Below are 57,671 nucleotides of genomic sequence, written 5' to 3' on the forward strand. Positions count from 1 at the left end.
ACAGGCTTTCAGAAACCGGGATATTTCACGACGCTGATTTTGGTGCTGATTATTCTGGGCTTTGTGTTAAAAAATGTTTTTCTGTATTTTCAGAATGTGGTGCAGCTGCGCTTTGTATACACGAACCAGTTTGAAACCTCTCAGCGCATGATGATCAATTTCATGAAGCGCCCCTATGAATATTATCTGAATGCGGATACCTCTGTCATCCAGCGTATGATCACGTCTGATGTCAATAACATGTACGGTCTGATCCTCGCGCTGCTGCAGCTGATGAGTGAAGTGATTATTTTCGTCCTGCTGGCGGTTACGCTGACCGCGATGGCTCCGCAGATGATCCTGACGGTAGCGGCACTTCTGATCGTGACGCTGCTTGTGATCAAGCAGTTTTTAAAGCCGATCATGCGTCAGGCGGGCATCGAGAACCAGGATTATTACAGCGGTCTGTACAAATGGATTGAAGAATCCGTTATGGGCATCAAGGAAATCAAAATTGCCAATAAAGAAAATTATTTCATCCGGGAATACGGTAAATGCGGTCACGGCTATGTGAGTGCAGTGCAGAAGTACAATATTTTTAACGCGACGCCTCGTCTGCTGATCGAGACGGTCTGCATGGCGGGACTGATCCTGTACCTGATTTTCATGATCCTGTCCGGCGAGGATGTCACCAGCATGGTGAGCCAGCTGGGTGCATTCGGCGTGGCTGCCATGCGGCTTCTGCCTTCTGCAAACCGGATCAACAACTATCTGACACAGATTTCCTATTTCGAGCCCTTTTTTATGGGCGTGTCCGACAATCTGCAGGAGGAAATCCACGACAAAAACGTGGTTTACGACGAAGCTGCCTATCGGAGAAGCAAGCTGGTGGATAAGCTGCCCCTACAGGATAAAATTGTACTGGATGATATTGTATACAAATATCCGAATTCCGATGTGCTGATCTTCGACCATGCGCATATGGAGATCCCTGCCGGAAAATCTGTCGGCATTGTGGGAACCTCCGGTGCGGGCAAGACAACGATTGTGGATATTATGCTGGGGCTGCTGTCGATTCAGGAGGGACATATCCTCGCAGACGGCGTGGAGGTTCGGGATCATTACGAATCCTGGCTGAAAAATATCGGCTACATTCCCCAGACGATTTTCATGATTGATTCCACCATCCGCAAAAATGTGGCATTCGGTTACGCGGATGAAGACATCGACGATGCAAAGGTCTGGGAGGCACTCAAAAAAGCCCGTCTGGATGAGTTTGTCCGCAGTCTTCCCGAAGGGCTGGATACCGGCATTGGCGAGCGCGGCATCCGGATTTCCGGCGGTCAGCGTCAGAGAATCGGAATTGCGAGAGCGCTGTTTGAAGATCCGGAGGTTCTCGTTTTGGATGAAGCGACCAGCGCACTGGATAACGATACAGAGGCTGCGATCATGGAATCCATCAACAGCCTGCATGGTCATAAGACATTGATTATTATTGCACATCGTTTGCAGACGATCGAAAAATGCGATATTGTTTACCGTGTAGAGCACGGGGAGATCGAACGGGAACGCTGATGCGCGACGAACAGGTCGATGCGGAAGCAAAACGTAGTCCCGGAGAGACGATTTACGCGGCGGGAGTACAGTGCTGCGCACTTTTGGAACACACCGCGCGCCCGGAAAGGAGGAGACATGGGAAAGCCCGGACGTCAGGCAAATTTTGAGCTGCTTCGGATCATCGCCATGTTCATGGTTGTGATCCTGCACTGGAACACGAACAGCGGATTGCTTTTGGATGTCGGAAGCCCTGTGACGGGCGCCGGGGTCTGGTCCCTTGTGACAGAATCAGTCTGCATTGTCGCAGTCAACGTTTATGTGCTGATCAGCGGATATTTTCTTTCCTCCTGTACCTTTTCCTTCCGGCGTGTGGCGCAGGTGCTGGTTCAGACGTTGTTTTATACGGTGCTGATTCCTCCGGTTCTGGCACTTGTCGGTGTCCTTTCGTGTTCGGAGGTTCTCAATCCCTACCACATCTGGAACAGTATTTTTCCGGTGCAGTCCGGACATTACTGGTTCGTGAGCGCTTATGTGGTGCTGTGCCTGTTGTCCCCATTTTTCAACGCAGGGCTGGAAACCCTTTCCCAAAAACGGATACAGCAGCTGCTGGCGGCGCTTTTGTTCTTTTTCTGCATCGGAAAATCCTTCAGTCCGCTGCAGTTTGCGTTGGATCGTTTCGGATATGACTTCGGATGGTTTGCAGTGCTGTACCTGACCGGCGGCTATTTGAAAAAATACGGGATGCCGCGTTTGAACAGCTTCCCCAAAAATATTGCGCTGTATGCAGGCTGCACGCTGGGGACATTTTTGCTGGAGCTTTTGCTGCTTCCTTTGGCAGGACGACTGGCGGGACTGACCTATTATGCGTCCGTTCCATTTCACTATAATGCACTGTTTGCCTATCTTGCGGCGGTGGGGCTGTTTGGCGCGTTTGCTGTCCTGAAGGTAAAAGAAGGGCGTTTTGCAGATATGGTGCGGTTCTGGAGCCCTGCGGTATTCGGGGTTTATCTGATTCATCAACAGACGGATATTGCACCGCGCTGGTTTGCGTGGGTCAACGCCCTGACCGGACGACTTGGGGATTTCTGGAACATCGTTCCGGGTGAGACGGGCGTAACTGCAGGACGGATGCTTCTTGTGCTTTGGATGCAGTCCGTCATCGTTTTTGTGGTCTGTATCGGAATCGAGCGGCTGCGGCTGTGTGTGTTCGATAGAATTGGAAAAAGCTGCGGCAGGTCTGCTGCAAAGTAGGGAAAGGTTTTTTTGGAGGAAAAAAGAGAACGTGAAAGAAAAAGCAAAACGATTGGGAACAATTTTGTTTCCGGTGATACTGTTTTTGTATCCGCTGTTAAAAATTACACAGGGAATCGAATTGACGGACACCTGTTATGGTCTGGTAAATTACCGCTTTTTCCCGCATGCGGGGCAGGAGTGGACGGTTGCGACCTATCTTGCAAATGTGCTCGGGGCGCTTTTGATGCGCCTGCCCTTTGGGGACAGCCTGGTGGGAATGCGTTTTTATACGGGACTTTTCGTCAGTGCCATGGCGCTTTTGGCGTATTTTTTCCTGAAAGGCAAAATGCCGTCCTGGATCGTGTTTCTGGGCGAATTCGCGGCAATCAGCCTGTGCTGGATTCCGACGACGAGCCTGTATAATTACCTGACGTTTTTCCTGTTTTTGTGCGGAACGGTGCTTTTATACCGCGGACTGATCTGGCAGAACCGCAAATGGATGGCGTTTGCTGGCGTGTGTCTGGGCGCTTCTGTGCTGACGCGCCTGCCTAACATCGTAGAATGTGCGCTGATTATCGCGGTATTTTATTATGGCATTTTGAAAAAGAAAAAAGTGGCGGAGATCTGGAAAGATGTCGCTGCCTGTGTGATCGGCTTTGTGGCGGCATTTCTTGTCGGTTTTCTTGCGATCAGCCTGCAGTTTAGGTTTGATGCATATCCGAAGATGCTTGTCGGGCTTGCCGGATATTCCGGAACGGATGAGACGTATTCATCCCTTTCTATGATTACTTCTGTTGTATCTGCTTATGTAGAAGCGTTTAAATGGGTGCTGATTTTGGGGATCGCAGCGCTTTTAGGTACGGTTTTATTTTTCCTTCTCCCCGGAAAATTCGAAAAAGGCAAGATGGTGCTGTATCTATGCATGCTTCCGGTGCTGCTGCGGTTTTTATGGGGACGCGGCATGTTCAACCTGCAGTACGCCTTTTACTGGAGCGTATTTGAGTGGTGTATGGTGCTTTTATATGTGGCAATCGGGCTGTGTATCTGGACCCTTGCCGATCCGCTGGTATTTCGAAGGGATAAGCTGTTGTCGTTGATGGTGCTTTTGGTCATTTTGATCACGCCGATCGGAAGCAACAATGAAACATATCCGAATATGAATAACCTGTTTTTGGTTGCTCCGGTGACCTTCTGGATGGGCTACCGGCTTTTGTTAAAGCTGCGCCGCCTGCCGTATAGCTTTGCGTGCCGGGCGATGCTGGTGTGCGTGGCGGTTGTTTTTCTGATACAGAGCACGGGCTTTGGCGTGCGTGCGGTTTTTCGGGACAGCATCGAGGGACAAAAGCGGGATACCCGGGTTGTAAACTGCAAAAAGCTTTCCGGTGCAAAAACGAATCGGGCAAATGCAGAGCAGCTGCAGGATGTTGTGGATTATTACGCAGAGCATGCGGATGAATTGGAGGAAAACAGCAGGCTTTTGACCTTTGGCGATGTGCCGGGCTTTTGCTGGCTGTTCGATCTGCCCTCGGCGCTGTCCCACGACTGGCCGGATATGAATACTTACCCGGCAGAGACGATGCGGACAGATTTGGAAGCGCTGTCCCAGGCGGGAGAAAAGCCGCTGGTGATCCTCTGTCCCGGAAAGGTGGACACAGAGGATGCACAGGAAGCGCAGAAATGGGAGCTGCTGCAGGAGTTCCTGGCGCAGAATGCCTATGAAATGAAGCTGGATAACGGAACCTATCAGATTTATGAATAAAAATGAAAGCAGCGCAGTGCGGTCGAGAAAACGGACTGCAAAACCGCTTTTGGGAAAGAAGGAATCAACCATGGAAGAAAAGAAGCTTCCCTTTACCGGACGGGAAAAAATCCGGTTCAATGTACCTCCGTTTACGGGACGGGAATACGAATATGTGCGCCAGGCAGTGGAAAATCAGAAGATCTGCGGAGACGGGGAATTTACCAAAAAGGCGAGTCACTGGTTTGAAGAAAAAACCGGAACGGCGAAGTGCCTGATGACGACTTCCTGTACCCATGCGACGGAGCTTGCCGCGATTCTGGCGGATATCAAACCGGGGGATGAAATTATTATGCCGTCTTACACATTTGTTTCCACGGCAAATGCGTTTGTGCTGCGGGGCGGCGTGCCTGTTTTTGTGGATATTCGTCCGGATACCATGAATATTGACGAAAAACAGATCGAAGCAGCGATCACCGAAAAGACGAAGGCCATCGTGCCGGTGCACTACGCCGGAGTAGCCTGCGAAATGGATACGATCATGGATATCGCAAAGCGTCACAACCTTCTTGTGATTGAGGATGCGGCGCAGGGCGTGATGGCTTCTTATAAAGGGAAAGCCCTCGGGAGCATCGGTGATTATGGCTGCTACAGCTTCCATGAAACAAAAAATTACAGCATGGGAGAGGGCGGCGCATTGCTGATCCGCGATCGGGAGCATGTGGAGCGTGCAGAGATCATCCGGGAAAAAGGTACTGACCGAAGCAAATATTTTCGCGGTCAGGTGGATAAATATCGCTGGCAGGAGTTTGGCTCCAGCTATTTACCGAGTGAGTTAAATGTGGCGTATCTGTATGCACAGCTGGAAATGGCAGATCAGATCAATGAGGCACGGTTGGCGCGCTGGAATGAGTACTATAAGCTGCTGACGCCACTTTCGCAGGCAGGCAAGATTGAGCTGCCGGTGGTTCCGGAGGGCTGCGTCCATAATGCCCACATGTTCTATATCAAGACGGCGGACGAACACGAACGCCAGGAGCTGATCAATTATTTGAAGGAACGGGATATTCTGGCGGTTTATCATTATGTGCCGCTGCATTCCGCGCCTGCAGGAATTAAATATGGACGCTTCAACGGAGAGGATGTCTACACGACAAAGGAAAGTGAGCGCCTGCTGCGCCTGCCGATGTACTATGGTCTGACGGCGGAAGAGACAGCATTTGTGGCGGATCAGGTGAAGGAGTTTTATGGCAGGTAAGCAGTTTTTGAAAAAACACGAAAATTGCATACTGTCGCTTGCGATGGCTCTGATCCTGGCGGGGATTTTAGCGGCGCGCTTTGACTTTTATTATGATTTGAATGACGATGTGCTGATAAAAGATATTTTGTCCGGCGTATATTCCGGTACGCCGGACGGACATACCATGCAGCTGTTGTATCCACTGGGAGCATTGCTTGCGCTGTTGTACCGGGGGCTTTCGATCCCGGTATTCGGCGCGTTTTTGCTTTTCTGCCAGTTTGGAAGTATCTGGGCGGTCGGATACAGGAGCACCGTGCTGGTGGACGAGGAGCGGGCAGCACGTGATGGCGCGCCTTTTGCACCAGGGATGTGCAGTGCAGCGTCTGCCACGCGTCTGGCAGAGCCTGCGGTATGCAGCGCATGGAATACTACTGCCAAGCGGCTGGGCGTAAAAGGGGTGCTTCTTCTTGCGGAAGCTCTGTTCTGGTTTGCAGCGATGGGCAGTCACCTTGTGTATCTGCAGTACACGGTCACGGCAGGGATGCTGGCGGGCGCGGCGATTTTTTGGGTTGTTACGGCGAAGGGCAAAGAACGCTTTTGGGCGCTTTTGCTTTATTGGCTTTCTTTCTGCCTGCGTCCGGAGATGGCGCTTTTGTGCCTGCCGCTTGCCGGAGCTGGCGGTCTTTGCATCTGGGGCAGGGAAAAACAGATTTTTTCCAAAGAAAGCCTGCGGCATTATCTTGGACTGTTTGCAGCGCTGGTAATTGGGATGGGTGTTTTTTACGGGCTTGACGTGCTTGCCTATTCCGATCCGAACTGGAAAGACTTCCGACAGTTTTTCGATGAGCGCACGATATTATATGATTACCATCTGGATTTCATTGAGCAATACGATGAAAACCGGGAAGCCTATGAAGAGACGGGTGTTTCCAGGACGCTGCAGGAGATGCTCAAAAACTATAACTTTGGGGCGGCGGATGAGATCGATACGCAGATGCTTTCTTCCCTGGCGGTGCAGGCGAAGAAAACAGACGCAAAAGAATCAGTGCTATCGCAGGTAAAAAAAGCAATTTGGCGGCTGGTACATGAAAACTGGTTGTCGAAAAGCGACCTGCCCTGGAACTTTGTCTGGCTGGCAGTTGTTTTTGCATGGTGTTCCTGCTGTTTACAGAAAGAAAAACGAAGATATTTCTGGCAGCCGGTTTTTGTGGTTTGTGTCGGCGGAATGCTGTGGAGCTATCTGCTGATGCAGGGACGGATGGTGGATCGCGTGACCCATCCGCTGTATCTGGCACAGATTTTGCTGGCGGCTGGGCTGTGGGGGACGGCAACGAGCACAGCCGCGCCCGGCATCAACACACGCAGCGCCGGACGTATTCACACTGTCATGACCGCTGCAGTCTGCGGTGTTATCCTGTTGCTTTGTATTCTCCGGGTTCCGGGCATGTGGCAGGGTGTGGCGCGGGAGCAGACACGCAGGGAAACGGTAAACCAGACAAGCGAGGACGTGTTTGCGTATTGCGAAAAACATGCTTCGACGCTGTTTTTAGAGGATGTGTATTCGACGGTGGCGTATTCGGAGAAGATTATGCTGGACCGCGATAAACCGTTCAATTATGATCTGTTGGGCGGCTGGCTGGTAAAAAGCCCACTGACGAAGCAGAAGCTGTCAGCGTTTGGATATGCTTCCATGGGAGAAGCGGCCAGAAGCAGTGAGAAGGTCTGTCTGCTGGCGGACGAGGGCACGGATATGTCCTGGCTGACAGAATATCTGGAGGAACGGGGAGAACCCGGAATGCTGCTGCGGATCGACTCTGCTGGAGAAGGGGTTGAGGTTTATCAGTTCCTTTCAGAAGAGCGCATAAACGAAATGTTTCGGGGAGAAGAGATTGATGCAGAAGATTGAGGGAAAGCAGATTTATCTGCGGCCGATCACGATGGAGGATACGGACCGGATTGTTTCGTGGCGGAATCAGGATCGCGTCCGGCATAATTTTATCTATCAGAAGCTTTTTACAAAAGAAAGCCATGAAAATTGGATGCACACCCAGGTGGAAACCGGCCATGTCGTACAGTTTATTATCTGTGAAAAAAATAACGATCGACCGGTAGGCAGCGTATATTTCCGGGACATCGACCACGACAATAAAAAAGCGGAATATGGAATTTTTATCGGAGAAGCGGACGCTGCGGGCAGAGGAATCGGATCGGAAACAGCCCGCCTTGCAGCAGATTACGCGCGGGATGTGCTAAAGCTCCACAAGCTGATGCTGCGCGTGTTCGCGGATAATGTCGGGGCAGTCAAAAGCTACCAAAATGCCGGATTTGTGCAGGAGGCATGCCTGAAGGATGAATTTTTGCAGAACGGCGTTTATCGGGATATGCTGCTGATGGCGATTTTGTTTGAGGAGAACAGATAAACAGCCGCATCTGCGGCAATACAGGAGGAAGATTGAAAAATAAAATTTTTCAATTACGAGATTTGTGTCTGCGTGTGCTTGACACAAACTCGGCATGCGCAAAAAGCGTGCGCAGGAATGAGAGGAAAGTATGAAGAAACAGTTAGTCAGCTTTGTAATCCCGTGCTACCGGTCAGCGGAAACGATCGGCAGTGTGGTGGACGAAATCGAAGCAGCGATGGGGGAGCTGGAGCGGTATGAGTATGAGATCATTCTGGTCAACGATTGCTCGCCGGACGATACCTTTGGAAAAATCCGCGAGCTGTGCGGCAAGGATAAACGGATCAAGGGGATAAATCTGGCGCGAAATTTTGGACAGCATGCGGCACTGATGGCGGGATTTCATCAGGTAAAGGGCGACATCCTGGTTTGTCTGGATGATGACGGTCAGACGCCTGCAAACGAAGTCGGCAAGCTTCTGGCTGCGCTGGAAAACGGCGCAGACGTTGCATATGCAAAATATGAGCACAAGCATCACAGCGCATTTCGGAATTTCGGAAGCAGGGTCAACGACTGGATGCTCTGCTTTATGCTGAATAAGCCAAAGGATCTGTTTATTTCCAGCTATTTTGCCGCAAGACGCTTTGTACTGGAAGAGATGCTGAAATATGAAAATGCGTTCCCTTATGTCATTGGACTGGTGCTTCGTGCAACCAGAAATATTGTCAACGTGACGGTAGAACATCGGGATCGAAGGGTCGGCGAATCCGGCTACACCTTTGGAAAGCTGTTGGCGCTGTGGTTTAACGGATTTACAGCGTTTTCAGAAAAGCCCCTCCGGATCGCAACGATGGCGGGTGTGGGCTGTGCCGGACTGGGATTTTTGTACGGAATTTATACGATTATTAAAAAACTGGTGCTTCCGGGTGTTCCGATTGGATTTTCAGCGCTGATGGCGTCGATCATGTTTATCGGCGGAATGCTGATGCTGATGCTGGGGCTGATCGGGGAATATGTCGGAAGAATGTACATCTGTCTCAATCATGCACCGCAGTTTGTGGTAAGGGAGATCGTTGGTGGAGAAGAAGAGGAAGCGGGAAATTAAATATCGCACGCTTATTTGCAGCGCAGCAGGGGCTTTTTTTTGCGGATTCAGTGCAAACTGGGGCAGTCAGCTGGATCGAAACGGAAACGTAGCAGTAACGGATTTGTACAGCTGGCTGATCCCATTTCTGACGGCCTGTGTGCTGACACCGGTGTTTTATCTGGTGGTAGAAAAGCTGACCGGCATAGAGGCGTCAGGCGATAGGTTGGTATCGCACAGCAACAAAAAAGCGCCGGATGCCGGGCAGCAACTGCAGCGGGGCTGGAAGAAGCTGTTCCAAAGTCCGATCCTCCGCTATGCCATCATCCTGTTCCTGTGCTGGCTGCCGGTATTCCTTGCGGTCTATCCAGGCTTTTTTGCCTATGATGCGACGGACGAGCTGCAGGAGGTGCTGACCGGACAGTATGTGACAAGACATCCCCTTTTACATGTACTGATGCTTGGAAAAACGGTAAGCGGCATTCAGAAGCTGACTGGCAGCTATAATAGCGGGATCGGCGTTTATGTGCTTGCACAAATGGCGATAATGGCGATGCTGCTTGGCTGGACCATACAGCAGCTTCGAACCAGGGCAGGACGAGTCTGCGGGCTGTTGTTCTACGGACTGTTCCCGGTTGTCCCGATGTATGTGCTGTGCACGAGCAAGGACACACCGTATACGGCAGGAATGCTGGCAGTGCTGGTACTGCTGTGCAGGATGCAGCGTGGCGGATGCAGCAGGAGGGGAGAAGCTGAAGTTGCTGCTGCGTACGCGGATGTGGTATCATCGACAGCCAGCGCCGCTCGGTCAAAAGCTGTAGCAGACGCCGAAATGCCCAAAGCCGGTCATTTTCCCTTAAACACCGCATCCCTTCCGGCACTCGCATTCGCCCTGCTGGTCATGGCAGTTTTCCGCAGCAATGGAGTGATCGTCCTTGTATTGTTTCTACCGATCCTGTTTTTTCTGGTACAGAAAAGCAGCCGGAAAAAGGCAGTGCTTTTGGCAGGCGTTGTTTTGGGGGCGTATGTTCTTTTACAGAGTGGCTTAAACATTGTCCTGAAGCCGGAGAGCACGAATGCGATGGAAAGCCTGACCGTGCCGATTCAGCAGCTTGCGCGGACGTGGAACTATAGCCCGGAGCTGTTTTTGGAGGAAGATCAGGAAACGCTGTTTGAAATTTTACCGGAGGAATCCCTGCAGCTGTATCAGCCGAAGCTTTCCGATCTGGTAAAGGCGGGATTTGTGACAGAAAGCTTTCAGAACGATCCGGGCAAATATTTAAAGCTTTGGCTGAAAATCGGGATAAAAGCACCGGCAACGTACTTAAACGCCTGGCTTTTGACCTCCTATGGCTTCTGGTATCCGGACGCGGATATTGATGTATACAATGGCACAAGATGCTACGAAAGCAGCTCTTATTTTTCCTGTGAAACGGAGGAACCCGGACGGCGGGATTCCAAACTGCCGTGGCTGGAGCATTGGTATGAAATCCTTTCCTGGACGGACACGGTGCACAAAATACCGGTCGTTTCCCTTCCCTTTTCACCGGGAGCGCTGTGCTGGTGCTATGTGCTCGGCGCCCTGTTTTTGATCGCGTCCGGAAACTGGAGGAAGGCGGCGGTATTTTCGCCGGTCTTCCTGAATCTGCTGACGGTGTTGTTAGGACCGACCTATCTGGTACGTTACGTCCTGATTTTCTGGTTCGCCCTGCCCCTTTACTTGTCAATCTGTGTCGGAGTGTGTTATACTTCTAAAGATAATGGAAAAAGTGGGAAATTCTGCGTAAAAGCAGAAAAACAGGCTGCCGGAAATCTGCCGGATGGTTCCCTTTTCGGAAAGGCTTTTCATGAATCGAAAGATTAAAGCATATCAGGCAATTATTTATATCGTTCTGTTTTATCTGGCGGCGGTTCTTTTTTTGCTGGGACCGGGAAAACTGTTGGAAAAAGACAGGCTTCTGGCGGGAGCAGAAAATCCGGTCGGAACTGTGGAAGTGCGGGAGGATCAGCAGGTTCAGCAGGTGCTGATTGCAGAAGGCGATTATCTGCGTTATCTGGAGCTGTATGTGACGTCTCCGGAATCTGCCGGGGAGTATTATCATCTGCTCCTTTACGATGAAAATAACGAAAGGCTGATCAACCGGGATTTTGAACTCAAAGCGGACGAAGTGCCCGGTTTTGTGCGGATTCCTCTGGGAATCGATACGACGAGGGGGACGGCTTATGTCTGGCAGCTGCAGGGTAAGTCGGAGCCGCTCGAGCTTTCTTATGAAAATACAGGGGAAACGGGCCTGACCTGTTTTGGCAGCTATTATGTCCTCGCAGACAGCACTTCGACCCAGATGGACACACAGAATATTGTCATGCGTCTGGTCTACACCGACAAGCCGTCCGCGGCAGTGATGACGATTTTAAAGACAATACTGTGCGTTGCAGCGGCAGCTTTTATCCTTGCTGCGGTATATCTGAGTCCGAAACAGCCAAAACTCAACAATAAAGTCACATGGCGCTTTGTCCACTGGGTGACAGCCGGACCTTTGATTACTGTGGGCACGGCGGTTTTGCTCTGGGAGGTCTATGGGCGCAGGGCATTTGGAGGCAAACCGGACGACCTGATCGTGTACGGACTTGGAATCGGTCTGTTTTTTGCATTTTCTGCCTGGGTGCTTTTTTCGCGGCGTGGCAGCAAATACCATCCACCGTTTGAAGAAATGCTGACAGAGCAGGGGATGGACTGGCTGCAGGCGGCGGCGTTTGCCGGTGTTTTGCTGGGCGGCATTCATTATATGAACGCGCTGTACCAAAATCAACAGAACCTCGCGTATCGGGAAGTGCTTTCGTGGGCGGCGTTTCTGATTCTGACGATGGTATCTCCTGCAGTTCTGTTTTCTAAAAAGGGCGGACGGCGGGCACTGATCGGCCTGATCGCCGGTGGAATCTGGTATGTAGTGCAGTCGCTGACGCAGAAGGAAGCCATGCAGACCAACGAGCTGCTTGGCAAACAGATTTTTCTGGAAGCGCTGATCGTCTTTTTCTTCGTTCTGATTCTGGCAGAGCTGGCAGCACGAATCCGCGCCAAAAAGCTGGTCGAGGGCAGTGTCAACCGCATTTATACGGCAGTGCTGTTTGGATTTATGGCGCTTTTGGTGATTTTCAGAAATACGCGCCTCTGGCCGATTTATCTGGCGGTCGTATTTGCACTTTACTATGTTTTTTATCTGGGCTGGAACAAAAAGAAACACCTGTTGAATAACTTCTGCAATGGCGTGATGTTAAACTTTGCACTGGCAGTCGTGTTCGCATTTGCGAGAAGACCGTTCCGTGCGTGGGTGTATTCGAGATATAATTTTGTTTTTCACACTGTAACGATTACAGCAACTTATCTGACGTTGGTGCTCTGCGTGCTGACGGTGCGGCTGTTCGTCAAACTGTCGGAGGGCATGCCCCAAAACAGCACGAAAAATGCCAAAGGGATGAAGCATAAGCCGCTCCGCAAAAAGGATGCGAAAAACAGCTGCCCCGCGGATTTGTGGGGAACGTTTTTGCTGTACGGAATCGCAGTTTCGCTGCTGTTTTTAACGCTGTCGAGAACCGGCTATCTGGCGGTGCTGGTAATGACCGCAGTGCTGCTGATTTTTGTGCCGGTGTTTGTATACAGACAGAAAATCCGGGAAATTTTCCGGGCGCTTGTCTATATGATTGTAGCGTTTGTGATCTGTCTGCCGATGACCTATTCCGGCATCCGGCTGCTTCCGGCACTCTATAACGATCCGTATCTGTATGAGATTGAGGATTCCGCATCCGCGATTCACAAGGACGATCCGAAGGATTCTGACGCCTATATGTCGGTTTCCTATTTCAAATATGTCATAGAAAATAAGCTCCTTTCGGATGCTTCCGAGCTGACGGAACAGACAGAACTTTTCTGCAATGCAGTGACCGGTAAGCCTTCTGTAAAAAATGACGTGCTGGTAGCGTCTGCGCAGGATGAGGCAGGCATGTCGGACGCAGAGGATTTTTCCAACGGACGTCTGGAAATTTTCCGGTCGTATATGGACAACTGGAATGCGACGGGACATACGGAAATGGGCGTTTTGCTGCCGGACGGCTCCATTAGCGTCCATGCCCATAACACCTATCTGCAGGTCATCCATGATCACGGACTGATCGTCGGCATTTACTTCCTGTGCTTCGGAGCCGGAAGCATCTGCCTGATGTTTGCATATGCGATTAAAAAGATTCGGGAGGACGCATATGCTGTACTGCCGCTGGCTGTCATGCTCGGCTTTTGCGTCGCGGGGCTGGTGGAATGGCTGTTCCATCCCTGCAATCCGCTCGGATTTTCCGCGATGGCGCTGCTTGCACCCCTGATGAGCTTTTCCCCCCGCAGACATGCCGCCTGACGGGATATCACGATAAATGAGGAAGAAAGAAATGCAAGGCAAAAAGAAAAAACCCTTTAATTATCAGCTGTTTTATCGCAGGACAGCGTTAATTGTATACGATATTATCAGTGTAATCGCCGCCAGCTATCTGGCGATCCTGATCCGGTATGATTTTGACGTGAGTACAGTACCGGCAGCGTTTTTGCTGCCGATCCGCCACTTTTTGCCCATTGGGATTGTTATCGCACTGTTCGTATTTTATCTGTTCCGTCTCTATCACAGCCTGTGGGCATTTGCAGGCGAGACAGAGCTTCAAAACCTTGTGATGGCATGTCTTGTGACGAGTGCGGTCAACGGCGCAGGGATCAACCTGTTCCGAATGGAGGGAAAAGCAGTTCCGGACAGCTATTATTTTCTGTATTTCTTCTTCCTGCTGACCTTTTTGTTTGCCAGCCGTTTTTCCTACCGTTTTTTCCGCAGCCGCAAGCACAAGCTGCAGAACCGCAAAAACAGCATTTCTGTCATGATCATCGGTGCCGGCGAGGCGGGCAATACGATCATCAAAGAAATCGTTTCCAGCAACTTCTCTACAATGGTGATCCGTTGTATTATCGATGACGATAAAAATAAATGGGGACGCTTCATTCAGGGCATCAAGGTGGTCGGAGGCCGCGACAAGATCATAGAGTCCGCAGATTTATACGATATTGATGAAATTTTCCTGGCGATCCCCTCTGCGTCTCCGGCACAGATTAAGGATATCCTGGAAATCTGTAAAGAGACAAACTGCAAGCTGCGCAGCCTTCCCGGACTGTATCAGCTTGTAAACGGCGAAGTCAACGTCAGCAAGCTGCGGGACGTCGAGGTCGAAGACCTGCTGGGCAGGGAACCGATCCGCGTGGATATCGATTCCATTCTGGGATATGTGCAGAATAAGGTTGTGCTCGTTACAGGCGGCGGCGGTTCCATCGGAAGCGAGCTGTGCCGTCAGATTGCCGGTCACAAGCCTGCGCAGCTGATCGTGTTTGATATTTATGAAAACAATGCCTACGACCTGCAGCAGGAATTGAAGGAAAAGTATCCGGAGCTGAATCTGGTGGTTCTGATCGGCAGCGTGCGCAACACGAGCCGGATCAACTATGTGTTTGAAACGTATCATCCCGATATTGTGTACCATGCAGCAGCGCATAAGCATGTGCCGCTGATGGAGGACAGCCCCAACGAGGCGGTCAAAAACAATGTATTCGGCACCTGGAAAACCGCTATGGCGGCGGCACAGAACCACACGAAAAAATTCGTCATGATTTCGACAGACAAGGCGGTGAACCCGACGAATATCATGGGTGCGAGCAAGCGAATCTGTGAGATGATCGTGCAGACGTTCAACCGCCATTATGAGACGGAGTTTGTAGCAGTTCGTTTCGGCAATGTGCTCGGCTCCAACGGAAGTGTTATTCCGCTGTTTAAAAAACAGATTGCGGCAGGAGGTCCGGTAACAGTTACGCATCCCGACATCATCCGGTATTTCATGACCATTCCGGAGGCAGTGTCTCTGGTGCTGCAGGCGGGCGCCTATGCAAAGGGCGGAGAAATTTTCGTTCTGGATATGGGCGAGCCGGTCAAAATCCTGGATCTTGCAAAGAACCTGATCCGTCTGTCCGGTTATCGTGTCGGTGAAGATATCAAAATCGTCTTTACCGGTCTGCGCCCGGGAGAGAAGCTTTATGAAGAGCTTCTGATGAAGGAAGAAGGACTGCAGGATACGGACAATAAGCTGATTCATATCGGCAGACCGATCGAGCTGGACGAGCGGCTGTTCTTTCAGCAGTTAAAGCAGCTGGAAGAGGCATCTAAAGAAGAAAATAAAGATATCCGGCCGCTGATTCATGAGGTTGTGCCGACGTATCATTATCAGGAGAAGCGATGAACATACATCATATTGGGTATCTGGTCAAAAAAGGTCCGAAAGCACAGGCGGCATTTGAAGCGCTTGGATATATTGCAGAGGGCGAATGGACGCATGACGAAATCCGCAAGGTGGACATCCTGTTTTTGCAAAAGGACGGCTACCGGATCGAACTGGTGAGTCCGTATGCGCCGGATTCCGTGGTTTCCGGGCTGATCAGGACCTACAAAAATGCCCCCTATCATCTTTGCTACGAAGCAGAGAATTTTGAAAAAGAGCTGGCAGAGCTGGAAGGAAACGGCTACATCCGAATCGACGAGCCGACGCCTGCTCCGGCCATCGGCGGACGCAGAGTAGTATTTCTCATGCACTCGGCGGCAGGTATGCTGGAGCTTTTGGAAGAAAAGTAAGCTTGAAATAAGAAAGAGGTAACGAGATGGAAAGAAAACGGATTTATCTGTCCTCCCCCACAATGCACGGAGAAGAGCAGGCCTTTGTACAGAGTGCATTTGATACGAACTGGGTAGCGCCCCTTGGTCCCAACGTGGATGCCTTTGAAAAGGAGATGGCAGACTATATTGGCGGCGGTTATGCGGCGGCTCTGTCTGCAGGAACCGCAGCGATCCATCTGGCAGTGATCCTGGCGGGCGTAAAAGAAGGGGATGTTGTGTTTGCACAGTCCCTGACGTTTGCTGCAAGCGTAAATCCTGCCTGCTATGAAAAGGCAAAGCCTGTCTTTATCGATTCAGAACCCGACACCTGGAATATGGATCCTGTCGCTTTGGAAAAAGCCTTTGAAAAATATCCGCATCCGGCAGCTGTCATCGCTGTGCATCTGTACGGAACACCTTTCAAAATCGACCGCATCCGCGACATCTGCAAAAAGCATCAGGTTCCGCTGATCGAGGATGCTGCGGAAGCGCTGGGGAGCTCCTTCCAGGGTCAGAAGCTTGGTACCTTTGGGGATTATGGCATTCTTTCTTTTAACGGCAACAAAATCATCACCTCCTCCGGCGGCGGTATGCTGCTGTGCAGCGATGAAGCAAAGATTAAGCGCGCCCGTTTTCTGGCAACCCAGGCAAGGGATCCCGCCCGCTATTATCAGCATTCCACCATCGGCTATAACTACCGGATGTCTAACGTGGTAGCCGGAATCGGAAGAGGACAGCTGTTACACCTGGAAGAGCATAAAGCAAGGAAAAATGAGATTTACAGACAGTATAAAGAGGCATTTGCGGATATCGAAGCGATCACGATGAATCCGATGAATCCAGACGGAGACGCAAACAACTGGTTGTCCTGCATGACGATCGCACCGGACTGCAGCGTGACGCCCGATCAGGTGATGGATGTCCTGGCAGAGTACAATATCGAGACGCGCCCCATCTGGAAGCCAATGCATTTACAGCCTGTTTTTGCAGACTGCGATTTCATTCAGGTTAAGGAAGGCAGGAGCGTTTCGGAGGATATTTTCAATCGCGGTGTCTGCCTGCCCAGCGATATCAAAAATACACCGGAGGATATGGAGCTGATTATCTCCCTTATCCGTAAGGTATTTGAAAAATAGGAAAAGAATATGTATGCAAAGTATATGAAACGGCTGCTGGATATCCTGCTGTCGCTGACGATCCTCATAGTGCTGAGCCCACTTCTTCTGGTGCTGTGTATTCTGGTGCGCAGCAAGCTGGGCAGTCCGATTTTCTTTAAGCAGGAGCGCCCGGGACTGCATGAGAAAATTTTCACAATGTATAAATTCCGCACGATGACGGACAAACGCGACGCCGAGGGAAATCTTCTGCCGGATAAGGACAGGCTTACCAAATTCGGAAAGCTTCTGCGGGCAACGAGTCTGGACGAGCTGCCGGAGTTTTTCAACATTTTAAAAGGGGACATGAGCTTTATCGGTCCGCGTCCGCTCCTGGTTTCGTATCTGCCGTATTATACGGAAACAGAGGCTCTGCGCCATACAGTGCGTCCCGGTCTGACAGGTCTTGCACAGGTGTCGGGACGAAATTTTCTGGACTGGGACAGACGGCTTGCGAAGGACGTGGAGTATGTAAAGGGACTTTCCTTCCAAATGGATTTGAAGGTTTTATTTTTGACCGTCAAGGTAGTCTTCGACCGCTCGGACGTCGCAGAGGATACCAGCCAGGCGGAGGGCAATTTTGCCAGGATCAGGCAGGAGCGGCTTGACAGAACCGGAAGGCTGGAGGCCTGAAGAAGACAGAGCATAATCTGCTCGGAAAGAGGATTCGTATGATCAATATCCTGATTTTAAGCGCCGGCACGAGAGACAAGGTCGTGCAGTATTTTAAAGAAGCCCTTGCCGGAAAAGGAAAGGTAATCGCAACGGACTGCAGCCCCTACGCACCCGCCATTTATGAGGCGGACGAATATGTGCTGGTGCCCAGGATCACAGAGCCCGGTTATCTGGACAAAATTCTTGAGATCTGCCGGGAAAAACAGATCACGGGCGTACTTTCCCTGATCGACCCGGAGCTGTCTCTTCTTGCAGACAATAAGGAGCGTTTTCTGGAGGTCGGAACCGTGCCGATCGTGCCGGACGCAAAGCAGGTGGATATCTGCTTCCATAAATATGCGATGTATGAAGCCTGCAAAGCACTCGGCTTTGCGACGGGACGCTGCTTTCTGGATCGGAAGGAATTCTATCATGCGGTGGAAAACGGCGAGCTGACCTATCCGGTTTTTGTCAAGCCGGAAAGCGGAAGCGCGAGTCTGGACATTCATATGGCTCAGGATCAGGAGACAGTGGAATTTCTCTGCGGCCGTGAGGACGGACTGATGATTCAGGAGTTCATGAACGGACAGGAATACGGTGCAGACGTCTACATCGACATGCTCAGCGGCGAAGTAGTTTCTATTTTCGTTAAGAAAAAGTTGAAAATGCGTGCAGGAGAAACCGATAAGGCGGAATCCTTCCAGGAGGAAAAGCTGTTCGCCCTGATTACAGATTTTGTAAAGAAAATGGGCTTTCGCGGTATTATCGATATCGATCTGTTTGAAATCGACGGAAACTGGTACATTTCCGAGGTTAATCCGAGATTTGGCGGTGGTTATCCCCATGCATGGGCCTGCGGCGTGCGCGTACCGGAAATGATTGTCAGAAATCTGGAAGGACAGACAAATGTTCCGGAAATCGGAAATTATCCGGTTGGGAAGATCATGATGAAATACAATGAGATTATGGTTCGCTGACAAAGAGCTGCAGCAGAAACGAGGAAGGATGAAACAAAGCGTACTGGTGCTTGGAAACAGCGATTCCGGGCTGTATGATTTCCGAAAAGAAGTGCTGATGGCGCTGATGCAGGAGGGCTATGAGGTCCATGTGTCGGTGCCGGATACCGGGTATTTGGAAAAAATCAAAAAACTGGGCTGTATCTGTCATGAGACGGTGATGGAGCGCCGCGGTATGAATCCGTTGAAGGACGGAAAGCTGCTTTTGTTTTACAGAAAGCTGTTAAAGACCATCCATCCGGCGGCGGTGCTGACCTATACGATTAAACCGAATATTTATGGCGGTGTGGCGTGTCGGCTTGCAAAGGTACCTTATCTGGTCAACATTACAGGCCTTGGAACGACACTGGAGCATGATGGACCGTTACAAAAGCTGATCGTTTTACTGTATCGGACAGGAATGTCCGGCGCGGGCTGCGTCTTTTTCCAGAATGAGCAGAATCTGGCATTCATGCGGCAGAAGGGCTGTCTGAAAAAAAGGACGAAAACCCGGGTGATCTCCGGCTCCGGTGTCAACCTGGAGGAGCATCCGCCGATGCCCTATCCGAAGGAAGATACCGTCCGTTTTGTATCGGTTATGCGGATCATGAAGGATAAGGGAATCGAGGAGCTGCTGGAAGCGGCAAGACGGATCCATGAAAAGCATCCGGAAACGGTATTCGAGCTGCTGGGCGCCTACGAGGAAGAAACGCGGGCACGCTATGAGCCGATGATTGAGGACTTGCAATCCAAAGGGATTGTGCGTTATTATGGTTACCGGGACGATATGCCGGAGTTTTATCGGCATTGTCAGGCGGTAATCCATCCGTCCTATCACGAGGGCATGTCGAATGTCCTGCAGGAGGCGGCAGCGACCGCAAGACCAGTGATTGCCAGCGATATAAACGGTTGCCGGGAGATTTTTGAAAACGGTGTTTCGGGGCTTGCATTTTTACCCCAGAATGCAGACAGCCTGACAGAGACCATCGAGAGATTCCTTTTGCTGGCTCCGGAGGAACGGGCCGAAATGGGACGTCAGGCGAGAGCCTATGTGGAGGCGCATTTTGACCGCAGACAGGTCGTAACAGAGTATCTCGAAACGCTGGGGAGCCTGATTGGGGCAACCAGATGTTAAAAAAGAAAAACCATATAGAAAAGCGCAGGAAAGCGAGGATATGAAAATGGATTTATATGAAAAGATTTTGGCAGGCGAGGAAAAACTGTCGCTGGTAGGTCTTGGTTATGTGGGCATGCCGATCGCAGTCGCATTCGCCAGAAAGATCAAGGTAATCGGCTACGACTTAAACGCAGAAAAGATCAAACTGTATCAGTCCGGCATTGATCCGACCAACGAGGTTGGAGATGATGTGATCCGCCAGACGGAAGTGGAGTTCACTGCAGATGAGACAAAGCTGCGGGAAGCAAAATTCCATATCGTAGCAGTTCCTACTCCTGTAAACGATGACCATACGCCGGATCTGACCCCGGTAGAGGGCGCAAGCAGGATTCTGGGACGGAACCTGACAAAGGGCAGCGTTGTCGTATTCGAGTCTACCGTATATCCGGGCGTAACCGAAGAGGTATGCGTGCCGATTCTGGAAAAGGAATCCGGACTGGTATGCGGTAAGGATTTCAAGATCGGTTATTCTCCTGAACGGATCAACCCCGGCGACAAGGTACACCGTCTGGAAACCATCACAAAGATCGTTTCCGGTATGGATGAGGAAACGCTGGATACTGTTGCAAAGGTTTATGAGCTGGTTGTAGAAGCCGGTGTATACCGTGCAGAATCTATTCAGGTCGCAGAGGCTGCAAAGGTAATCGAGAACAGCCAGAGAGATATCAATATTGCGTTCATGAATGAACTTTCTATTATCTTTAACAAGATGGGCATCGACACGCAGAGCGTATTAAAGGCAGCAGGAACCAAATGGAATTTCCTGAAATTTTATCCCGGTCTGGTGGGCGGACACTGCATCGGTGTTGATCCGTATTATCTGACCTACCGTGCAGAGCAGATGGGCTATCATTCCCAGATCATTCTGTCCGGCCGCCGCATCAACGACGACATGGGCAAATATGTCGCAGAAAACATTGTGAAAAACCTGATTCGCGCAGATATCGCGGTCAAGCATGCGAAGGTTGCGATCCTTGGCTTTACCTTCAAGGAGAACTGCCCGGATACCAGAAATACAAAGGTTATCGATATTGTAAAAGAGCTGCGTGAGTACGGCATCGAGCCGGTGCTGGTGGATCAGACCGCAGACCGCGCAGAGGCGAAGCGTCTCTATGGAGTAGAGCTGCAGGATATGAGTGCTGTAAAAGATGTGGACGCGCTGGTTATTGCCGTATGCCATAAGGAATTTGAAGGACTGAATCAGGCAGCGATTGAAAGCTTCTTTAATCCGACAAACGGCAAAAAAGTACTTGTAGATGTTAAGGGCATCTTAAATCGCAAGGAATGGACACGTGATGACTGCCTGTACTGGAGATTATAATCAGAGGTGTAAATGATCCGAAAATGGAAAAAATTCCCGTTTTCCTGGCTGCTTCCGGTGCTGTTTTTTGCAGCACTGTGGCTGCTTGGAACAACGGGGATCTATAATGACAGCAACCAGTATATTGCGATGCACATTCACCGGGAGCCGCTGTACTCTTTCTTTTTGTGGATTTTCCGCAGCCTGTTTGGGGAGACAAAGTATCTTGATATTGTGAGATTTCTGCAGAACGGACTGGCGGCGTTTTCCGTGATCTGGCTGGCGGAGAGCCTGAAAAAACGATTTGATTTCGGACAGTGGATGGAAGCGCTGGTGTGCCTGATCTTACTGGCGCCCCACATTATCACACCGGTGTTTTCTGCGAGTGGATTGGTTTTGTCGAACGGCGTCATCAGCGAAGCGCTGGGACTGCCGCTGTTTTATCTGTTTACGGCGCAGTGCATGAAGATGGTGTATACAAGACAGCGGGGAGCAGCTTTATCCTCCCTGCTGTTATCCTTATTTTTGTCTCTGGTACGCGGACAGATGATGTTCACGATCCTGCTCTGGCTGGTGTTTGCAGGGGCCGTCGTGATCGTAGAAAAAAAGAAACTGGCGAAACGCCTGTTGATTTGTGTCGTGTGCACTGCGCTGGCGTTTGGCACAAGGACGCTTCTCGTAAAAAGCTACAACCTTGTTTTTAACGGATATTTTATCAATAATACGTTTGGAAGCGTCGGACTGCTCGCAAACATTTTATATGCGGCGGACGAAGAGGATGCCGAAAGGATTGCCGATCAGGACGCAAGAGTTATGTTTGAGCTTTCCTATCGCCTTGCAAAAGAACAGGGTGCGACGTATCAGGATGCGCCGGAGGGCTTTTTCAACCGGGCAGCGCATTTGGAAAAATGGCATGACGCGATCAAGTTTGAAATGATCGAAGAGCCCTGGAGACAGCTGCATGACAGAGAGGGCTTTATAGACTACATTCCTGAGAATGTGGAATCCGACCGGATTGCGGCAACCATCGGGAAATCCTTACTTCCTGCAGTTCTGGGCAGATGGCTGTATGACTATCTGGCGCTCGCCTGCTACGGACTGATCCGGTCCATCGCAGTCGTACACCCGCTGCTAAACTGGTATGCGCTGACGGCATACCTCGCCTATATCGTGCTGGTTGCCCTTGCATGGAGGAAAAATCACAATTCCAACGCGGTTTGGCTGGCGGCATTTTCCCTGCTGGCTGTGTTAGCAAACGTATTTGCTACCTCCATGATCATCATGTGCCTTTCCCGCTATGTGATCTATGGACTGCCGCTGTTTTATGTCAGCGGACTGATGCTTTTGTACGAACTGGCGGGTGGAAAAACCGCGCATCGACTGCCGTAAGTTCACCCGCGCCATTCGCAAAATCGCAGCTGCGCTGCTTTCCGCTGCTGCGCAGCTCACTTTTGCTCATACCACGGCGCTCCCTCTGCAGCTTTCCGCAAGCAGATTTTCATGCGAGCATGAAATCTGCTCACAGAAAACCGCAGGTGAACTTAAACATTGATTAAGATTCTATGAAGTCCGTTGCAGATTGGCTGCAAAGGGGATATACTGAAGCTGTCTTAATGGAAACAGGCATGAGGAGGAATGAATGTATGAAACGGTTATCAAAAGTATCATGCGGTCTGCTTCTGACAGCATCCCTGCTGATTGGATCAATGCTTTCAGGATGCGGGCAGACGACAGATTATACAGCAGAGATCAGGGAATATCAGAACAAGCTGGAATCCCTTGCGGCGGAGAATGAAGAATTAAAGGCGCAGCTGGGCATTACCGAGACCCAGAGCACAGAAGAGAACCAGACTGCTGCAGAGACAGAAAATCAGTCTCAGGAGATGGTGTCTGAAAACCAGACGACGGAAACCGACGTCCAACAGGCGGAGAATACGGATAACTCCGGGGACGAAATGAAGATCCTGGTGCTTGGAGACAGCATTTGGGGCAATTATCGGGATGATACCGGTGTGTCCGCACGCCTTGCAGCATGTCTTGCTCAAGAAGGAAAAAATGCGACGGTCTATAACGGTGCCATCGGCGGCACCCGCGCAACCATCAGCCCGGACGATAATGAATACCAGTTTGGTCCTGCCAGTGACTGCTCCCTGGGAAAGATGGTTTCTATTCTGCGAGGAGATACGGATGTGGAGATGCTGCAGGGAAAAGCAGCCTATGACGATATCAAGGCAGTAATGGATGTTAAGGATCAGATCGATGTGGTAATTTTGTCCTATGGTATGAATGACTTCTTGGCACAGGCTCCGATCAACAACTCGGACAGACCCTGGACGGGCTTTGGAACGGCGTTAAACAGCGGGGTACTGGAAATAAAGGGAATCTTCCCCCAGGCACAGATTTTGATCATATCTCCCAACTATGCGTCCTATTTTCCGATCCCGGTTAAAAATATGGGAGAAAAGGCACTCTACAATTATGCGAGCATTGCCTGTGACGTTGCAGTTGGTCAGGGAACGCTGTGCGTGGATGCTTACGACAATCTCGGAGTGGATGCCTATAATGCAGATGAATATCTGGAAGACGGCATTCATTTAAATGAAAAAGGAAGAAGCCTGTATGCGAAAACCATCGCATCCTGCCTGCTCTACGGAACAGCGGGTCAGATCTCGGGCAACAATATCGCTTCCTTCAACTGATTGGATCGGATATCAGGGACAGAAGGACAAAAATACTTCCGGATCATGGCGCAATCCGCGGATCGTTTATCCGAAACAATAGAATGCATGCTCTGCGAGCATTCTATTGTCATGAATAAAATACAGTGCCGCGGCTGCGGCAGAAATGAGAGGAAATCCATGGGATATAAGGATTTGAAATTTGACAAGGACAGTGTATTTCTGGTAACAGGCGGCGCCGGTTTTATCGGTTCCAACCTGTGCGAGGCGATCTTGAACCTCGGTTATAAGGTAAGATGTCTGGACGACCTTTCCACAGGCAATCCGAAGCATGTGGAGATGTTTGAAGGTAATCCGAACTATACCTTTATCAAAGGCGACATCAAAGATCTGGATACCTGTATGAAAGCCTGCGAGGGTGTGGATTATGTGCTGAATCAGGCGGCATGGGGCAGCGTTCCCAGAAGCATCGAAATGCCGATTTTCTATGCGCAGAATAACATCGTCGGCACGCTGAACATGATGGAAGCAGCGAGACAGAACGGCGTAAAGAAGTTTGTATACGCGTCCAGCTCTTCCGTATACGGCGATCATCCCGGACTTCCCAAAAAAGAGGGCATTGAAGGCCATGTTCTTTCCCCTTACGCCCTGACCAAGAAGACAGACGAGGAATTCGGTCGTCTTTATAAGACGCTGTATGGTCTGGATACTTACGGCATGCGTTATTTCAACGTATTTGGACGCCGTCAGAACCCGGAAGGCATGTATGCCGCTGTTATTCCGAAGTTTTTGAAGCTGCTGTTAAAGGATGAAGCGCCGACCATCAACGGAGACGGCCGTCAGTCCAGAGACTTTACTTATATCGACAACGTCATCGAAGCGAACTTAAAAGCCTGCCTGGCTCCGAGCGAAGCAGCAGGAGAAGCGTTCAACATCGGTTCCGGCGGCAGAGTATATCTGATCGATTTATATTATGAACTCTGCGAAGCCCTGGGCAAAAAGATTGAGCCGGTCTTTGGTCCTGCCAGAAAGGGAGATATCCGGGATTCCAACGCGGATATCAGCAAAGCAAGAGAGCTGCTTGGCTACGATCCGGATTATGATTTTGAAAAGGGAATCCGCCTTGCCATTGACTGGTATAAAGAAAATCTGTAAAATAAAAGAACGAAAAGCCGTCCAATTGGTTTGGACGGCTTTTTAACGAATAGGCTTGCCTATTCGTTAAAAAGCCACCATACGACGCGCGCTGCAGGCAAGGATTGCGCAAAACAGGAGGTATTAGTTTATGCATTATCGAGTTGTTGTATTCGGTGTAAAAGATACAACTGCGGAGATCGTCCGCTTTGTTCAGGAGAAGCTTTGTCCGGTGGATCTGGTTGTGACGATTCATCCCGATGTGCTTTCGGGCAATCAGGTGTCCGGCTATGAGGGACTTTCCTGGTTGGAGGACAAGTACGGGATTCCGGTTTACGAAACACATTCTTACGGTTTAAAGGATGAGGAGACGACGAAATTTTTCGCGGAAAATACCTTCGAGCTGGGGATTTCCATGGGCTGGCAGAGATTGCTTCCCGGCTTCGTGCTTTCCAGATTTTCGGAGGGTGTATTCGGTTTCCACGGGAACTGTGCATATCTGCCCTTTGGGCGGGGACGCTCGCCGCTTAACTGGTCGATCATTCTCGGAGATACGCGTTTTAATCTGAACCTGTTCCAGTACGATGAAAAAGCGGACAGCCCGAATGTTTTTGCAAGCGAGATGTGCGCCATCACTCCTCATGATACCGTGCGTACGATGCAGTATAAAAATATGCTGGTCAGCAAGCGTCTGATCGCTAAGCTGATCGCGGCACATCAGGCGGGAACCGTCAGCGTACACCGGGAGTCTAGAGATTTCGACAGCTGGTACAATAAGCGGACGGCGGCGGACGGAAAGCTGGATTTCCATGATCGTACCCGGAATCTGTATAACCTGATCCGGGGCGTGACAAGACCGTTCCCGGGAGCATTTTGCTTCTGCAACGGCGAAAAGATCACGGTATGGAGCGCACATCCCTTTGATGAGATGTTAGACTTCTCGATGTATGCACCAGGGGAGATCATCGACATTTTTGACAAAAAGCTGATCGTACGGACGCTGGATGGCTCTCTTTTAGTCGAAGACTATGAGTCGGAAATAGAGCTGGAGCCGGGAATGATCCTGGAATAAAGCTGTGCAGCAGCGAAAAGGAAAAGAGTATGAAAATCGCATTTCGAATGGATGATATTACACCGGATATGGACTGGAAAAGCTTTGAAGCCTTTGAACAACTGTTTGAACGCTATGGCTGCTATCCGCTGTTGGGCATTGTACCGGACAATCTTGATCCGAAGCTGTCGGTGGATCCGGCACGGGAAGCGTTCTGGAAAAAAATGCAGGAGCTGCAGGAAAAAGGCTGGACCCTTTCCATGCACGGCTGCCATCATGTGTATACAACAAAAAGAGGCGGGAGCTTCCCGTTGAATGCCCAGTCGGAGTTTGCGGGGAAAAGCTATGAGGAGCAGTACCAGCTTCTGGAAAGCGGACAGAAAAAGCTCTTGGATCGCGGCATCGAGACGAAGCTGTTCATGGCGCCGGGCCATACCTTTGACAAAACGACACTGCGTGCGCTCAAAGCGCTCGGGTTTACCCATGTGACGGACGGGTTTGGAGATTTGCCGTATGTGCGCAGTGAAATGACTTTTTTACCGATTGCCTTTTTGCGGAAATACGCATTTTCTGATCGGGAGGGAATGACGACGATCGTTATTCATGCCAACCATTCCACGGTAGCGGAGCTGAAAGCCTACGAAGAGATGATTGACGCAAACAGGGAAAACATTGTGCCGTATTCCGATTTTTTTAAGCTGGAAGCAAAGCCACAGTGCATGACAGCGCGTATCCGGGAATATGTGCTGGCGTTCGGAAAAGGGCTTGCCGCGCGGCTTGGCCGATTAAAGAACCAGCACGCATAAGCGGATGGAAAGGCATCGGCGTGCAAATTAGAAAAAGAAAAAGGAACCAGAAGCGTATGAAAGAACCGATTCGGGTATTACAGGTGCTGGGAACAACGGGACTCGGCGGGGCAGAAAGCCGGGTTATGGATTTATACCGGAATATCGACCGTGAGAGGGTGCAGTTTGATTTTGCAGTGCACACCTCAAAAAAAGGATATTTTGACGAAGAGATTGAAGCGCTTGGCGGACACATTTACCGACTGCCGCGGTTTCAGGTCTATAACTGGATCCCGTATCGGACAGCGTGGCGCAGCTTTTTTAAAGAACATCCCGGGTATGCCTGTGTGCACGGGCATATGACGAGTACTGCGTCGATTTATCTGCCGGAAGCGAAGCGTGCGAAAATCGCCCTGACGGCAGCCCATGCCAGAAGCGCGGGTACAGAAGGCGGCATCAAAGGGATGATGACGAAGTGGATGCGTAAAAATCTCTGGAAAAAAACGGACGTCTGCCTGGCGTGCTCCAAGCTTGCCGGAAAAGCAGTTTTCGGGGAAAAGGCGTGGGCGCAGGGAGCTGTCCATGTGGTGCCGAATGCGATCGAAGTGGATAAGTTTTCCTATAACGACCAGATGCGTGCACAGATGCGGCAAAAACTGGAGTTGGGCAATTGTCTGACAGTCGGGCATGTGGGGCGTTTTAATGAGATGAAAAACCACCTGTTTTTGCTGGAGGTTTTTGCACAGATCAAAAAGAGCCGTCCGGATGCGCAGCTGATTTTGCTCGGCGAGGGCGGATGCATGGAACCTGCAAAGCAGAAGGCGGCAGAGCTTGGAATTACAGAAAGCGTTCAGTTCCTCGGAAATCAGGGAAATCCGCAGGATTATTATCAGGCGATGGATCTGTTTATTTTCCCTTCTCTGTATGAGGGACTGCCCGGAACGGTGCTGGAAGCGCAGGCTGCAGGGCTTCCGTGTCTGATGTCGGATACGATTACACAGGAGGTTGCCCTGACAGAGCTGGTGGAGTCCAAAAGCTTAAAGGATTCTGCAGAGAGCTGGGCACAGGCAGCCCTTGCGCTTTTGGAACGCCAGAAAGAGCGGTTCAGCCGCATGCCGGAAATCCGCAAAGCCGGATTTGATGCAAAGGAACAGGCAAAAGAGCTGGAAGCTTTTTATCGTACCGGGAAAGGAGACGGCTTATGGAACAGGTAAAACCAAGGCTCCTTCTGGTTGTACCCATGCTGCATCAGGGTGGCTTCGAGCGGGTCTGCGTGCGGACAGCGCGGATTCTGAGGAATGATTTTGAAGTGACGATCGCCATGTTTTCGGATGCAGATATTGCATATGATATAAGCGGACTTTCTGTTGTAAACCTGGATGTTCCGGCACAGGACGGGAAGCTGAAAAAAATGGTCAATGTCGTAAAAAGAACGGTAAGGCTTCGGAAGCTAAAGAAAAAGCTGCGTCCTGATCTGACCTACAGCTTTGGCCCGACAGCGAACCTGATTAACGTCCTGACACCGGTGCGGGGGCAGATCTGGACGGGAATCCGCAGCTATATGGATATGGACAACCCATCGAAGTTAAAGCTGTTTGCAAAGCGCTCCGATCAGGTGATCTGCTGTTCGGAGGTGATTGCTCATGAGTTAAAGGAAAAACTGGGAATCGAAAATACAGAGGTGTTGTACAATCCTTACGATGGCAGTCAGATCGCAGAAAATGCAGCAAAAAAAACTGAGGACATGCCCGATTTTACCGGGAAAAAGGTGATCGTCAGCATGGGGCGTGAGGATGACTGCAAGGAATTCTGGCATCTGATCAAATGCCTGTATTTGATCCGGGAAAAAGTGCCGGAGGCGATGCTGTGTATCATCGGGGACGGTTCTTTTTCAGAATATAAAGAACTGGCAGAAAAGCTGGGAATTGCTGACCGGGTCTGCTTTGCGGGACTTCAGAAGAATCCATTTCCATGGCTGTCAGCGGGCAGTCTTTATGTTGGAACCTCCAGCATGGAGGGCTTTCCAAACGCGTTGGTTGAGGCGATGAGCTGCAGGCTCCCTGCTGTTTTTTCCAACTGTATGAGCGGTCCCGCAGAGATTCTGTCCGACCGGTTTGAGGACGTCGTTGGAAAACAGGAAGTGCTTCGGGAACGTTACGGGATTCTGATTCCGGTGATGGACGATCAGAAAAATCTGGATCCAAACGAAATTACAGAGGAAGAAAAACAACTGGCGGCTCTTCTGGAAGAGCTGCTGACAGAGGAAGCGAAGCTGCAGGAGCTTTCCAGATGTGCAAAGGAGCGCGCAGATCAGTTTGACGACAGGGCATACCGGGACAAAATCCTGCAGATTGCAGGGCTTTCCAAAATGTGATACACTACGGGGACACTGACAAAATGAGAATCCTGCAGAGCAGGATTCTGTTTCATGAGAAAAACAGGAGAAACATTCCGATGCAGAAAATTGCATTTCATTTAAACAGCCTGCAGCAGGGCGGGGCGGAGCGCGTGGTGAGTAATCTGGCGAACCGTTTTGCAAAGGAGGGCTATGAGGTTGTCATTGCGACAGAATGGTACGGAACGGACGAATTTGCACTGGATCAGAAAGTCCGCAGAGTTCATGTCGGACTGACGAAAGAAGACGAAAACCGCAGCAGGATCAGCAAGATGCTGCGCCGTATCTGGTATCTGCGCCGTTTTATGAAAAAAGAAAAGCCGGACGTCGTCGTTGCCTTTACCCGGGGCGTATTGTACCGTGCGCTGGCGGCAGGAATCGGGACGGGTATCCCGGTCGTGATTTCCGTGCGTACCGATCCGGTGGGACACTATGATAAAAAAGCGGACAAGCTTCGGATCCCGCTTCTGTTTCCTCATGCGGCGGGCTGCGTGTTCCAGACAGAGGGCGCAAAAGCCTTTTTTGCACCGTATTTACAGGAAAATTCCAGAATTATTTTAAATCCGCTGAATCCGAAATACGTTGGTGTTCCGGAGCCGGCTGTACGGACAAAGGATGTTGTTCAGTCTGGCCGTCTGGTAGACTTTAAGAATCAGCCGATGCTGATCCGGGCTTTTTTGAAGGTTCATGAAAAGCATCCGGATTATGCACTCAAAATTTACGGACCGGATTCCAAGGACGGTACAAAGGAGATTCTGGAATCCATTATTCATGAAAATCATGCGGAGGATTTTGTAAAGCTGATGGGCGGCAGCAATACGCTGGAAAAGGATCTGGCAGACGCTGCGCTGTACGCTTTTTCCTCTGACTGGGAAGGACTGCCCAATGCGCTGATGGAAGCGATGGCACTGGGACTTCCGGTGGTTTCTACAGACTGTCCCTGCGGCGGTCCAAAAACCCTGATCGAAGATGGGGTAAATGGTCTGCTTGTACCGATCATGGATGAAAAGGCGATGACAGACGGCATCCTGCGCCTCATTGAGGACAGAGAGCTTGCAGAGCGGCTCGGCAGAGAGGCGCGCAAGATCAGTGAAAGAGCCAACGAGGATGCGGTATTTGAGCAGTGGCAGACGTATCTGCAGGAATGCTGCAAAAAGAACAGATAAGACTGCAGACAATGGAGGTAAGGACAATGTTTTCCTACGAAGATTATAAAGAAATTATCAGAATCATTCAGTCTACCGGTAATCAGGCAGGGTACGAAGAGGCACTTACGGCAGATAAATTTGTCATCATGCGCCATGATGTGGAGTACAGCGTGGATCGTGCCTATGCACTGGCAAAGGTGGAGAGCAGCATGGATTTTACGTCGACCTTCTTTTTCCAGTGGACGAACAATTCCTATAATATTTTATCCAGACGCAATCAGGATCTGATCAAGGACATGCATGAACGCGGCCATGTGATCGGACTGCACTATGCGTTAAACGGTCTGACCGACATGCAGGAGGTTCGCCATCAGATCAAAAAGGAAATGGATATCCTTTCTGAAATGTTCGGTTTTCCGATTACACAGTTTTCTGTACACCGTCCGTCTCCGGATGTGCTGCGCGAAAACATCAAGCTGCCGGGAATCCTGAATGCATACCAGGACGAGTTTTTCACCTTTGCAGAAAAAGTGACCGACCAGACGCCCCTGAAGGTAAAATATATGTCCGACGCCAACCATATCTGGCGCTACGGCTATCCTGATGAAGCCAATATCACCGGCTATGACAAGGTGCAGATTCTGACGCATCCCTTTGCATGGAGCAAGAAGGGCTACGATAACCGGGACAACTATGCGGTGCTGATCCAGGAAAAATATAACGAAATGATCGACAGCATCAACAACGAGTGCAAGGATTTCTGCGAATTTAAGGATGAATTTCTGGAGGCATCTCTGATTCCCGAAAGGAACAGGTAAAGCATTATGTGCGGAATCAGCGGATTTATCAGCAAAAGGCGGATTACGCTGGAGGATCTGACCGCGATGAACGATACGATGTACCACCGCGGGCCAAACGACTCTGGAGCGGAAATTTATGATGCGGCAGGCGGATATGCGGTTGGCTTTGCACAGCGTCGGCTTTCCATCATGGATCTTTCCCCACTGGGGCATCAGCCGATGCACGCGGCGGATAAACGGGTCAGCGTCGTTTTTAACGGAGAAATCTACAATTTCCAGGAGCTGAAAAAAGAGCTTTCCGGGTATCCGTTCCGCTCCCAGTGTGATACGGAGGTCATTCTGGCTGCCTATGAAAAATGGGGCATCGACTGCGTTTCCCGCTTTAACGGAATGTTTGCGATCGCCCTGTATGACCGGGATGCGCAGGAAGTATATCTTGTGCGGGACCGCATCGGCAAGAAGCCTCTCTATTACTGGGAGGACGGGGAAAATCTGGTCTTTGCCTCAGAGTTAAAGCCGATCCTGGCGTGCCCGGGCTTTGATCGGAAGCTGAATCCGGATATTTTACCGGTCTTTTTGTACCAGCAGTATATCCCGGAGCCGGATACGATATTTGAACAGGTAAAAAAGCTGTGCCCGGGAACCATTCTCCGTTTTCGCCTGCAGCCTGACAATGGGCAGAAGAAAAGAGAGTGCTTTTCCTATTGGAGTATCAAAGAAAGCTACCAAAAAGGAATCGCGGATCCGGTCACAGATTTTTCTCAGGCAAAGGCAGAGCTAAAGGCAATTTTACAGAAATCCGTGAAGAGCCGGATGGAGGCGGACGTCCCGCTGGGTACTTTTTTAAGCGGCGGCTACGATTCCTCCCTGATGACAGCCATGGCACAGGAGGCAAGCGAGGCTCCGGTCAAAACCTTTTCCATTGGCTTTGAAGAAAAGCAGTACGACGAATCCGGTTATGCATCGGCGGTGGCAAAGCATCTTGGCACGCAGCATACAGAAGAAATCATCAGTGAAAAACAGATGCTGGAGCTGGTGGAGAGCATTCCGCAGTATTTTGATGAACCCATGGCAGATTCTTCGGAAATCCCGACGATGCTCGTATCGGCGCTCGCCAGAAAACAGGTGACGGTCGCACTCTCCGGCGATGGCGGCGATGAATTTTTCTGCGGCTACCAGATGTACCAGAAACTCGGACAGGCGCAGAAGCTCGACGCAGCGGGCGCTTTGGTTTACGGTATTTCCCAGCTGCCCGGACTCAAACAGGCAAACCTGCTGGGACGTTTACCATTTTCCGTAAGGACAATTGCACAAAACCGGGATAAACGTTATAAAACGCAGTTATGTTCGGATAAATATTTAGCCTGTATGAAAAACCTGACTGGAACGGATCAGGTGCGCTTTGACCGTGAGCTGGATTATAAGGTGAAAAACTGGCAGATCCGCCGGATGCTTCTGGACATGGACACCTACCTGCCGGGGGATATTCTCTGCAAGGTGGATCGCGCTTCCATGAAATATTCGCTGGAAGCCAGATGCCCGATCCTGGATCAGAGGGTGATGGAATACTCCTTCCGGCTGCCCCATTCCTTTAAGGATCACAACGGCTGCCAGAAATATATTTTAAAAGAGATCGCTTACGACTATATTCCGCGGGAATTACTGGATCGTAAAAAGACAGGGTTTTCTGTCCCGCTGGACAAATGGCTGAGAGGACCACTCAAGAATAAGCTGACCGACTACGCGTCACCAGCTTTCCTGAAACAACAGGGGCTGTTTAACGCAGATGCAACCGCGAAGCTAATTACAGACTGGCTCGGCGCCGGGGACGGCGGAGCCTACACCGGAAGCAATTACTCCCGGATCATCTGGGCGTTCTTCATCTTCCAGCAATGGGCAGAACGCTATTTGTAGGTGTGAGTCTGCCGCCCGGCAGCAACAGCGCCGTCCCAGCCCGCCCGGCAGCAACAGTGCCGTCCGCAGGACGTTATGCGAAGCCAATGCCTGCAGTACGCGCTCTCGCTCAGTAAAAACGAAGCGGTGCATAATGCTGCAAAAGACGCAGCATAAACACCGTCGTTTTTAAATGGTCCTGCACGGCATATGGCTTTGCACTCCGCCCAACGGGCGTCACTGTACCTGCCGGGCTGAGATATTGACTGCCGAAAAGTAGGTCTATGCTATACCGGCGGGACAGAGCCAACCGGCATAGAGGAAAACATCCGAAATGCCGAGCATCCGCCCAACGGGCGATCGCGAGGCTTTCACAAACCAAACGGTTTGAAAGAAACTACGCATTTGCCAAAAGGAAGCTTTATCCCCGCTCCCCAAACGCGCCTTACGGCGCATTCGGGGAGCGGGGCATCACGCACGAGAACACACCTTTCTTCCGCAGAGTCCTGTCCATCCAGGCGCAATGCTGCGAAGCAGCGAGCGGTCTGCATCCCTTTGCAAAGATCGGCAGACCGTCTCAAAACGCCGGCGCTTAGGCTGCGTCTTTTGCAGCCTTATGCGACCGCTGCGTTTTGAACCGAGCGAAAGCGAGTCTGCCGACTGCAAAGGGATGCAGACCGCTCGATGACTCGCAGACATGCGCCGGATGGACAATGGACTGCGGAAGAAAGTCTTTAGGAGGAAATTATGGGCAGTGTTGCATTTTATATCGGCTCCCTGAAAAAAGGAGGCGCCGAGCGCGTTTTTGTCAACCTTGCGACCTACTTTCTGGAGCAGGGCTGCAATGTGACGATGGTAACGCAGTACAAAAAAGAAAATGAATACGAGCTGCCTGCAGGGATACGCCGCGTGATCTCCGACCTGACGCCGGAGGAAGAGGGCGGTCGGATCGCGAACCTGTTTCGACGCTACCGGAAGCTGCGCAGGATCTTCAGAGAAATCCATGCGGATGTCGTGCTGTCTACGATTGGAAAAAATAATTTTATGGCACTTTTGGCGAATGCTTTTTTGCCGACGAAGGTTGTGGTTTCCGTTGTGGCGGAGCCTACGGAGGAGTATCCGACGAAGGGGATGCGTCTGTTTGCAAAAACACTGTTTTACGCGGCAGACGGAATCGTGATGCAGACGGCGGATGCAGTGCGTTTTTTTCAACCGTCGCTGCAGAAAAAATGCGTGATTCTGAAAAATTCCCTGAATCCGGCATTTGTTCGGCCACGGTATGAGGACGACCGCCCTCAGGATATTGTTGCAGTCGGACGGATGGACGAAAATAAAAACCAGAGAATGGCAATCCGGGCATTTTGTAAAATTGCAGAGCGATTCCCGGACGCGCGCCTGATTCTGTACGGAGACGGACCGCTGCGCAGAGAGCTGACAGAAGAGGTCAGAAGCCTTGACATGTCAGAGCGGATTTTGCTGCCGGGCAGAATCACGGATGTCCCGGAAAAACTGGAAAAGGCTTATGCGTTTGTGCTGACCTCCTTTACGGAGGGAATGCCCAACACCCTGATCGAAGCGATGTCGCTGGGCACAGCCTGTATTTCGACGGACTGCCCCTGCGGCGGTCCAAAGGATCTGATCCGTGATGGAGAAAACGGATTTTTAGTACCCGTGGACGATTCGGATGCGCTGGCAGACAGACTGACAAGACTTTTGGAAAATCCTGATCTGATGCAGCAAATGGGAAAAAATGCAGCGAAGCTTCAGGCAGAATACCTTCCGGAAAAGGTCAACCAGGAGTGGGCAGACTACTTTCAGAAAGTCGCCGGAAAAAAGAAACTGGTATAATACATGGGGACATGCTATAATGTAATGAGCACAAAAGAAAAACAAGCGACGCCGAAGGCGGCATTTGTTTTTCTCGTGCCATTAGCGAACGAGCAGCCTGCGAAGCAGGCGGGGAAGCGCGCCAGCGCGGGCTCGAGAGTGAACGAGAGTACGAAAGAAAAACAAGCGACGCAGAAAGGAATCTGATCAGACAGATAGGGTTTATAAATGAGCAGAGAAGAAGTTTTTGAACGTTTAAACGAAGTATTCCGGGATGTATTTGACGAGGAAGACATTACGGTTGACGAAGGCACGACTGCAGAGGATATCGACGGCTGGGACTCCCTGGAGCATATCAACCTGATGGCGGCTGTAGAGAGCGAGTTTGGCATCAAGTTTTCCATGGGACAGATCGTAACGATGAAAAATGTAGGCGAAATGGCAGATATCATTCTGCAGAAGGTCTGAAACCGGGAGCTGGTGAAGGATGAGTATTACTTCCTTTTACTTCCTGTGTCTGTTTGCACTTGCACTGCTGTTGTATTATCTGGTTCCGAAAAAGGTGCAGTGGCCGCTTTTGCTGCTTCTGAGCATCGGATACTTTTTGACATCGGCAGAGGTGCGTGACAGCCATGCGTGGTATTTGATTCTGTACCCGATGGCAGCTGTAGGAGCTGTCTGGGGCGCAGCTATTTTGATAGACAGGACAAAAGAGCAGAAGAAAAAACTGGCTGCTCTTATTTGTGCTGTCCTTTTTTGTGTCGGTCTGTTGTGCACGCTGAAATTCTTCCATCTGGGGCTGCTGGCGCCCATGGGAATTTCGTTCTACACGCTGACCCTTCTGGGATATCTGTTCGATGTCTATTATGAAATCGGACCGGTACAGCGCAACTATGGAAAGCTGCTGCTGTTTTGCTGCTACTTCCCGACGATGATTTCCGGCCCGATCATGAAATACAGCGACATGGAAAAACAGATGTATACCGGACACAAGCTGGATTACCGGAATGTGACGTTCGGCATGCAGCGGATGATCCTGGGATTTTTCAAAAAACTGGTCATTTCCGAGCGGACGGCGATCCTGGCAAATGAAATTTTTAACAACTATGAAAAGTACAGCGGCGTTTCGATCTGGGTGGGTGCGGCAGCCTTTACGATGCAGCTTTACACCGATTTCGATGGTTGTATGGATATTGTGCTGGGTATCTCCGAGTGCTTCGGTATCCGGCTGCCGGAAAACTTTTCTGCGCCGTTTTTATCGAGAAGCATCGAGGAATACTGGAGAAGATGGCATATCAGCCTGGGCGACTGGCTGAAAAACTATCTGTTTTATCCGCTGCTTCGGACGAAGTTTTTCATGAATCTTCCCAAGAAGCTGAAAGGAAAACTCGGCAAAAAAGGCGCGAAGCAGGCGACGACGTTTCTCGCCATGCTGATTTTGTGGTTTACCATCGGATACTGGCACGGCGGCGCGTGGACGTTTATCATCGGCTGCGGTCTGCTGCACTGGTTTTATATCGTTTCCGGCAAGCTGATGGAGCCGCTGTTTGTAAAGTGGAGAGCCTTTTTTCATATCGAAAAGGATAAGAAAGGATTTATCCTGTTTCAGCGCGTGCGCACCTTTTTCCTTGTCATGATCGGACTTGTCTTTTTCAGAAGCGCGACGGTTCCGGATGCCCTTCGGGTGCTTGGACGGGGCGTATCGGGGGTTGGACTGCAGCTGTTTAGAGACGGCGTGTTGTCGGGCCTGGGACTGGATTGGACAGAGCTGATGATTCTGGCGGTTTCGATTCTGTTCTCTGCATGGGTTACGATCCATAACCAGAAAGAGGATATGCGCGTTACCCTGGAGAAAAAGCCGATCTGGCTGCGCTGGATCGCACTGTATGCGCTGCTGTTTTATGTGATTTTGCTGGGAAAATACGGACCGGGTTACAGCGCGTCCGAATTTATTTATCAGAATTTCAAGGTGTGATACGACTGACCGGACCGTCAGACGTGTCCGGCGGGACTGCATACGCAGCGCAGGCTCGTATGCAAAGTGGAGATTACAATGACAAAAAAACAGGCACTGAAAGCGGTTGTTTTTCTGGCCGTTTTCCTTTGGCTTCTGGTGACGGTGACCTACATCATCCGGACAAACGGGGATGTAAAGGACCGTTTTACCGGATTTTATGCGGAAAAAGAAAATACGATTGATGCGATCCTGGTGGGCTCGAGCCCGGTGTATCCTTATTACAGCGCGCCTGCGCTCTACGGGAAAAGCGGCATTGCAGCGTATCCGCTCTCGACAAATAACCAGCGCCCCAAAGCGATCAAATATTTGCTCAAAGAGGCGCAAAAAACCCAGGATCCGTCGCTGTTTATCATTGAGATGCGGATGTTTTCCATGCCGGACGAGGAATGGGAGGATACGATGATATTCACGCGCGGGGTGACAGATAACCTGAAATATTCAAAAAACCGTGTGGATGCAATCAATACGCTCGTCAGCGACAGGAGCGAACGCTACACCTACTATTTTGATATTTTCAAATATCATTCCAACTGGAAAACGTTTTTTTTGCCGGATCAGCTGGCGTGCTGGCGCTATGAAAAGAAAAATCTGTTAAAGGGTCTGGAAATCAAAACGGGAGTGGGCCCGGTGGACTGGACGGATTATTCTGATGTGACAGAAAAAATGGAGCCTGCCAAAGAGCAGTTAGTGGTTTTGGATGATCTGCTTTCCTATATCGATTCGACCGGCAAGGACGCGCTGTTTATCCTGTCGCCGTATGGGATGGAAAAAGAGGCGCGGATGAAGTTCAACGACCTGACAGAACGGATTGAAGCCGCTGGCTATCCGGTATTGGATTTCAATCAGCATATTGATGAGATTGGGCTGGATTTTTCGACGGATTTTTATGATTACGGCGGACATGTAAACGCCCTCGGCGAAGGAAAGTGCACGGAGTTTTTGCGACAGTATCTGGACAGTCATTACGAGCTGCCGGACAGACGCAGCGTGCAGGGATACGAAAGCTGGGACAGCGCCTGGAAGCTGTATCAGCAGAAGCAGAGCGAGGCAGAGGCAAGCTGCCGAAAGGATATCGAAGAAGAAAACTGGGCACCGGAGGTCGCAGACTGAAAGAAAGGAGGCTGTCCCGATGTGCGGAATTGCAGGATTTTGCAACCGTCAGAAAACCTGGCGGGAGGATATGGAACGGATGAAAGAGCAGCTGATAAGCCGCGGACCTGATGCAGAGGGCAGCTGGTGTAACGACAGTCAGGACGTGACGTTGGGACATCGGAGACTTTCCATTCTGGATCTGTCGCCGGGCGGTGCACAGCCCATGGTTTCCCATAGCGGACGGTTTGTGATTTCCTACAATGGCGAAATCTATAACTGCCGGGAGGTAGAAAAAAAGCTGCGCAGGGAAGGACTTTTGGGAGCGCTGCATGGAAGCTCGGATACGGAGATTTTACTCGAAGCTCTGGAAGCCTATGGCGTAAAAGAGGGGATCTGTCTGTGCAAGGGTATGTTTGCCATCGCACTTTATGACAGGAAAGAAGAACAGCTCTGGCTGTTGCGGGACAGAGTTGGGGAAAAACCGCTGTATTATGGGCTGGTGAACGGGAGCTTTGTGTTTGCCTCCGAGCTGACGGCCATCGCAGCGCTGCCTGATTTCTGCGGGAAAATAAATAAAGACGTGCTGGATTTGTATTTGATCCACGGATATATTCCGGCACCGTATTCGATTTATGAGGGTATTTATAAGCTAGAGCCGGGAAAAATCCTGCGTCTGGAAAAGCCCTATCGGGACTGGAGGATCGAAACCTACTGGTCAATGGCAGAAACTGCAAAAAAAGGACAGGAGCAGCCCTTTACCGGAAGCAGGCAGGAAGCATCGGAAGAGCTGGAACGGCTTTTAACGGAGAGCATCCGCGGTCAGATGATGGCAGACGTGCCGCTGGGAGCATTTTTGTCAGCAGGAATCGACAGCTCTACTGTCGTTTCCCTGATGCAGTCGATTTCTGACCGGAAGGTTAAAACCTTCACAATTGGGATGGAGGATGCCGCCTACAATGAAGCGGAGGCTGCTGCTGCCATCGCTGCGCATCTGGGGACAGAGCATACGCAGCTGACTATTACGGAGCAGGATGCAAAAGCAGTTCTGCCCAAATTGAGCCACATGTTTGGGGAACCCTTTGCAGATTCCTCCCAGATCCCGACCTATCTGGTCAGCAAGCTGACGCGGGAGCATGTGACGGTTTCCTTGAGCGGCGATGGCGGGGATGAGCTGTTTTGCGGATACGGAACCTATCAGTCGATCACGAACGCGTGGAATAAAATCCGGAAAATTCCGCAGCCTGTGCGCAGTGCGGCAGGATATTTTCTGACGGACGGACCATTTTCCAAAAAGGAAACGAACCAGATCCGGGGCATGTTATTATCGGCGCATAATGCAGAAGAGCTGTATGCGCGCTCTGATCTTTCCGAGCCGTTTCTTGGAAAGATTGCAAAAGAAAGAGGAAGCGCGAGGAGCATTTTTGAAACCTACGAAAGCGGATACCTGGCGGATGTGCAGCACAATCTGATGCTGATGGATCTGCTGATGTACCATCCGGATGATATTCTGGTAAAGGTGGATCGGACGGCAATGGCAGTCTCACTGGAAAGCCGTGTGCCGATGCTGGACAAGGACGTTGTGGAGTTTGCATGGAGTTTGCCGGTGTGGATGAAATGGGAAAACGGCAGAGGCAAGCTTGTATTGCGGGACGTTTTGTACCGCCATGTGCCCAGGGAGCTGATGGAACGTCCGAAAAAGGGGTTTTCGATCCCGATCCAGAAATGGTTAAAGGAGCCGGAGCTCTACGCCTGGGCAGAGAGTCTGTTAAAGGAGGATAAAATCCGTCGGGAAGGTTATTTTGACCCGGAAATGGTGACGCGGCTGTGGAAGGATTTTACACAGCGTGGAATCTGGCGTAAGCAGATCTGGCACATTCTGCGGTTTGAGGACTGGCTGGAGCAGGAATATAGGAAACCGTAAGGCAGGGAACTGAGAAACAGCGCTGCTGCGATTAAAAGGGACAGCAACCGTCGGAGCAGAGACATTTTTGGAGCAAGGAGAAGGAAGGAGGAACAAGAACCCATGCGCAAATTGGAACAGTATCAGCCGGAAAAGCAAAAGAAAGGCGAGCAGACCGGGCTGATTTCGGTCATTGTGACGGTTTACAATATCCGGGAATATCTGCCCAAAGCGGTGGATTCGATTCTTTCTTCGACCTATCAAAATCTCGAAGTCCTTTTGATAGATGACGGTTCAACGGATGGAAGTGAACGCATCTGCGATGAATATGCAAAAAAGGATGGGCGGGTGCGGGTTGTCCATCAAAGAAATGGTGGAGCCTACAGCGCGCGCAACACCGGACTTTTGGAGGCAAAAGGCGATTACCTGACCTTTGTGGACGGCGACGACTGGATTGAGCCGCAGATGTATGAGACACTGCTGGCGGCGATGATGGAGCAGGACGCCGATCTTGCGGTCTGCCGGTATCGGAAAATTTACGAAAACCGAAGGGTGGATTTGTCCTCGCCGATGGCAGCGGTGTTTGAAGGGCAGGAGCTTTTGGAAAAATATCTGGAAGAGGACGAAGCGTGGCTGATTCAGACGGCGGTCTGGAACAAGCTTTGGAAACGTTCGTTGAGCGACGGACTGAGATTCCCCAAAAGCCTGTATGAGGATATGTATTTTACCATCCGACTGTTGGCAAAATCGAAGCGCAGCGTGTATCTGGACTGGGCAATGTACAATTATGTGTGCAGTCGGACGACGAGCACCACGAATATCGGCCTGAACGAGAAGACCTTCAATGATCTGATTCCGAATTTTTATGAGCGCAGTGCGTTTTTACGGGAGATCGGTAGGGAGGATCTGGCACTTTTGCAGGATTATTTTTTATATAAAAGACTGCTGTTATTCTATACGGCGGTCTGCAGAAGCCAGGATCCAAAGAAAAAAGAACATAAGGCATTTTTGCAGCAGAAAATAGAAGCAGGAAAAGACTGCTATGCAGCAGTCTATGGGATTCCCCAGGCGAGCAGTCAGGAATACCGGAAAATGAAGCTGTTTTTGAAGTCACCGATATTGTACCGGGCAGCGATGAGACTGAATGATTCTTTCCTGATTCCGATCAAGGTTGCGATGGCGAATCGGAGACAGAGGTAGAAAATTTTATTCAAAGGAACAGAAACTATGGTAGGAGTGCAGCTTTCGGGTGGCCTGGGCAATCAGATGTTTGAGTATGCCCTGTATTTAAAATTGAAATCAATGGGAAAAGACGTCAGAATCGACGACGTAACCTGTTATGGAGCACAGGAAAAGCAGCGGGTCAATCAGCTTTCTGTATTCGGTGTTTCCTATGAGCGCATGACGAAACAGGAGTATGAGCAGATCACCGATTCCAGTATGAGTCCCCTCCATCGTGCCAGGCGGCTGCTGTGCGGCAGGAAGGATTTGTCCTACCGGGAAGCGTCGTGCAATTACGATCCGGAGATACTGCGGCGCGAGCCAGCCCTGCTGTTGGGATATTTTCAGACGGAACGGTATTTTGCCGATATCAAAGATCAGGTGCGGGAAGCATTCACATTCCGAAATCTTACTCTGACAAAAGAATCGGCAGCAATGGAGCAGCAGATGAAGGAATGTGAGTCAGTGAGTGTCCACATCCGACGGGGCGATTACCTCACACCTGCCAATCAGGCGCTGTTTGGCGGAATCTGCGATCTGGATTACTACCGTCGCGCGGTCGCAGAGATCCGAAAAAGAAAGCCGGATGTGAAATTTTTCCTGTTTTCCAATGATATGGAGTGGACGAAGGAGCATTTTTGCGGTTCGGAATTTGTCCCGGTGGAGGGAAACAGCGAGCAGGCGGGAGAGCAGGATTTGTACCTGATGAGCTGCTGTAAAAACCACATTCTGGCGAACAGCTCCTTTTCCTGGTGGGGCGCGTGGCTGGATAATGGCAAGGACAAGCTCGTGATTGCGCCGGAAAAATGGATGAACGGGCGCGACTGCTGCGATATTTATACGGATGAAATGATTCGGGTGTAATATCCGGGATTTTTGCAGTAAATCAGCGATGATTTTGAGCGATAGGTTGTCTGATGGCATCGTTTGGAAAATAGAGAGGAATGTTATGATAGGAACGCAGATCCTGCAGGGGCAGGGGCTTGGCAACCGGCTGTTTTGTTATGTGACAGCCCGCAGTATTGCGGAACAGAAAAAAACTTCATTCGGCGTACCCGGAAAGGAAATCCTGTTAAACGGTCTGACCGGAAACAATTCCGAGCCCTTTCTGGATCTCTGGATGGGAGAAGAAGCAAAACCGGAAGATTTTACACGCGTTTATGAGGAAAAAGAAGAACGGATCTACACGGGCGCCTGCCGGCATGATCTGGAGCACGGCTGCTATGTGGCGGGAGAAGACCGGGGCGTTTTCGATGTAGAAGACGGCACGCTCCTGATGGGAAATCTGCAGGCAGAAAGCTATTTTGCAACGAACCGGGAGCAGTTAAAGGAATGGCTGAAGGTAAAGCCGGAGTTTGATTCCTACGAATATACGAGGGATAACCTGTGCGTGCTGAACCTGCGCGGCGGGGAATATGCGTCCGAACCGGCATTGTTTTTACGGAAAAAATACTGGACGGATGGGATGGCACAGATGAAAAAAATCCGCAGTGACATGGAATTTATGATCGTGACGGACGATGTGACGATGGCACATAAGCTTTTACCAGGTATTCCGGCATATCATTTTCCGGTGCACGGGGATTATGTGACAGTCAAAAACGCGCGTTACCTGATTATTTCCAACTCTTCCTTTGCCTGCTTCCCGGCGTTTACGTCGGAGACGGTGCAGAAGGTGATTGCGCCGAAATACTGGGCGCGTCACAATGTTTCGAATGGTTACTGGGCTTCGGAGCAGAATATTTATACAGGATTTGAGTATCTTGGCAGGGACGGAAAGCTCTACGATGCGCAGGCGTGCCGGGAGGAGCTGGAAACCTACCGCGGGCAGAGCGAATTTTTTGCAAAACATCATGAAAAGCCGGACGGCATGGCGTATCGTCTGGGAGAAATCCAGGCAAAAGCAGCCTATACGGCATATTTTGGCGGGCGCGCGGTCAGAAGCCTGAAAAGACGGTTGACCGGTCAGCAGAAGTGAGAAAAGGAGAGCTTGGCGTGCAGATTTTGAAGCAATGGAAAACAGAGCCTGAGAAATGGCTTTTTCGAATACTACTGGTTGTTTTTATCGCGAGCATGGTGCCGGTTTTATACCTGTCCCGCTATGGGTTCCCGAACTGCGATGATTTCACTTATGGTCTTGAGACGCATAGGGTATGGAATGCAACCCATTCCTTTGGGGAAGTGCTTAAAACAGCGCTTGCCGTGACAAAGGAAACCTGGCAGCTGTGGCAGGGAACCTGGTTCTCCATTTTCCTCATGACCCTGACGCCCGGAGTTTTCGGGGAAAAATGGTATTTCCTGACGACTCTTCTTATGGCAGGAATGCTCGGCGGCAGTATCTGTGTGCTGATGCATACGGTGCTTTGCCGGTACATTAGCCGGGCAAAAGAAAACCGTTATCTGCGTGGAATCTGTACGCTGACTGTTTTATTCCTGACCTTTCAGACCTTCGTTTCGCCGGTGCTTGCGCTGTATTGGTATAACGGCTCGCTGCATTATGTATTCATGGAGGCTGTTCTGTTCTTTGCAGTGTCTGCGCTGCTTTGCCTGGAAACATCGGAACAGAAATCAAAGAAAATCCTCTGGATGATCCTTTCTGCCGTTCTGTGCGCACTGTTAGGCGGGGCAAACCTGTTGACCGGCTTACAGTCGGTGATCCTGATCGTACTGCTGACGGCATGGGAGTTTTTCCGGAAAAAGAAAAACCGTTTCTGGTTTTTGTTTCCGCTTGTCTGCAGTCTGGTCGGTTTTGCGTTTAACGTGCTGGCACCAGGCAATTTGATTCGGGAAGATACGGCGGAGAGTATGGGAGCGGTAAAAGCGATTGTCATGTCATTTTACTGGGGAATTGTGTATGTGACGGAATGGTTGACACCGATGGTGCTGGTTGGCTTTGCAATGCTGATTCCTGCGATTTACCGGCTGGCAAAGCAGGCAGAAGGAAAGTTTTTTAAACCCTTGTATGCAGTCTTTTTAAGCTTTTGCGTTTTCTGCGCGATGTTCACGCCGACGTTGTATGCGACGTCCAGCGAGGGACCCGATCGCTGCAAAAATGTGATGCGCGTGGTGCTGTATTTGCTGGTGTTCTTTAATTTGCTCAATGGATGTGGTTGGGCATGGCAGCTAAAGCAGCTAGGACAGCGAAAGCAGTCCGAGCAGCTTCCGCAGTCCCGACCGGGATTTTTTTACAGGCTGCTGGAGCTTCTGGAAGAAACAAAGAGCGCGTTTTATGCCGTGACGTTGATTGCGATGGGTGTGATTTTCCTCTTTGCGGCGGATAAAAATACGTATACGTCCGTTTCTGCCGTGCGTTCTATTTTAAATGGTGAGGCGGCGGAGTATGCAGCGGAAAACAATGCGCGCCTGGAATTGTATACAAATGGGGAACCGGAAATCACGATCACACCGCTTTCCGTGGAACCGTATTTATTGTATATCGACGATGTGACTAATGAGGGCGACCGGGGCTACTGGCTGAATCTGGCGCTGATGGATTATTACGGAAAAGACAGAATTACCGTGTCTGAACCGGAAGAATAAAGGAGAGATAGTTATGGTATACGATTGTTTTCAGTTTTTTAACGAGCTCGATATTTTAAAGCTGCGTATGCATGTTTTAAACGATGTTGTGGACAAATTTGTCATCAGCGAGGCAACTGTAACCTTTTCGGGCGAGAAAAAGCCGTTATATTTCCAGGAAAACCGGGAAATGTTTCAGGAGTTTGAAGACAAAATCATTCACAAGGTTGTGGATGATACGCCGATGGATACGAGTGCTTTTATGCGTGACAGTCACCAGAAGTGTGCAGTAGCGCGCGGTTTGGAGGGTGCAAAGGACGATGATATTGTCATTTTCTCTGACGTCGATGAAATCCCGAATCCGGAAGCCGTAAAAAAGGTTCTGGCAGATTTTGACGGCAGCAAAATCTATGCGCTGGCGCAGCGGAATTTTTACTGTTATCTGAATATGGAAGAAACCTCCGGAAGCCTGCTGTCCATTACGGGTGAGTTTGAGGGCTTTACCGGAAAAGACAGAAGATGGCTTGGAACAAAGATCTGTAATTATGGAATGTTAAAGCGGTTCACGACGGAGCAGCTGCGGGACAGCAAGCAAAAGGAGCTGATGGTGCGCGTTGCGGACGGCGGCTGGCATTTTTCCTATATGGGCGGCGGCAAGGACGAGTCTGTGGAGGATCGTGTAAAATACAAGATCAAGAGCGCGGCACATCAGGAGTATAATAATCGGGCAACGCTGTCGAAGGTGAAGAAGAAGATCCGGAATCATGAGGATATTCTGGGGCGGAGTACGGATTTTCAGATTGTGCCGGTGGATGAGAGTTATCCGGTGTATTTGAGGGAGCATCTGGAGGAGTACCAGTATTTGATGTATCCGGAGAAGAAGTCCTTTTTTGACCGCATCCTGGGTCGTTGAGGGAGGGCTCTTGTCCGCCCGCATGCAGTTTTGCGGGCGGTTCCCTGGTCTGCGTGCTGTGTCCGGCATTTGGTCTGGTGCAGCAGCGGACTCGCTTTCGCTCGGTTCAAAACGCAGCGGGTGCGTAGGGCTGCAAAGTACGCAGCCCAAGCACCGGCGTTTTGAGACGGTCCGCTTGTCTGCATCCAGACCAAGTGTCGGTCGCAGCACGCAGTCTCCGGGAACGTCCGCAAAACTGCTGCATGGGCGGACAAGAGGCGCTGTGTCGGGCGGATGGAAGGTCAAGGTCAAGGGCGTTAAGGTCAAGATCAAGGTCAAGGGCTGAATTTGTGGGATTGCGTGGAGGACGGCAAAGCGCTTCTGTGGAGCAGTTGTCTGTGCGTGGAGGACGGCAAAGCGCTTCTGTGGAGCAGTTGTCTGTGCGTGGAGGAGGGCAAGGCGTTTCTGTGGAGCTGTTGCCTGTGCGTGAAGGGCGTTTGGATAGAGCAGTTAGGAGTTTTGGATGGTGAAGGTTTCGATTTGTGTGCCGGCGTATAAGAATCCGGTTGGTGTAGAGCGGCTTTTGGAGTCGATAAAGGTGCAGTCTTTTACGGATTACGAGGTGGTTGTGACGGATGATTCTCCGGACGGGTCTGTGGAGGAGGTTGTACGTAGGGCTGATGTTCCGGGGATGGTTTATGTTCGGAATGCGGCAAGAAAGGGCGCGACGGGGAACTGGAATGAGGCGGTGCGGCATGCTTCGGGTGAGTATATCAAGATCATGCACCACGATGACTGGTTCACGGATCGGGATTGTCTGGCGCGGTTTGTAGAGATGCTGGAGGAGCATCCGGAGGCGGATCTTGCGTTTTGCGGGAGTCGGCAGGTGATGTTGGATGGTGTCGGAAACCGGACGGGAGAGGAGTTTGACCGGGCGATCAGCGATGAGCATTTGAAGATGATCTCGGAGGATTGGCGGGATCTTTATATCGGGGATTATATTGGGGCGCCGAGTGCGACGATTTACCGGAAGGGCGCGCCGGAGTATGAGGAGAAGCTGACGTGGATTGTGGATGTGGAATTTTATATGCGTCTGCTTCAGAGGAATCCGAGGTTTGTGGTGAGTAAGGAGCCGCTTGTCAGTATCGGGGTCAGCGAGAATCAGCTGACGGAGAGCTGTCGGACGGACGGAAAGTTAAATATTTTCGAGTATGGATTTGTGATGCAGGAGTTTTCCCTGCTTTCAGAAGAAAAATATCGGCAGAAGTTTATTCAGATCGCGTTGAAATATAAGATGCCGTTTGCATCGCTTGCGCCTTACGGGATTCCGAAGAAGGAGTATGAGAAGGCGGCTGCGAAGAAGCGGCGGGAAGATTTTGTCTTTTATGTCGGCGTTGCAAAGCGCAAGGTTCGGAAAGCGTTTGGGAAAAAGCGGTTCGCATGAAAATTGGAGGTCAGGATGGTTCAGATTTTACAAAAGCTGCTTCATATTTTGAATAAAGATCAGAAGCGGAAGGTTGCGGGACTCGGCGTGATGATTTTTATCGGTGCGCTGATGGAAATGATCGGCGTCGGTCTGATCATGCCGGTGGTTGAGGGCGTAATGGCGCCGGATCAGCTGCTGAATAAGTGGTATATTCAGATTTTGGAACGGTTTATTCATTTTGATACGCCGAATCAGTGGCTGCTGTTTTTGATCGGTGTGATCATTGCAGTTTATTTTATCAAAAACGGTTATCTGCTTTTACAGACATATGTGCAGTCCCGTTTTGTCAACACAAATCAGTCCAATACGATCAGCTACATGCTGGAGGAATATCTGAACCGTCCCTATGAATTCTATTTAAACGCGGACATTCCTACGATCTTTCGTACGATTGACGGTGATGTGCCGAAGGTATTTACAACTCTGATGGAATATATCCAGCTGGCGACGGAGCTGATGGTTTCGGCGGTTCTGTGCGTGACGCTGCTTGTAACAAACCCGACGATGACGATTTTTATTGTTGTGGTCATGGGCGGAACGACGGTTGTAATCCTGAAAATTTTAAAGCCTACCTTAAACCGGCTGGGGCGGACCTCCCAGCGGTTGCAGAGTCAGATGGGAAAATGGCGTCTGCAGTCTATTTACGGAATCAAGGATGTAAAGATTTTAAATAAAGAGCATTATTTTGCATCCAGCTTTGGAAAATATTCTCAGGAGAACGCGAAGCTGACGACAGAATATGCGGTACTTAACAACATGCCGCGTCTGCTGTTGGAGACGCTGAGCATCTGCGGTATTTTGGGATATCTTGCAATCTGTATTTTAAACAGCGCGGACATGACGGAGCTTGTGCCGCAGATTTCCGCATTTGCAGTAGCGGCGATGCGTTTGATGCCGTCGGTAAACCGGATCAACACGCATATGAGCAATATTGCGTTCTATGAGCCAAGCGTGAATTATGTTTATGAAAATGTAGACTTCACATCCTATCGTCTGCATGGAAAATATGAAAAAGACTATGATCCCCATACGCCTCCGATGGAGCTGAAAAAAGAGATTCGCATGGAGGACGTCAGCTATACTTATCCCGAAAGTGACAAGGTGATTCTGGATCATGCTCAGATGCTTGTACCCGTTGGAAAATCGGTGGGTGTGATGGGACCCTCCGGTGCGGGAAAGAGTACCGCAATCGATATTTTAATGGGACTTTTGCAGGTACAGGGCGGCGAGATTTTATGCGATGGAAGAAATATTTTTGAAAATTATCCATCCTGGCTGTCCCATATCGGTTACATTCCGCAGACCATTTATCTGACGGATGATTCGATCCGCGAAAATATAGCGTTCGGTGTGGCAAAAGAGGATATCGATGATGAGCGCGTATGGCATGTGCTGGAAGAAGCCCAGTTGAAGGATTTTGTAAAGGAGCTGCCGGGTATGCTGGATATGGAGATCGGGGAGCGGGGTGTGCGTCTCTCCGGCGGTCAGAGACAGCGTCTTGGTATTGCGAGGGCGCTGTATCATAATCCGGAGATTCTGGTATTTGATGAGGCAACGAGTGCGCTGGATACCGATACGGAAACGGCGATTATGGAGGCAATTGAGAGCTTTCATGGAAAGAAGACGCTGGTGATCATTGCGCACAGGCTGCGGACGATCGCGGGGTGCGATATTATTTACAAGGTGGATAACGGAAAGATCGTGGAGACGACGCTGGCGGCAGAGGAACACTAGGACGGGCGGACGGTCAGCCGCCGTGCTGTTTTGCACCTGACGCTGTCGTTCCCGTCCGCCATGCAGACTCGCTTTCGCTCAGGAGAAAAGCGCAGCGGATGCATAAGGATGCAAAAGACGCATCCTAAGCACCGACGCTTTTCTATGGTCTGCATACGGCGGATCGGGAACGGCAGCGCCGGCGCAAAAAGCGCGCGGCGGCTGACCTGGCTGTGTAAGGCGGAAGGGAAAAGGTCAAGGTCAAGGGCTGAGTTTGCTGCTGAAACATAGCTGGCAGGAGGACGGCAAGGCGCTCCTTTGGAGCTGTTGCCTGTGTGCAAGCAGCCCATGAACACGGGCTGTTCATGGACGTGAGAAAGTGATTCAGGAGTGCGCTGTCTGGCGGTTGAGATTTGATTATGGAGGTGCGGTGTGGCAGAACTCTTAATCTTATGGGGATATATTGGGATAGTGAATAGTTGCATCGGAGCTGGTGTTTTAAAAGGCATTGGTTTGTTGACAGGCAGGAAGAAGATTGTCTATGGTCTGGCAGGTACTGAGCTTGCCGGGATCGTGGCGATCACTGTTTATGCCCAGACGGTCAGCATTTTCGGTAAGGTTTTTATGGCTGCTCATTTGATTTTGCTGGCGGCGGCAGCAGCATGTGCATACTGGTGCAGGAAAGAGCTTCTGGTGATTTGGAGCCGGGTGAAGAAGATATGTCTTTCCTGGGAAGGTGTTCTTTATCTGATTTTTGCAGTGATGACAGCTTATTTTGCATCCAGAGGGCTGCAGCATACGGATACCGGAATTTATCATGCTCAGGCGATTCGGTGGTATGAGGAGTATGGGCTTGTAAAAGGGCTTGGCAATCTGCAGCAGCATTTTGCTTATAACAGTGCATATCTTGCGTATGCGGCTGCCTTTTCTATGAAATGGCTGGTAGGGCAGTCGTTGCATGGAACCAATGGCTTTTTGCAGGCATTTCTGTGTATCTGGGCGCTGTACGGTCTGAAGAATTTTGCCCGGCATAAAAGTCATCTGGCGGATGGATGCAGAGTTGGAATTTTATTGTATGCAATTGTTGTGTCAGAGCGGATTATGTCTCCGGCAACGGATTTCGGGACGATGTATCTGGTATTTTTTATTGTAACGCTGTGGACGTCGATTGCCTGTGAAAAAGAGGGTAAAGTCGGGGAAAAAACAGATCTGTATGCACTGCTTTGTGTTGCGGTTGTCTGTGTGACAACTTTTAAGCTCTCAGCTGGAATGCTCGTCATTCTTGCACTGTATCCGGCGGTTTGTCTGATTCGGTCAAAAGAATGGAAAAAGATCGGAATCTATCTGCTTTGTGGCTGTGTTGTGCTTGCGCCGTGGCTGGTGCGGAATGTGCTGATTTCCGGATGGCTGATTTATCCGTTTGCAGCAATTGATCTGTTTTCCGTAGACTGGAAAATTCCTGCTTCTTATCTTCAGAATGATTCGGATCAGATCAAGGTTTGGGGACGTTGTCTGTATGATGTGACGAAAATCAATGATCCTGTGAGCGCATGGTTTCCCGTCTGGTGGGGAGAAAAGGATCGTTATGAGATGATGCTTTTGATTGCCAATATGGTTGCCGGGATTTCAGCAGTGTTGTCGGTTGTGTGGAAACGAATCCGGAAAGAAAAGTTATGCTGGGATCGTGTCGTTGTGTATGCAGCGGTTTTAGGCGGCATTGCAGGCTGGTTTTTCCTCGCTCCGTTTATCCGGTACGGGCTTGCGTTTCTGTTGATTTTTCCGTTAATGGCATTTGGCGAATGGCTGCGTCCGATGCAGATGGGGCCGGTGCGGATTGCGTCAGGTTTTCTTTGCGCAGCGATCTTTTTCAGTTTGAGTATGTACTGGGATTATTATGTGTTGTTTGATCTGGTTTGGGGAAAGCAGCATCTGACAGACCCGGCTTGGGTTGTACAGCAGGATTATGACAGCGTAGAGGTGGAGTCGTTTGAAATGGAAGGCGGTCTGATAGTTTATTATCCGGCAGGCGGGCAGGAGAATATCAGTTATGACGCTTTTCCGGCGACGGCATATCGGGTAATGGCTGAGAGGACGAAGTTACGGGGAAGCGATATCCGGGACGGGTTTATGCCAAAGTGACGGTCCGGACGGTCAGCCGCTGTGCTGTTTTGCACCGGGCGCTGTCGTTCCCGTCCGCCATGCAGACGCGCTTTCGCTCAGAAGAAAAGCGCAGCGGGTACATAAGGAAGCAAAAGACGCTTCCTAAGTACCGGCGCTTTTCTATGGTCTGCATACGGCGGATCGGGAACGGCAGCGCCGGCGCAAAAAGCGCGCGGCGGCTGACCTGGCTGTGTAAGGCGGAAGGGAAAAGGTCAAGGTCAAGGGCTGAGTTTGCTGGGTGGCGTGTAGGACGGCAAGGCGCTCCTCTCATGCGGACGGCAAGGCGCTCCTTGTGTAGGACGGCAAGGCGCTCCTGCGGAGCTGTTGCCTGGATGTAGGGGCGTGAGAAAGTGAATCAAGAGTGCGCAGTCGCAGTTTCCGAAGGGAACTGTGACCTGCTTGCATTGGTATGACGGATGCAGTATGATAGTAGAAAATGAGCAGTCTGTGCGGCAGTTGGAGCGCAGGCAGCGGTTTGAGATGAAATGAGGATTTATTATGGAGTGGAAAGACGGCAGGCTGCAGCTTCCGAATGTGACGCTGATGGCGATGACGAGTGTCAATGTGCGGCAGACGATCAAGGCGATGCAGTACAGCATGCGTCAGATTGATTTTGGAGATTGTGTGTTGATCACGCATCGGAAGCCTTTCTTTTTGCCGAAGGGTATTCGGTATGCACATACCTCGAAGCTGACGAATATTGACTGTTTTAATTATAAGATGCTTTATGAGCTGGGAGATTATATCCATACGGATTTTGTTATGGTGGTGCATGCGGATGGGTTTATCGTGCATCCGGAGATGTGGCGGGATGAGTTCCTGGATTATGATTATATCGGTTCTCCGTGGCCGATTCCGAAGGATGATATCACATACCGGGACATCAATGGGAATCTGTGTCGGGTTGGCAACAGCGTGGGAATCCGCAGCCGGAGGCTTGTGAATTTCCCGAAGGAGGCAAATCTGCCCTTTGAGCCGGATCACGGTTCCCTGAATGAGGATGGTTTTTTGTGCGTAAAGAATCATCATCTGATCGAGGCAGCAGGGATGAAGATTGCACCGTTGGAGGTTGCAAAATATTTTGCGCATGAGACGATGATTCCGGAGATTGAGGGGATCACACCGTTTGCGTTCCACAAATGGGCGGGGACGAATGCGCAGTATCCGAGGTTTTAGAGCGGACAGCCGTTTGACGGTCTGATGGGGCCGGTATCCAGAAGGAGCGGTCAGAGAGGGTTGTCCACAGGAAAGGAACAGCATGGCAGAGCAGATTGCACATACGAAAAATGGAAAAATAGAACAGTTCGGCAGGATCTGCTTTTATGCAGGGCTTCTTTTGGAGCTTCTGATTGTCATCCTGGACAAGAGTTCGTGGATCAATCCGTTGGAAGGACAAATGTTCCGGGTCAGCTTTCTGCTGTTTGCCTGCAAGCTCTGTGTGACGAAGTATTCCAAAAAAGAATGGCTTGCTGTGCTGGCGGCAGGAGTCATTGCGGGGCTGTGTTATCTTGGCTCGGATCGGGATGAAGCGGTTCGAGCGGTTGTGTTTGTTGCGTCGATGAAAGGGATTGACCACAAAAAGGCACTGCGGGTTGTTTTTTATGTGACGCTTACCGGAATGGCAGTGCTGGCGATGCTTTCGCTGGCGGGCGTTTTGGGCGAGGTTTGGGACGCTGGCGCTGGCTATGGAATCAAAGAAGGCAGCAGGCGGCTTTGTCTTGGCGTCGGCAACAGCAATGCGCTTGCGATTATGATCTGGGCGTTGATGACGCTCGGCATTTATCTGTTCCATGAAAAAATGAAGCCGGTGCACTGGATGCTTCTCGGCGTATTGACAGTTGGCGTTTACGCTGCGACGATGACGCGGACGACGTTTCTTGTCATGGCGGCAACGCTGGTGCTGGCGTTTGTGATGGACAAGTCCTCAAAAATCCGCGAAGGCAGCGTTGTCTATATCGGCGGAATGGCAGCGGTTGCGGCAGGCTTTGTCTTTTCTTTATACGCAGCGCATATTTCCAACTGGTATGAACTAATGCCGGACTGGGTGGTCAAGATTGACAGGATCCTGACTGGGCGTATTTCCAGTATTTATGCCTTTGAAAACGGCGGCGGCGTGCTCAGAAACTGGAAGCTGTTCGGCGATCCGAACTATGTGGAATATTTCGATATGGGTTATGTGCGCCTGTTTTTCTGGTATGGAATCATTCCGGGTGCATGCTGTATGGTGCTGCTGTTTCTCCTGATGCGTGTCTGCAGAACAATAAAGGATACCCAGGGCTTTGTCCTTGTGCTGTCCTTTGCGCTGTTTACGGTAGTCGAGGCGCATGCGGTATCGGTCTATCTGGCGCGCAATTATGTCCTGTTTTTGCTGGGAGCGTACTGGACGGCAATGCTTCCGCTGGGTGGGAAAGCAATCTGGTGGTGGCAGCTGCCGGGGGCTTTTTGGAAGCACGGTTCCAAAGCAGCGGATGGCAGCTTTGGGAGGAAAGCGACGGTTGGCAATTGCTCTGAAGTACAGGAGAAGGCTGCAACCATAAAGGAGGCTGCGAGATGACAGAAAGAGCAGCCGGACGAAAAAATACAACGCAGTTTGTTTTTGCAGAGAACAGTCTGGATATTCTCCGCCTGTTTGCGGCGCTGCAGATTGCGATCACGCATTATCTGAATCTGACAATGCTCACATATGGAAAAGACGGACCGGGGGATGGACTGCTGCTTGGCTTTAAAAGAGCGCTGACACTGTTCCCCGGCCTGATTATTCTCTTTAGCATCAGCGGATTTCTGATGGGAGAGACACTGATGCGGACACAAAACCGAAAAATATTTGCCCAAAAACGGATTCTGCGGTTGTATCCGGCGCTATGGGTCAACATTGTGCTGACGATGGGGATGCTCTCTTTGCTTCCCGGCGTCGTTTCGGGGCATGGGAAAGATCTGCTGACCTGGGCAGTTGTACAGGGCGTCGGTCTGGCCTATACGCCGTCCTTTTTGCAGGCGTTTGCGATAGAAAGCATCAACGGGACGCTTTGGGCGCTGATGGTGGAAATTCAGCTGTACGTTCTGGTTGCGGTGGTCTGGAAACGGTGTCTTGCCTGGAAAGACCGTACCTGGCATGTCCTCTTGGTGCTGACTGCGCTGTTAAATCTCGCCTGCGGCCTTTTAAAGAATTCGGGAGCGCTTCCCGGCGCGGCAGCTTCCCTGCTGGATCGAAGCTTCCTGCCGTATCTGGTCTGGTTTTTTGCAGGGCTATATCTGTGGCATTTTAAAGAGACAATTTTACAAAAACTGACAGGAAAATGGTTTATTCTGCTGATTGTATTTATCTGCTATAAAGTGTGCTGGCAGACCTTTGGCTGGAAGCTTCCGGGATATTATGCGGACCTTGTGACGAGCCTTTTGCTCCCGGTGGTTGTGCTTGCCTGCGCCTATGGCTGGAAAAAGCATCGCCTGAAAAATGATTTGTCCTATGGAATATTTTTATACCACTGGCCGTTGATCAATCTGGTATTTTACTGGAATCTGCCGAAAAAGATGCATCACATTCCGCTGTTTCTTTTGTATGTGGCAGGATTTCTTGCGTTGGCGTGCGCGTCGTGGTTTTTACTGGAACGCCATGTGTTGAAACGAAAACGCTGAAACTTATGCAGTAGAAGCAGCATAACATCATGAAATAGGGTACAGCAAACCGCGCATAAAATCACTGGCGCAATGGGAGAAAACGTATGAAAGTTGTAATGCTTGGTGCGGACCGCAGCGTAAAGGGCGGCGTATCTGCGGTGGTCAATAACCTGTACGAGGCGGGACTCGATCAGCGTATTGACCTGACCTATATCGGGACAATGGTGGACGGAAGCACGGCTGCGAAGCTGTTAAAAGGTGTTCAGGCGCTGTTGAAATTTGTCACTGTGCTGCCGAAAGCAGACATCGTCCATCTGAATATGGCGGCGGATGCGAGCTGCTACCGGAAGCTGATTTTTATGCAGATCGCCCTCTGGTTCCACAAAAAGGTTGTGATTCACGAGCACGGCGGAGATTTTCAGGGCTTTTATTATAAACGATGCAGCGCGAAACGACAGGCGTATATCAAAAAAATGTTAAACCGTGCGGATTTGTTTTTGGTGCTGACGGATGTCTGGAAAGATTTTTTCGCAGACATGGTGGATCGGGACAAAATCCATGTCCTGCAGAATGCGGTTCCGGTTCCGAAAATGCCGAAAACAGATTATAGCAGCCATACGGCGGTCTTTTTGGGACGGCTTTGTCCGGAAAAGGGAGTGGACGAGCTGTTGGACTGTGTAGAGGCGGTTTGGAAGAAGCACCCGGATTTTCATTTGGTGTTGGGCGGCTTCTGGGAAAACGGGACGGAGGAGCTGCAAAAGAAAGCAAAAAAACTGGAGGCGCAGGGAATTGTCGAATGCCCCGGCTGGGTATCTGCAAAGCAGCGCACCGAGCTGTTTGAGCAGAGCAGTATTTTTGTCCTGCCGACGTGGTTTGAAGGACAGCCGGTTTCTCTGTTAGAGGCGATGGCGGCGGGAATGTGCAGCCTGACGACTGCAGTTGGCGGGATTCCGCAGACCCTCGGGGAGCCGGAATGGAACAGTCTGCCGACCGGAAAAGACGGCTGCGGCGTGATGGTAGAGGCAAAAAACAGCCGGATGCTGACAGAGGCGCTGGAAGAACTGCTTTTGGATGAAAATTTGCGCCGCGAAATTGGTACAAAAGCGCGGATGCGGGTGCAGGAGTATTATGCGATAGATAATTATGTAAACCAACTGGTCAGCTATTACGAGAAATTGAGAAAAGAGGACTAATGTTGCATGGAAAAAAAGGTAAGTGTGATCGTTCCGGTTTACCGGACGTTGGAGTGGCTGGCGCGCTGTGTGCAGAGCATCACGGGTCAGACCTATAAAAATCTGGAAATTATTCTGGTGGACGACGGTTCGCCGGACGACTGCCCGGCATTATGTGACGACTGGGCGCAGAGGGACGACCGAATTCGCGTTTTGCATAAGGAAAACGGCGGTCTGGTGTCCGCGTGGATGGCTGGCGTGTCGATGAGCACCGGCGATTATCTGTGTTTTGTGGACAGTGACGACTGGATTGACGCCTGCATGGTGGAAAAAATGCTGGATTTTTCGTCCGACTGTGGAAAAGAGATCATCTGCGGCAATTATGTACAGGAGGAAAGAAACCGCAGCATCGAAATTTATCAGGCGATGGAGCCGGGCATTTATACGGGGCGCAGCCTGCAGGATCGGATTCACGGAAAACTTCTGGGGCAGGAAAAACGCCCGATCACATTGTCCCGCTGCATGAAGCTTTTTTCCCGTACTTTAATTGTTGAAAATATGAAATACTGTGACCCGTCCATTCGAATGGGCGAGGATATGGTCATCACCCTTCCGGCGCTTCTGGATGCGCAGCGGATTGTGGTCATGGAGGGCGCAGCGTGGTATCACTACCTGTTTTTGCGGGAGTCGATGGTGCACAGTTATGATGCCGGAATGTATGAAAATATCCGCAGTCTGGATAAAATTGTTCGCCAAATCCTTGCAGACAAGCATGCGCCGAACGCCCAAAAACAGGCGGATCGGGAGCTGCAGCTTCTGATGTTTCTGGAAATCAAGAACGAGGCGAGAAACGGACGGGAAGGCTGGAAAGGGCGGCTGCAGAAGGAATGCGGGGAAACAGAGCTGCAGGAAGCGGTCAAAAGAATGCCGCTTACTCCGACTGTTACGGAAAATAAGCTGATGTATCAGGTGCTGGCGCATCCGGAAAATACGGCAATGATGCAGCTTGTCCATTTTCTTTTGTGGGCAAACAGTAAGCGGCAGCGCTGAATGGAGAGTTGTATGGAATCAAAAAAGCAGGGACGGATCAGTATTATCATGCCGGTTTACAACGGCGTTTCCTGGATCGGGGAATGTATCGAAAGCATTCGGCAGCAGACGGATACGAACTGGGAGCTTCTGGTGCTGGACGATCATTCGACGGACGGAACGACGGAGCTGGTGTTTAAGCTGGCGGAAGAGGATTCGAGGATTTTACCGATTTTGCGTCAGAAAAACGGCGTATCCGCAGCACGTAACGAGGGACTGGAAAAAGCGCAAGGAGAATTTATCATGTTTGTCGATGCGGACGATAAGCTGGATCCGCAGATGCTCTCTGTGCTTCGGGCGACGCTGGGGCAGACAGAAAGCGACCTTGCGGTCTGTGATTACTATAGATGGAATGGTAGACCGGACGGAATTTATAACCGGTCAGAGGAGCTGCTAAAAACGGATGTAGAGCGGGAGAAAAATACTGCTCGGGCCAAAAAAGTGCTGCGTGCAGACGGCACAGAAAAAGCCGGGGCAGAAGCCGTTTCTCAACAACGCGCAGTTCGTGCGGAGGGCGTCCGTGTATACAATCGCTCAGAATATGTTTCGGACTATCTCCTGCGCGGAAATACCCGTTGCTGGAGCGTGTTATACCGCCGCAGTGCGATTGGACAAATCCGTTTCCGGGAAGACTTGAGCATCGGTGAGGATATGATGTTTCTGATGGATTTGCTGATGCAGATTTCCAGCGTGAGCATCACAGAGTATCGCGGCTATTTTTACCGGATTAACGAGCAGGGCGCGATGCTCAAGCCCTTTAAACCGAGCTACATGGATGAAATCAAAAGCTGGGAGCTTGCTTGCAGGCTTGTGGAAAAAGAGTTTCCGTCCCAGAAGGGGCGGGTATAC

The 57,671-nt window shown here is 50.6% G+C and carries 48 protein-coding genes (2 of these 48 running past the window's edge); all 48 read left to right on the plus strand.

Translation table 11 applies throughout. The features are described from left to right. Nucleotides 1-1,554 carry the 3' portion of an ABC transporter ATP-binding protein gene (locus tag OCV62_RS02500; RefSeq protein ID WP_262584960.1) on the plus strand. It extends 198 nt beyond the left edge of the window, so the window shows 1,554 of its 1,752 coding nt (coding positions 199-1,752); its start codon lies off the left edge, out of view; it ends in the stop codon at nt 1,552-1,554. A gap of 117 nt (nt 1,555-1,671) precedes the next feature. After that, nucleotides 1,672-2,787 carry an acyltransferase gene (locus tag OCV62_RS02505; protein ID WP_262584962.1) on the plus strand — a complete coding sequence of 372 codons (1,116 nt, stop codon included), beginning with the start codon at nt 1,672-1,674 and terminating at the stop codon, nt 2,785-2,787. A 31-nt stretch (nt 2,788-2,818) separates the two neighbouring features. Next, the gene (locus OCV62_RS02510) at nt 2,819-4,528 is read left to right on the plus strand and encodes a glycosyltransferase family 39 protein (RefSeq protein WP_262584963.1); all 1,710 of its coding nucleotides are present in this window, start codon (nt 2,819-2,821) and stop codon (nt 4,526-4,528) included. A 70-nt stretch (nt 4,529-4,598) separates the two neighbouring features. Next, nucleotides 4,599-5,765, plus strand: coding sequence for a dTDP-4-amino-4,6-dideoxygalactose transaminase (gene rffA, locus OCV62_RS02515; protein WP_262585075.1), 1,167 nt, complete (start codon nt 4,599-4,601; stop codon nt 5,763-5,765). Beyond that, entirely contained in the window at nt 5,755-7,653 is a 1,899-nt protein-coding gene (locus OCV62_RS02520; RefSeq protein ID WP_262584964.1) for a hypothetical protein, read from the plus strand. The genes rffA and OCV62_RS02520 overlap by 11 nt, the downstream gene beginning before the upstream one ends. Continuing rightward, nucleotides 7,640-8,167, plus strand: a complete 528-nt coding sequence (locus OCV62_RS02525; RefSeq protein WP_021914968.1) for a GNAT family N-acetyltransferase — start codon at nt 7,640-7,642, stop codon at nt 8,165-8,167. The genes OCV62_RS02520 and OCV62_RS02525 overlap by 14 nt, the downstream gene beginning before the upstream one ends. 130 nt (nt 8,168-8,297) lie before the next feature. Beyond that, nucleotides 8,298-9,251 carry a glycosyltransferase family 2 protein gene (locus OCV62_RS02530; protein ID WP_262584966.1) on the plus strand — a complete coding sequence of 318 codons (954 nt, stop codon included), beginning with the start codon at nt 8,298-8,300 and terminating at the stop codon, nt 9,249-9,251. After that, on the plus strand, nt 9,223-11,094 hold the full coding sequence (locus tag OCV62_RS02535) for a DUF6020 family protein (RefSeq protein WP_262584967.1): 1,872 nt from the start codon (nt 9,223-9,225) through the stop codon (nt 11,092-11,094). Before OCV62_RS02530 ends, OCV62_RS02535 begins: the two co-directional genes overlap by 29 nt. Next, a complete protein-coding gene (locus OCV62_RS02540; RefSeq protein WP_262584968.1) occupies nt 11,078-13,633 on the plus strand; it encodes an O-antigen ligase family protein in 2,556 nt (851 codons plus the stop codon). Before OCV62_RS02535 ends, OCV62_RS02540 begins: the two co-directional genes overlap by 17 nt. Before the next feature lie 16 nt (nt 13,634-13,649). Next, nucleotides 13,650-15,542 (plus strand): polysaccharide biosynthesis protein, encoded by a 1,893-nt coding sequence (locus OCV62_RS02545; protein WP_262584970.1) that lies wholly within the window; start codon nt 13,650-13,652, stop codon nt 15,540-15,542. Further along, complete coding sequence (locus OCV62_RS02550) at nt 15,539-15,931, plus strand: VOC family protein (protein ID WP_262584971.1); 393 nt, start codon at nt 15,539-15,541, stop codon at nt 15,929-15,931. The genes OCV62_RS02545 and OCV62_RS02550 overlap by 4 nt, the downstream gene beginning before the upstream one ends. 26 nt (nt 15,932-15,957) lie before the next feature. Then, nucleotides 15,958-17,088, plus strand: coding sequence for a DegT/DnrJ/EryC1/StrS family aminotransferase (locus OCV62_RS02555; protein ID WP_262584972.1), 1,131 nt, complete (start codon nt 15,958-15,960; stop codon nt 17,086-17,088). Between the two features lie 9 nt (nt 17,089-17,097). Then, the gene (locus OCV62_RS02560) at nt 17,098-17,739 is read left to right on the plus strand and encodes a sugar transferase (RefSeq protein WP_021914976.1); all 642 of its coding nucleotides are present in this window, start codon (nt 17,098-17,100) and stop codon (nt 17,737-17,739) included. 38 nt (nt 17,740-17,777) lie between these two features. After that, nucleotides 17,778-18,737, plus strand: a complete 960-nt coding sequence (locus OCV62_RS02565; protein ID WP_262584974.1) for an ATP-grasp domain-containing protein — start codon at nt 17,778-17,780, stop codon at nt 18,735-18,737. Nucleotides 18,738-18,765: 28 nt separating this feature from the next. After that, entirely contained in the window at nt 18,766-19,890 is a 1,125-nt protein-coding gene (locus OCV62_RS02570) for a glycosyltransferase family 4 protein (RefSeq protein WP_262584976.1), read from the plus strand. Between the two features lie 46 nt (nt 19,891-19,936). Continuing rightward, nucleotides 19,937-21,253 carry a nucleotide sugar dehydrogenase gene (locus OCV62_RS02575; RefSeq protein ID WP_262585077.1) on the plus strand — a complete coding sequence of 439 codons (1,317 nt, stop codon included), beginning with the start codon at nt 19,937-19,939 and terminating at the stop codon, nt 21,251-21,253. Between the two features lie 12 nt (nt 21,254-21,265). Then, nucleotides 21,266-22,621: a hypothetical protein gene (locus OCV62_RS02580; RefSeq protein WP_262584978.1), complete on the plus strand. Its 1,356-nt coding sequence runs from the start codon at nt 21,266-21,268 to the stop codon at nt 22,619-22,621. Between the two features lie 254 nt (nt 22,622-22,875). After that, a complete protein-coding gene (locus OCV62_RS02585; protein ID WP_262584979.1) occupies nt 22,876-23,931 on the plus strand; it encodes an SGNH/GDSL hydrolase family protein in 1,056 nt (351 codons plus the stop codon). A gap of 159 nt (nt 23,932-24,090) precedes the next feature. Continuing rightward, nucleotides 24,091-25,065, plus strand: coding sequence for an SDR family oxidoreductase (locus OCV62_RS02590; RefSeq protein ID WP_021914982.1), 975 nt, complete (start codon nt 24,091-24,093; stop codon nt 25,063-25,065). A 130-nt stretch (nt 25,066-25,195) separates the two neighbouring features. Continuing rightward, nucleotides 25,196-26,116, plus strand: a complete 921-nt coding sequence (locus OCV62_RS02595; RefSeq protein ID WP_262584982.1) for a methionyl-tRNA formyltransferase — start codon at nt 25,196-25,198, stop codon at nt 26,114-26,116. A gap of 29 nt (nt 26,117-26,145) precedes the next feature. Then, the gene (locus OCV62_RS02600; protein ID WP_262584984.1) at nt 26,146-26,901 is read left to right on the plus strand and encodes a DUF2334 domain-containing protein; all 756 of its coding nucleotides are present in this window, start codon (nt 26,146-26,148) and stop codon (nt 26,899-26,901) included. Nucleotides 26,902-26,957: 56 nt separating this feature from the next. Next, on the plus strand, nt 26,958-28,094 hold the full coding sequence (locus tag OCV62_RS02605) for a glycosyltransferase family 1 protein (RefSeq protein WP_262584985.1): 1,137 nt from the start codon (nt 26,958-26,960) through the stop codon (nt 28,092-28,094). Beyond that, nucleotides 28,082-29,254, plus strand: a complete 1,173-nt coding sequence (locus OCV62_RS02610; protein WP_262584986.1) for a glycosyltransferase — start codon at nt 28,082-28,084, stop codon at nt 29,252-29,254. Before OCV62_RS02605 ends, OCV62_RS02610 begins: the two co-directional genes overlap by 13 nt. An 80-nt stretch (nt 29,255-29,334) precedes the next feature. Next, nucleotides 29,335-30,441, plus strand: a complete 1,107-nt coding sequence (locus tag OCV62_RS02615) for a glycosyltransferase (protein ID WP_262584988.1) — start codon at nt 29,335-29,337, stop codon at nt 30,439-30,441. Nucleotides 30,442-30,452: 11 nt separating this feature from the next. After that, complete coding sequence (locus OCV62_RS02620) at nt 30,453-31,241, plus strand: polysaccharide deacetylase family protein (protein ID WP_262584989.1); 789 nt, start codon at nt 30,453-30,455, stop codon at nt 31,239-31,241. Between the two features lie 6 nt (nt 31,242-31,247). After that, the gene (asnB, locus tag OCV62_RS02625) at nt 31,248-33,137 is read left to right on the plus strand and encodes an asparagine synthase (glutamine-hydrolyzing) (protein WP_262584990.1); all 1,890 of its coding nucleotides are present in this window, start codon (nt 31,248-31,250) and stop codon (nt 33,135-33,137) included. Between the two features lie 726 nt (nt 33,138-33,863). Beyond that, nucleotides 33,864-34,964 (plus strand): glycosyltransferase family 4 protein, encoded by a 1,101-nt coding sequence (locus OCV62_RS02630; RefSeq protein ID WP_262584991.1) that lies wholly within the window; start codon nt 33,864-33,866, stop codon nt 34,962-34,964. A gap of 24 nt (nt 34,965-34,988) precedes the next feature. Further along, nucleotides 34,989-35,150 carry a hypothetical protein gene (locus OCV62_RS02635; protein WP_262584992.1) on the plus strand — a complete coding sequence of 54 codons (162 nt, stop codon included), beginning with the start codon at nt 34,989-34,991 and terminating at the stop codon, nt 35,148-35,150. A gap of 21 nt (nt 35,151-35,171) precedes the next feature. After that, nucleotides 35,172-35,411: an acyl carrier protein gene (locus OCV62_RS02640; protein ID WP_021914993.1), complete on the plus strand. Its 240-nt coding sequence runs from the start codon at nt 35,172-35,174 to the stop codon at nt 35,409-35,411. A gap of 19 nt (nt 35,412-35,430) precedes the next feature. Continuing rightward, entirely contained in the window at nt 35,431-36,918 is a 1,488-nt protein-coding gene (locus OCV62_RS02645) for an MBOAT family O-acyltransferase (RefSeq protein WP_262584993.1), read from the plus strand. A gap of 78 nt (nt 36,919-36,996) precedes the next feature. Continuing rightward, on the plus strand, nt 36,997-38,070 hold the full coding sequence (locus tag OCV62_RS02650) for an SGNH/GDSL hydrolase family protein (RefSeq protein ID WP_262584994.1): 1,074 nt from the start codon (nt 36,997-36,999) through the stop codon (nt 38,068-38,070). Between the two features lie 19 nt (nt 38,071-38,089). Next, entirely contained in the window at nt 38,090-39,973 is a 1,884-nt protein-coding gene (asnB, locus tag OCV62_RS02655) for an asparagine synthase (glutamine-hydrolyzing) (protein WP_262584995.1), read from the plus strand. Between the two features lie 102 nt (nt 39,974-40,075). Continuing rightward, nucleotides 40,076-41,152 carry a glycosyltransferase family 2 protein gene (locus OCV62_RS02660; protein ID WP_262584996.1) on the plus strand — a complete coding sequence of 359 codons (1,077 nt, stop codon included), beginning with the start codon at nt 40,076-40,078 and terminating at the stop codon, nt 41,150-41,152. A 27-nt stretch (nt 41,153-41,179) separates the two neighbouring features. Further along, nucleotides 41,180-42,037, plus strand: coding sequence for an alpha-1,2-fucosyltransferase (locus OCV62_RS02665; RefSeq protein ID WP_262584997.1), 858 nt, complete (start codon nt 41,180-41,182; stop codon nt 42,035-42,037). Between the two features lie 85 nt (nt 42,038-42,122). Then, nucleotides 42,123-43,151, plus strand: a complete 1,029-nt coding sequence (locus OCV62_RS02670) for an O-fucosyltransferase family protein (RefSeq protein WP_262584998.1) — start codon at nt 42,123-42,125, stop codon at nt 43,149-43,151. A 17-nt stretch (nt 43,152-43,168) separates the two neighbouring features. Continuing rightward, nucleotides 43,169-44,713 (plus strand): DUF6056 family protein, encoded by a 1,545-nt coding sequence (locus OCV62_RS02675; protein WP_262584999.1) that lies wholly within the window; start codon nt 43,169-43,171, stop codon nt 44,711-44,713. 13 nt (nt 44,714-44,726) lie between these two features. After that, nucleotides 44,727-45,605, plus strand: coding sequence for a glycosyltransferase family 17 protein (locus OCV62_RS02680; protein WP_021915001.1), 879 nt, complete (start codon nt 44,727-44,729; stop codon nt 45,603-45,605). A 175-nt stretch (nt 45,606-45,780) separates the two neighbouring features. Beyond that, a complete protein-coding gene (locus tag OCV62_RS02685) occupies nt 45,781-45,930 on the plus strand; it encodes a hypothetical protein (RefSeq protein ID WP_262585000.1) in 150 nt (49 codons plus the stop codon). Between the two features lie 14 nt (nt 45,931-45,944). Continuing rightward, on the plus strand, nt 45,945-46,142 hold the full coding sequence (locus tag OCV62_RS02690) for a hypothetical protein (protein ID WP_262585001.1): 198 nt from the start codon (nt 45,945-45,947) through the stop codon (nt 46,140-46,142). Then, entirely contained in the window at nt 46,108-47,028 is a 921-nt protein-coding gene (locus tag OCV62_RS02695; RefSeq protein ID WP_262585003.1) for a glycosyltransferase family 2 protein, read from the plus strand. Before OCV62_RS02690 ends, OCV62_RS02695 begins: the two co-directional genes overlap by 35 nt. A gap of 15 nt (nt 47,029-47,043) precedes the next feature. Next, nucleotides 47,044-48,804: an ABC transporter ATP-binding protein gene (locus tag OCV62_RS02700; protein WP_021915003.1), complete on the plus strand. Its 1,761-nt coding sequence runs from the start codon at nt 47,044-47,046 to the stop codon at nt 48,802-48,804. Between the two features lie 411 nt (nt 48,805-49,215). Next, entirely contained in the window at nt 49,216-50,922 is a 1,707-nt protein-coding gene (locus OCV62_RS02705) for an LIC_10190 family membrane protein (protein ID WP_262585004.1), read from the plus strand. A gap of 519 nt (nt 50,923-51,441) precedes the next feature. Beyond that, the gene (locus OCV62_RS02710) at nt 51,442-52,119 is read left to right on the plus strand and encodes a DUF5672 family protein (RefSeq protein WP_118495781.1); all 678 of its coding nucleotides are present in this window, start codon (nt 51,442-51,444) and stop codon (nt 52,117-52,119) included. An 82-nt stretch (nt 52,120-52,201) separates the two neighbouring features. Further along, a complete protein-coding gene (locus OCV62_RS02715; RefSeq protein ID WP_262585005.1) occupies nt 52,202-53,497 on the plus strand; it encodes a hypothetical protein in 1,296 nt (431 codons plus the stop codon). Beyond that, a complete protein-coding gene (locus OCV62_RS02720) occupies nt 53,494-54,579 on the plus strand; it encodes an acyltransferase family protein (RefSeq protein WP_262585006.1) in 1,086 nt (361 codons plus the stop codon). The genes OCV62_RS02715 and OCV62_RS02720 overlap by 4 nt, the downstream gene beginning before the upstream one ends. A gap of 86 nt (nt 54,580-54,665) precedes the next feature. Further along, nucleotides 54,666-55,754 carry a glycosyltransferase family 4 protein gene (locus OCV62_RS02725; RefSeq protein ID WP_118495778.1) on the plus strand — a complete coding sequence of 363 codons (1,089 nt, stop codon included), beginning with the start codon at nt 54,666-54,668 and terminating at the stop codon, nt 55,752-55,754. A gap of 6 nt (nt 55,755-55,760) precedes the next feature. Continuing rightward, a complete protein-coding gene (locus tag OCV62_RS02730; protein ID WP_262585007.1) occupies nt 55,761-56,783 on the plus strand; it encodes a glycosyltransferase family 2 protein in 1,023 nt (340 codons plus the stop codon). Nucleotides 56,784-56,795: 12 nt separating this feature from the next. Beyond that, nucleotides 56,796-57,671: the 5' portion of a glycosyltransferase family 2 protein gene (locus OCV62_RS02735; protein WP_262585008.1), read on the plus strand. The gene runs 231 nt beyond the window's last position; only the first 876 of its 1,107 coding nucleotides appear in the window; its start codon is at nt 56,796-56,798; its stop codon lies beyond the right edge, outside the window.

It is taken from the genome of Gallintestinimicrobium propionicum, from assembly GCF_025567525.1.
GTDB classification, from domain to species: domain Bacteria; phylum Bacillota; class Clostridia; order Lachnospirales; family Lachnospiraceae; genus Gallintestinimicrobium; species Gallintestinimicrobium propionicum.

Coding starts and splice junctions, on each gene's coding strand:
- OCV62_RS02505 (WP_262584962.1), top strand. CDS start 1,672: ATGGGAAAGCCCGGACGTCAGGCAAATTTTGAGCTGCTTCGGATCATC.
- rffA (WP_262585075.1), top strand. CDS start 4,599: ATGGAAGAAAAGAAGCTTCCCTTTACCGGACGGGAAAAAATCCGGTTC.
- OCV62_RS02520 (WP_262584964.1), top strand. CDS start 5,755: ATGGCAGGTAAGCAGTTTTTGAAAAAACACGAAAATTGCATACTGTCG.
- OCV62_RS02525 (WP_021914968.1), top strand. CDS start 7,640: ATGCAGAAGATTGAGGGAAAGCAGATTTATCTGCGGCCGATCACGATG.
- OCV62_RS02530 (WP_262584966.1), top strand. CDS start 8,298: ATGAAGAAACAGTTAGTCAGCTTTGTAATCCCGTGCTACCGGTCAGCG.
- OCV62_RS02540 (WP_262584968.1), top strand. CDS start 11,078: ATGAATCGAAAGATTAAAGCATATCAGGCAATTATTTATATCGTTCTG.
- OCV62_RS02545 (WP_262584970.1), top strand. CDS start 13,650: ATGAGGAAGAAAGAAATGCAAGGCAAAAAGAAAAAACCCTTTAATTAT.
- OCV62_RS02550 (WP_262584971.1), top strand. CDS start 15,539: ATGAACATACATCATATTGGGTATCTGGTCAAAAAAGGTCCGAAAGCA.
- OCV62_RS02555 (WP_262584972.1), top strand. CDS start 15,958: ATGGAAAGAAAACGGATTTATCTGTCCTCCCCCACAATGCACGGAGAA.
- OCV62_RS02560 (WP_021914976.1), top strand. CDS start 17,098: ATGTATGCAAAGTATATGAAACGGCTGCTGGATATCCTGCTGTCGCTG.
- OCV62_RS02565 (WP_262584974.1), top strand. CDS start 17,778: ATGATCAATATCCTGATTTTAAGCGCCGGCACGAGAGACAAGGTCGTG.
- OCV62_RS02570 (WP_262584976.1), top strand. CDS start 18,766: ATGAAACAAAGCGTACTGGTGCTTGGAAACAGCGATTCCGGGCTGTAT.
- OCV62_RS02575 (WP_262585077.1), top strand. CDS start 19,937: ATGGATTTATATGAAAAGATTTTGGCAGGCGAGGAAAAACTGTCGCTG.
- OCV62_RS02580 (WP_262584978.1), top strand. CDS start 21,266: ATGATCCGAAAATGGAAAAAATTCCCGTTTTCCTGGCTGCTTCCGGTG.
- OCV62_RS02585 (WP_262584979.1), top strand. CDS start 22,876: ATGAAACGGTTATCAAAAGTATCATGCGGTCTGCTTCTGACAGCATCC.
- OCV62_RS02590 (WP_021914982.1), top strand. CDS start 24,091: ATGGGATATAAGGATTTGAAATTTGACAAGGACAGTGTATTTCTGGTA.
- OCV62_RS02595 (WP_262584982.1), top strand. CDS start 25,196: ATGCATTATCGAGTTGTTGTATTCGGTGTAAAAGATACAACTGCGGAG.
- OCV62_RS02600 (WP_262584984.1), top strand. CDS start 26,146: ATGAAAATCGCATTTCGAATGGATGATATTACACCGGATATGGACTGG.
- OCV62_RS02605 (WP_262584985.1), top strand. CDS start 26,958: ATGAAAGAACCGATTCGGGTATTACAGGTGCTGGGAACAACGGGACTC.
- OCV62_RS02610 (WP_262584986.1), top strand. CDS start 28,082: ATGGAACAGGTAAAACCAAGGCTCCTTCTGGTTGTACCCATGCTGCAT.
- OCV62_RS02615 (WP_262584988.1), top strand. CDS start 29,335: ATGCAGAAAATTGCATTTCATTTAAACAGCCTGCAGCAGGGCGGGGCG.
- OCV62_RS02620 (WP_262584989.1), top strand. CDS start 30,453: ATGGAGGTAAGGACAATGTTTTCCTACGAAGATTATAAAGAAATTATC.
- asnB (WP_262584990.1), top strand. CDS start 31,248: ATGTGCGGAATCAGCGGATTTATCAGCAAAAGGCGGATTACGCTGGAG.
- OCV62_RS02630 (WP_262584991.1), top strand. CDS start 33,864: ATGGGCAGTGTTGCATTTTATATCGGCTCCCTGAAAAAAGGAGGCGCC.
- OCV62_RS02635 (WP_262584992.1), top strand. CDS start 34,989: ATGAGCACAAAAGAAAAACAAGCGACGCCGAAGGCGGCATTTGTTTTT.
- OCV62_RS02640 (WP_021914993.1), top strand. CDS start 35,172: ATGAGCAGAGAAGAAGTTTTTGAACGTTTAAACGAAGTATTCCGGGAT.
- OCV62_RS02645 (WP_262584993.1), top strand. CDS start 35,431: ATGAGTATTACTTCCTTTTACTTCCTGTGTCTGTTTGCACTTGCACTG.
- OCV62_RS02650 (WP_262584994.1), top strand. CDS start 36,997: ATGACAAAAAAACAGGCACTGAAAGCGGTTGTTTTTCTGGCCGTTTTC.
- asnB (WP_262584995.1), top strand. CDS start 38,090: ATGTGCGGAATTGCAGGATTTTGCAACCGTCAGAAAACCTGGCGGGAG.
- OCV62_RS02660 (WP_262584996.1), top strand. CDS start 40,076: ATGCGCAAATTGGAACAGTATCAGCCGGAAAAGCAAAAGAAAGGCGAG.
- OCV62_RS02665 (WP_262584997.1), top strand. CDS start 41,180: ATGGTAGGAGTGCAGCTTTCGGGTGGCCTGGGCAATCAGATGTTTGAG.
- OCV62_RS02670 (WP_262584998.1), top strand. CDS start 42,123: ATGATAGGAACGCAGATCCTGCAGGGGCAGGGGCTTGGCAACCGGCTG.
- OCV62_RS02680 (WP_021915001.1), top strand. CDS start 44,727: ATGGTATACGATTGTTTTCAGTTTTTTAACGAGCTCGATATTTTAAAG.
- OCV62_RS02695 (WP_262585003.1), top strand. CDS start 46,108: ATGGTGAAGGTTTCGATTTGTGTGCCGGCGTATAAGAATCCGGTTGGT.
- OCV62_RS02700 (WP_021915003.1), top strand. CDS start 47,044: ATGGTTCAGATTTTACAAAAGCTGCTTCATATTTTGAATAAAGATCAG.
- OCV62_RS02710 (WP_118495781.1), top strand. CDS start 51,442: ATGGAGTGGAAAGACGGCAGGCTGCAGCTTCCGAATGTGACGCTGATG.
- OCV62_RS02715 (WP_262585005.1), top strand. CDS start 52,202: ATGGCAGAGCAGATTGCACATACGAAAAATGGAAAAATAGAACAGTTC.
- OCV62_RS02720 (WP_262585006.1), top strand. CDS start 53,494: ATGACAGAAAGAGCAGCCGGACGAAAAAATACAACGCAGTTTGTTTTT.
- OCV62_RS02725 (WP_118495778.1), top strand. CDS start 54,666: ATGAAAGTTGTAATGCTTGGTGCGGACCGCAGCGTAAAGGGCGGCGTA.
- OCV62_RS02730 (WP_262585007.1), top strand. CDS start 55,761: ATGGAAAAAAAGGTAAGTGTGATCGTTCCGGTTTACCGGACGTTGGAG.